Source organism: Cribrihabitans pelagius, assembly GCF_048820915.1.
GTDB lineage: Bacteria > Pseudomonadota > Alphaproteobacteria > Rhodobacterales > Rhodobacteraceae > Cribrihabitans_A > Cribrihabitans_A pelagius.
The window spans coordinates 1-53,662 of sequence record NZ_JBMERR010000004.1; the positions used below are offsets into that span (position 1 = coordinate 1).

General features: G+C 66.3%; 55 protein-coding genes, 2 tRNA genes and 1 pseudogene (1 of these 58 cut by a window edge). 29 read left to right on the top strand and 29 right to left on the bottom strand.

The genetic code is table 11. The features are described from left to right. Nucleotides 1–162: 162 nt before the first annotated feature. The 4 genes from ACOHX0_RS04620 to ACOHX0_RS04635 all read left to right on the top strand — a co-directional run bounded on the left by ACOHX0_RS04620 (nucleotide 163) and on the right by ACOHX0_RS04635 (nucleotide 3,040). Nucleotides 163–561 (top strand): TraM recognition domain-containing protein, encoded by a 399-nt coding sequence (locus tag ACOHX0_RS04620; protein WP_420675513.1) that lies wholly within the window; start codon nucleotides 163–165, stop codon nucleotides 559–561. Further along, entirely contained in the window at nucleotides 548–898 is a 351-nt protein-coding gene (locus ACOHX0_RS04625; RefSeq protein ID WP_420675514.1) for a hypothetical protein, read from the top strand. The genes ACOHX0_RS04620 and ACOHX0_RS04625 overlap by 14 nt, the downstream gene beginning before the upstream one ends. Before the next feature lie 202 nt (nucleotides 899–1,100). Then, on the top strand, nucleotides 1,101–1,448 hold the full coding sequence (locus ACOHX0_RS04630) for a hypothetical protein (RefSeq protein ID WP_420675515.1): 348 nt from the start codon (nucleotides 1,101–1,103) through the stop codon (nucleotides 1,446–1,448). After that, nucleotides 1,445–3,040: a recombinase family protein gene (locus tag ACOHX0_RS04635; protein WP_420675725.1), complete on the top strand. Its 1,596-nt coding sequence runs from the start codon at nucleotides 1,445–1,447 to the stop codon at nucleotides 3,038–3,040. The genes ACOHX0_RS04630 and ACOHX0_RS04635 overlap by 4 nt, the downstream gene beginning before the upstream one ends. On the opposite strand, the gene ACOHX0_RS04640 is transcribed toward ACOHX0_RS04635, so the two are convergent. Next, nucleotides 3,003–3,078, bottom strand: a tRNA-Thr gene (locus ACOHX0_RS04640). The two genes, ACOHX0_RS04635 and ACOHX0_RS04640, sit on opposite strands and share 38 nt — an antisense overlap. Nucleotides 3,079–3,245: 167 nt before the next feature. On the opposite strand from ACOHX0_RS04640, the gene ACOHX0_RS04645 reads away from it, so the two are divergent. Both ACOHX0_RS04645 and ACOHX0_RS04650 read left to right on the top strand, forming a co-directional pair. Then, nucleotides 3,246–4,133, top strand: a complete 888-nt coding sequence (locus ACOHX0_RS04645) for a hypothetical protein (protein WP_420675516.1) — start codon at nucleotides 3,246–3,248, stop codon at nucleotides 4,131–4,133. Nucleotides 4,134–4,278: 145 nt separating this feature from the next. Further along, nucleotides 4,279–5,268 carry a hypothetical protein gene (locus ACOHX0_RS04650; RefSeq protein WP_420675517.1) on the top strand — a complete coding sequence of 330 codons (990 nt, stop codon included), beginning with the start codon at nucleotides 4,279–4,281 and terminating at the stop codon, nucleotides 5,266–5,268. Nucleotides 5,269–5,292: 24 nt separating this feature from the next. Here ACOHX0_RS04650 and ACOHX0_RS04655 read toward each other — a convergent pair whose 3' ends face one another. Both ACOHX0_RS04655 and ACOHX0_RS04660 read right to left on the bottom strand, forming a co-directional pair. Continuing rightward, complete coding sequence (locus tag ACOHX0_RS04655; RefSeq protein WP_420675518.1) at nucleotides 5,293–5,706, bottom strand: SDR family NAD(P)-dependent oxidoreductase; 414 nt, start codon at nucleotides 5,704–5,706, stop codon at nucleotides 5,293–5,295. 16 nt (nucleotides 5,707–5,722) lie between these two features. Beyond that, nucleotides 5,723–5,926, bottom strand: a complete 204-nt coding sequence (locus ACOHX0_RS04660; RefSeq protein ID WP_420675520.1) for a darcynin family protein — start codon at nucleotides 5,924–5,926, stop codon at nucleotides 5,723–5,725. Between the two features lie 209 nt (nucleotides 5,927–6,135). Between ACOHX0_RS04660 and ACOHX0_RS04665 the strand changes: the two genes are divergently transcribed. Together ACOHX0_RS04665 and ACOHX0_RS04670 are read left to right on the top strand one after the other, a co-directional pair. Then, on the top strand, nucleotides 6,136–6,762 hold the full coding sequence (locus ACOHX0_RS04665) for a TetR/AcrR family transcriptional regulator (protein WP_420675522.1): 627 nt from the start codon (nucleotides 6,136–6,138) through the stop codon (nucleotides 6,760–6,762). A gap of 110 nt (nucleotides 6,763–6,872) precedes the next feature. Further along, nucleotides 6,873–8,165, top strand: coding sequence for an O-acetylhomoserine aminocarboxypropyltransferase/cysteine synthase family protein (locus ACOHX0_RS04670; protein WP_420675523.1), 1,293 nt, complete (start codon nucleotides 6,873–6,875; stop codon nucleotides 8,163–8,165). Nucleotides 8,166–8,232: 67 nt separating this feature from the next. Here the strand turns inward: ACOHX0_RS04670 and ACOHX0_RS04675 are convergent, their stop codons facing one another. Next, the gene (locus ACOHX0_RS04675) at nucleotides 8,233–8,949 is read right to left on the bottom strand and encodes an SIMPL domain-containing protein (RefSeq protein ID WP_420675524.1); all 717 of its coding nucleotides are present in this window, start codon (nucleotides 8,947–8,949) and stop codon (nucleotides 8,233–8,235) included. Nucleotides 8,950–9,128: 179 nt separating this feature from the next. On the opposite strand from ACOHX0_RS04675, the gene ACOHX0_RS04680 reads away from it, so the two are divergent. Continuing rightward, nucleotides 9,129–11,705 carry a hypothetical protein gene (locus ACOHX0_RS04680; protein WP_420675525.1) on the top strand — a complete coding sequence of 859 codons (2,577 nt, stop codon included), beginning with the start codon at nucleotides 9,129–9,131 and terminating at the stop codon, nucleotides 11,703–11,705. 190 nt (nucleotides 11,706–11,895) lie between these two features. Here the strand turns inward: ACOHX0_RS04680 and hppD are convergent, their stop codons facing one another. Next, entirely contained in the window at nucleotides 11,896–12,996 is a 1,101-nt protein-coding gene (gene hppD, locus ACOHX0_RS04685; RefSeq protein ID WP_420675526.1) for a 4-hydroxyphenylpyruvate dioxygenase, read from the bottom strand. Here hppD and ACOHX0_RS04690 point away from each other — a divergent pair. The 4 genes from ACOHX0_RS04690 to ACOHX0_RS04705 all read left to right on the top strand — a co-directional run bounded on the left by ACOHX0_RS04690 (nucleotide 12,995) and on the right by ACOHX0_RS04705 (nucleotide 16,908). Further along, nucleotides 12,995–13,171: a hypothetical protein gene (locus tag ACOHX0_RS04690; protein ID WP_420675527.1), complete on the top strand. Its 177-nt coding sequence runs from the start codon at nucleotides 12,995–12,997 to the stop codon at nucleotides 13,169–13,171. The two genes, hppD and ACOHX0_RS04690, sit on opposite strands and share 2 nt — an antisense overlap. Next, on the top strand, nucleotides 13,164–13,619 hold the full coding sequence (locus ACOHX0_RS04695) for an Lrp/AsnC family transcriptional regulator (protein ID WP_420675528.1): 456 nt from the start codon (nucleotides 13,164–13,166) through the stop codon (nucleotides 13,617–13,619). The genes ACOHX0_RS04690 and ACOHX0_RS04695 overlap by 8 nt, the downstream gene beginning before the upstream one ends. A gap of 63 nt (nucleotides 13,620–13,682) precedes the next feature. Beyond that, nucleotides 13,683–14,903: a PAS domain-containing protein gene (locus tag ACOHX0_RS04700; RefSeq protein ID WP_420675529.1), complete on the top strand. Its 1,221-nt coding sequence runs from the start codon at nucleotides 13,683–13,685 to the stop codon at nucleotides 14,901–14,903. A gap of 103 nt (nucleotides 14,904–15,006) precedes the next feature. Continuing rightward, entirely contained in the window at nucleotides 15,007–16,908 is a 1,902-nt protein-coding gene (locus ACOHX0_RS04705) for a monovalent cation:proton antiporter-2 (CPA2) family protein (protein ID WP_420675531.1), read from the top strand. A 33-nt stretch (nucleotides 16,909–16,941) separates the two neighbouring features. Here the strand turns inward: ACOHX0_RS04705 and cobT are convergent, their stop codons facing one another. Further along, nucleotides 16,942–17,958 (bottom strand): nicotinate-nucleotide--dimethylbenzimidazole phosphoribosyltransferase, encoded by a 1,017-nt coding sequence (gene cobT / locus ACOHX0_RS04710; RefSeq protein ID WP_420675532.1) that lies wholly within the window; start codon nucleotides 17,956–17,958, stop codon nucleotides 16,942–16,944. A 102-nt stretch (nucleotides 17,959–18,060) separates the two neighbouring features. Between cobT and ACOHX0_RS04715 the strand changes: the two genes are divergently transcribed. After that, nucleotides 18,061–18,819, top strand: a complete 759-nt coding sequence (locus ACOHX0_RS04715) for an adenosylcobinamide-GDP ribazoletransferase (RefSeq protein ID WP_420675534.1) — start codon at nucleotides 18,061–18,063, stop codon at nucleotides 18,817–18,819. Between the two features lie 243 nt (nucleotides 18,820–19,062). Here ACOHX0_RS04715 and ACOHX0_RS04720 read toward each other — a convergent pair whose 3' ends face one another. The 5 genes from ACOHX0_RS04720 to ACOHX0_RS04740 all read right to left on the bottom strand — a co-directional run bounded on the left by ACOHX0_RS04720 (nucleotide 19,063) and on the right by ACOHX0_RS04740 (nucleotide 24,230). Next, entirely contained in the window at nucleotides 19,063–19,572 is a 510-nt protein-coding gene (locus tag ACOHX0_RS04720; protein WP_420675535.1) for a CarD family transcriptional regulator, read from the bottom strand. A gap of 297 nt (nucleotides 19,573–19,869) precedes the next feature. Beyond that, nucleotides 19,870–20,208, bottom strand: a complete 339-nt coding sequence (fdxA, locus tag ACOHX0_RS04725; protein ID WP_420675536.1) for a ferredoxin FdxA — start codon at nucleotides 20,206–20,208, stop codon at nucleotides 19,870–19,872. A gap of 64 nt (nucleotides 20,209–20,272) precedes the next feature. Continuing rightward, on the bottom strand, nucleotides 20,273–20,647 hold the full coding sequence (locus ACOHX0_RS04730; protein WP_420675537.1) for an RNA-binding S4 domain-containing protein: 375 nt from the start codon (nucleotides 20,645–20,647) through the stop codon (nucleotides 20,273–20,275). A 7-nt stretch (nucleotides 20,648–20,654) separates the two neighbouring features. Further along, a complete protein-coding gene (locus ACOHX0_RS04735; protein WP_420675538.1) occupies nucleotides 20,655–23,636 on the bottom strand; it encodes a helicase-related protein in 2,982 nt (993 codons plus the stop codon). Between the two features lie 27 nt (nucleotides 23,637–23,663). Further along, entirely contained in the window at nucleotides 23,664–24,230 is a 567-nt protein-coding gene (locus ACOHX0_RS04740) for a tetratricopeptide repeat protein (RefSeq protein ID WP_420675539.1), read from the bottom strand. A gap of 102 nt (nucleotides 24,231–24,332) precedes the next feature. On the opposite strand from ACOHX0_RS04740, the gene ACOHX0_RS04745 reads away from it, so the two are divergent. From ACOHX0_RS04745 to ACOHX0_RS04760, 4 genes are all read left to right on the top strand, one after another. Beyond that, nucleotides 24,333–24,623: an SCP2 sterol-binding domain-containing protein gene (locus ACOHX0_RS04745; RefSeq protein ID WP_420675540.1), complete on the top strand. Its 291-nt coding sequence runs from the start codon at nucleotides 24,333–24,335 to the stop codon at nucleotides 24,621–24,623. Continuing rightward, on the top strand, nucleotides 24,623–25,591 hold the full coding sequence (locus tag ACOHX0_RS04750) for an alpha/beta fold hydrolase (protein ID WP_420675541.1): 969 nt from the start codon (nucleotides 24,623–24,625) through the stop codon (nucleotides 25,589–25,591). Before ACOHX0_RS04745 ends, ACOHX0_RS04750 begins: the two co-directional genes overlap by 1 nt. Before the next feature lie 116 nt (nucleotides 25,592–25,707). Beyond that, nucleotides 25,708–27,528 carry a M3 family oligoendopeptidase gene (locus ACOHX0_RS04755; protein WP_420675542.1) on the top strand — a complete coding sequence of 607 codons (1,821 nt, stop codon included), beginning with the start codon at nucleotides 25,708–25,710 and terminating at the stop codon, nucleotides 27,526–27,528. 71 nt (nucleotides 27,529–27,599) lie between these two features. Beyond that, nucleotides 27,600–27,833 (top strand): hypothetical protein, encoded by a 234-nt coding sequence (locus tag ACOHX0_RS04760; RefSeq protein WP_420675543.1) that lies wholly within the window; start codon nucleotides 27,600–27,602, stop codon nucleotides 27,831–27,833. 5 nt (nucleotides 27,834–27,838) lie between these two features. Here ACOHX0_RS04760 and ACOHX0_RS04765 read toward each other — a convergent pair whose 3' ends face one another. From ACOHX0_RS04765 to ACOHX0_RS04775, 3 genes are all read right to left on the bottom strand, one after another. Next, nucleotides 27,839–28,108 (bottom strand): DksA/TraR family C4-type zinc finger protein, encoded by a 270-nt coding sequence (locus ACOHX0_RS04765; RefSeq protein WP_420675544.1) that lies wholly within the window; start codon nucleotides 28,106–28,108, stop codon nucleotides 27,839–27,841. A gap of 609 nt (nucleotides 28,109–28,717) precedes the next feature. Next, a complete protein-coding gene (rpoH, locus tag ACOHX0_RS04770) occupies nucleotides 28,718–29,614 on the bottom strand; it encodes an RNA polymerase sigma factor RpoH (RefSeq protein ID WP_420675545.1) in 897 nt (298 codons plus the stop codon). Between the two features lie 158 nt (nucleotides 29,615–29,772). After that, nucleotides 29,773–30,798, bottom strand: a complete 1,026-nt coding sequence (locus ACOHX0_RS04775; protein ID WP_420675546.1) for an RluA family pseudouridine synthase — start codon at nucleotides 30,796–30,798, stop codon at nucleotides 29,773–29,775. Here ACOHX0_RS04775 and ACOHX0_RS04780 point away from each other — a divergent pair. Both ACOHX0_RS04780 and ACOHX0_RS04785 read left to right on the top strand, forming a co-directional pair. Then, nucleotides 30,797–31,102, top strand: coding sequence for a DUF6476 family protein (locus ACOHX0_RS04780; RefSeq protein ID WP_420675547.1), 306 nt, complete (start codon nucleotides 30,797–30,799; stop codon nucleotides 31,100–31,102). The genes ACOHX0_RS04775 and ACOHX0_RS04780 overlap by 2 nt on opposite strands. Before the next feature lie 210 nt (nucleotides 31,103–31,312). After that, nucleotides 31,313–31,657, top strand: a complete 345-nt coding sequence (locus ACOHX0_RS04785; RefSeq protein ID WP_420675548.1) for a hypothetical protein — start codon at nucleotides 31,313–31,315, stop codon at nucleotides 31,655–31,657. A 539-nt stretch (nucleotides 31,658–32,196) separates the two neighbouring features. Here the strand turns inward: ACOHX0_RS04785 and ACOHX0_RS04790 are convergent. Together ACOHX0_RS04790 and ACOHX0_RS04795 are read right to left on the bottom strand one after the other, a co-directional pair. Beyond that, a tRNA-His gene (locus ACOHX0_RS04790) sits at nucleotides 32,197–32,273 on the bottom strand. A 225-nt stretch (nucleotides 32,274–32,498) separates the two neighbouring features. Further along, entirely contained in the window at nucleotides 32,499–32,996 is a 498-nt protein-coding gene (locus tag ACOHX0_RS04795) for a GNAT family N-acetyltransferase (protein ID WP_420675549.1), read from the bottom strand. A gap of 99 nt (nucleotides 32,997–33,095) precedes the next feature. Between ACOHX0_RS04795 and ACOHX0_RS04800 the strand changes: the two genes are divergently transcribed. Next, a complete protein-coding gene (locus ACOHX0_RS04800) occupies nucleotides 33,096–33,284 on the top strand; it encodes a DUF6324 family protein (RefSeq protein ID WP_420675550.1) in 189 nt (62 codons plus the stop codon). Nucleotides 33,285–33,440: 156 nt separating this feature from the next. On the opposite strand, the gene ACOHX0_RS04805 is transcribed toward ACOHX0_RS04800, so the two are convergent. From ACOHX0_RS04805 to ACOHX0_RS04815, 3 genes are all read right to left on the bottom strand, one after another. Beyond that, the gene (locus tag ACOHX0_RS04805; protein ID WP_420675551.1) at nucleotides 33,441–33,920 is read right to left on the bottom strand and encodes an MmcB family DNA repair protein; all 480 of its coding nucleotides are present in this window, start codon (nucleotides 33,918–33,920) and stop codon (nucleotides 33,441–33,443) included. Between the two features lie 443 nt (nucleotides 33,921–34,363). Then, on the bottom strand, nucleotides 34,364–34,696 hold the full coding sequence (locus ACOHX0_RS04810) for a hypothetical protein (protein WP_420675552.1): 333 nt from the start codon (nucleotides 34,694–34,696) through the stop codon (nucleotides 34,364–34,366). A 453-nt stretch (nucleotides 34,697–35,149) separates the two neighbouring features. Further along, complete coding sequence (locus tag ACOHX0_RS04815) at nucleotides 35,150–35,830, bottom strand: GntR family transcriptional regulator (protein WP_420675553.1); 681 nt, start codon at nucleotides 35,828–35,830, stop codon at nucleotides 35,150–35,152. A 129-nt stretch (nucleotides 35,831–35,959) separates the two neighbouring features. Here ACOHX0_RS04815 and ACOHX0_RS04820 point away from each other — a divergent pair, with 129 nt between their 5' ends. The 5 genes and pseudogenes from ACOHX0_RS04820 to ACOHX0_RS04840 all read left to right on the top strand — a co-directional run bounded on the left by ACOHX0_RS04820 (nucleotide 35,960) and on the right by ACOHX0_RS04840 (nucleotide 41,698). Beyond that, nucleotides 35,960–37,285, top strand: a complete 1,326-nt coding sequence (locus tag ACOHX0_RS04820; protein WP_420675554.1) for a malonyl-CoA decarboxylase — start codon at nucleotides 35,960–35,962, stop codon at nucleotides 37,283–37,285. Between the two features lie 104 nt (nucleotides 37,286–37,389). Continuing rightward, nucleotides 37,390–38,214, top strand: a pseudogene (locus ACOHX0_RS04825) (AMP-binding protein). Beyond that, nucleotides 38,136–38,864 carry an AMP-binding protein gene (locus tag ACOHX0_RS04830; RefSeq protein ID WP_420675555.1) on the top strand — a complete coding sequence of 243 codons (729 nt, stop codon included), beginning with the start codon at nucleotides 38,136–38,138 and terminating at the stop codon, nucleotides 38,862–38,864. The pseudogene ACOHX0_RS04825 and the gene ACOHX0_RS04830 overlap by 79 nt, the downstream one beginning before the upstream one ends. A gap of 308 nt (nucleotides 38,865–39,172) precedes the next feature. Next, nucleotides 39,173–40,357 (top strand): amidase, encoded by a 1,185-nt coding sequence (locus ACOHX0_RS04835; protein ID WP_420675556.1) that lies wholly within the window; start codon nucleotides 39,173–39,175, stop codon nucleotides 40,355–40,357. Nucleotides 40,358–40,378: 21 nt separating this feature from the next. Next, nucleotides 40,379–41,698 carry a short-chain fatty acid transporter gene (locus ACOHX0_RS04840; RefSeq protein WP_420675557.1) on the top strand — a complete coding sequence of 440 codons (1,320 nt, stop codon included), beginning with the start codon at nucleotides 40,379–40,381 and terminating at the stop codon, nucleotides 41,696–41,698. A gap of 394 nt (nucleotides 41,699–42,092) precedes the next feature. Here ACOHX0_RS04840 and nusB read toward each other — a convergent pair whose 3' ends face one another. From nusB to ACOHX0_RS04860, 4 genes are all read right to left on the bottom strand, one after another. After that, nucleotides 42,093–42,578 carry a transcription antitermination factor NusB gene (gene nusB, locus ACOHX0_RS04845; RefSeq protein ID WP_420675558.1) on the bottom strand — a complete coding sequence of 162 codons (486 nt, stop codon included), beginning with the start codon at nucleotides 42,576–42,578 and terminating at the stop codon, nucleotides 42,093–42,095. Beyond that, nucleotides 42,575–43,126: a 6,7-dimethyl-8-ribityllumazine synthase gene (locus ACOHX0_RS04850; protein ID WP_420675559.1), complete on the bottom strand. Its 552-nt coding sequence runs from the start codon at nucleotides 43,124–43,126 to the stop codon at nucleotides 42,575–42,577. The genes nusB and ACOHX0_RS04850 overlap by 4 nt, the downstream gene beginning before the upstream one ends. Before the next feature lies 1 nt (nucleotide 43,127). After that, complete coding sequence (gene ribB, locus ACOHX0_RS04855) at nucleotides 43,128–44,255, bottom strand: 3,4-dihydroxy-2-butanone-4-phosphate synthase (RefSeq protein ID WP_420675561.1); 1,128 nt, start codon at nucleotides 44,253–44,255, stop codon at nucleotides 43,128–43,130. A gap of 364 nt (nucleotides 44,256–44,619) precedes the next feature. After that, a complete protein-coding gene (locus ACOHX0_RS04860) occupies nucleotides 44,620–45,207 on the bottom strand; it encodes a riboflavin synthase (protein ID WP_420675562.1) in 588 nt (195 codons plus the stop codon). Between the two features lie 182 nt (nucleotides 45,208–45,389). Here ACOHX0_RS04860 and ACOHX0_RS04865 point away from each other — a divergent pair, with 182 nt between their 5' ends. The 3 genes from ACOHX0_RS04865 (at nucleotide 45,390) to ACOHX0_RS04875 (ending at nucleotide 49,929) form a co-directional block, all read left to right on the top strand. Further along, complete coding sequence (locus tag ACOHX0_RS04865; RefSeq protein ID WP_420675563.1) at nucleotides 45,390–46,670, top strand: capsule biosynthesis protein; 1,281 nt, start codon at nucleotides 45,390–45,392, stop codon at nucleotides 46,668–46,670. A gap of 95 nt (nucleotides 46,671–46,765) precedes the next feature. Next, nucleotides 46,766–47,899: a polysaccharide biosynthesis/export family protein gene (locus tag ACOHX0_RS04870; RefSeq protein WP_420675564.1), complete on the top strand. Its 1,134-nt coding sequence runs from the start codon at nucleotides 46,766–46,768 to the stop codon at nucleotides 47,897–47,899. Nucleotides 47,900–47,904: 5 nt separating this feature from the next. Beyond that, complete coding sequence (locus tag ACOHX0_RS04875) at nucleotides 47,905–49,929, top strand: capsular polysaccharide biosynthesis protein (RefSeq protein ID WP_420675565.1); 2,025 nt, start codon at nucleotides 47,905–47,907, stop codon at nucleotides 49,927–49,929. Between the two features lie 162 nt (nucleotides 49,930–50,091). On the opposite strand, the gene ribD is transcribed toward ACOHX0_RS04875, so the two are convergent. The 6 genes from ribD to ACOHX0_RS04905 form a co-directional block, all read right to left on the bottom strand. Then, nucleotides 50,092–51,189, bottom strand: a complete 1,098-nt coding sequence (gene ribD / locus ACOHX0_RS04880; RefSeq protein ID WP_420675566.1) for a bifunctional diaminohydroxyphosphoribosylaminopyrimidine deaminase/5-amino-6-(5-phosphoribosylamino)uracil reductase RibD — start codon at nucleotides 51,187–51,189, stop codon at nucleotides 50,092–50,094. After that, entirely contained in the window at nucleotides 51,189–51,656 is a 468-nt protein-coding gene (gene nrdR, locus ACOHX0_RS04885; RefSeq protein ID WP_420675567.1) for a transcriptional regulator NrdR, read from the bottom strand. Before nrdR ends, ribD begins: the two co-directional genes overlap by 1 nt. A 122-nt stretch (nucleotides 51,657–51,778) precedes the next feature. After that, nucleotides 51,779–52,195, bottom strand: a complete 417-nt coding sequence (locus tag ACOHX0_RS04890) for a secondary thiamine-phosphate synthase enzyme YjbQ (protein ID WP_420675568.1) — start codon at nucleotides 52,193–52,195, stop codon at nucleotides 51,779–51,781. Between the two features lie 48 nt (nucleotides 52,196–52,243). After that, nucleotides 52,244–52,666 carry a hypothetical protein gene (locus tag ACOHX0_RS04895; RefSeq protein WP_420675570.1) on the bottom strand — a complete coding sequence of 141 codons (423 nt, stop codon included), beginning with the start codon at nucleotides 52,664–52,666 and terminating at the stop codon, nucleotides 52,244–52,246. Between the two features lie 445 nt (nucleotides 52,667–53,111). Then, nucleotides 53,112–53,402: a hypothetical protein gene (locus tag ACOHX0_RS04900; protein WP_420675571.1), complete on the bottom strand. Its 291-nt coding sequence runs from the start codon at nucleotides 53,400–53,402 to the stop codon at nucleotides 53,112–53,114. An 88-nt stretch (nucleotides 53,403–53,490) separates the two neighbouring features. Continuing rightward, nucleotides 53,491–53,662, bottom strand: partial view of a thiol-disulfide oxidoreductase DCC family protein gene (locus tag ACOHX0_RS04905; RefSeq protein ID WP_420675572.1) — the 3' portion only. It continues 302 nt past the right edge of the window; the window shows 172 of its 474 coding nt (coding positions 303–474); the start codon falls outside the window, past its right edge; the stop codon is at nucleotides 53,491–53,493.

Here is a 53,662-nt window from a genome sequence, read left to right on the forward strand (position 1 = left end):
CTCCATGATCAGCTGTAAAACTGCCTCCGCGACGGCACGCAAAAAGTCGCCGCCATCTTGCTTTGCGAGAAGCTCGGAAAGGTCCATGTTGGTCTTGGTCATCGGGGTCTCCGTGTGGGTCGTGGTTGAAGCGTCGAAACTCCACCTCGACCATACACCTCGATGGCCACCCAGGATCACACCGTTGAAGGCGCGGAAATTACACCACGTGCTCGGACACTAACGTTTGCCAATATGGGCAAGCTCGCAGGGCTTACTGAAAGCCTGACGGCATTGCCGGGCCTGGGGGTGCGGGTCTGGGCCTTCGTGCAGGAGCTTTCCGAGCTGGTGCGGCTTTACGGCCCGCATACGGCAAGAACGGTGCTCTCGCAGGCTGAGGTCAAACAGTTCTTCGCGGTCAGCCGCCTGCCACCGCTCAAGGCGCAGCGCATCCCGTTCTGGGAAGTCAAGCCCTGGGCGGGCTGGGCCACCCCCAACCCGGTCGAGGGAAAGACACCGCTCGCCGCGCCGAAACTGCGGCTGGAATACAAACTGAAAGGCAAAAGCAATGAAAGAGTATGAGGTAAGAGTGCTCGGCACGCCGCCGCAGGAGCCGCACGGCCCGCACGGCAGGCGGTTTAGGCGGAAACTGCGCAAAGCAGTCCGCGCCGTATTGCTGCGCCCACGGCGGCTGGTGCTGGCCGGAATGGCAGGCTTCGTCCTTATCGCCGGAACGCCGCATATCGGCTGGGATTACCAGTGCCGCCACCCCATGCGCGGTCCCGGTTCCTGCAGCGCCGTCGGCTGGTGCGCCTATTACGGCATTCAGGGACGAAGGATCGCAGTCCCGTCGCATGGATCGCAATGCAGCCCGATCAAATTGCTGCCGCTGGACTGGAACGGAACAGGGGGAGACTGACAGATGCCCTTACTTAGCTGAAGCGCGCGTGTGAACCGAAGGAACGGGAGCGTGAGGCAAGCGCAAACCCTTGCTCACACAGGGATAGCGCCAATGACGGCGTCGCGCCGTTCCGTGTCATAAAGTTTGCGAAACATCCAACAGTTGTGCTATAATGAAGATGTATAACTATATGTTGTACATCTCCTGAAAGGTAGGAGAGATGAGAGACGAGATGAATGGCGTGGGCCGGGGCGGCCTGCGCGGCAGCTTCGATGGTCCTGCGCGGCCTGTCGTGAGCGTCGATATTGAGAAATATCAGGCCCTGCTGGACGCACCGGGCCTCACCGATGAGCAGAAAGAAGAGTTCCTTCAATCTTTGTGGTCCGTCATCGTTAGCTTTGTCGAACTCGGCTTCGGTGTCCATCCAATGCAAGAAGTCTGTGGACAAGACCCTGCAGACGGGGCCGGGCGTCCCAAAGACGCCTTCGATCAGGTAGGATCAAGGGAACCTGAAAGTGACAAACCACCAACAGATGCCGGTCCTGATGGCAGTCTGGAGGCAAAATGAACAAATGCGTTAACAAAAGCACAGACACGCGGCAGGCTGTGATTTACTGCCGCGTGTCCAGCGCAAAGCAGAAAATCGAAGGCAGCGGGCTTGAAAGCCAGGAACATCGCTGCCGCCAATATGCCGAAGCAAACGGCTATGAGGTCGAAGCAAACGGCTATGAGGTCGAAGCTGTGTTCCCCGATGATGCATCGGGGGGCGGCGACTTCATGAACCGCCCCGGCATGGTGGCGCTGCTGAGTTATCTCGATGCGCAGCCCGGCAAGGGCTATGTCGTCATCTTCGATGATCTCAAGCGCTTTGCCCGCGATACAGAGTTCCATATCAAGCTGCGCCGTGAATTTCAAACGCGCGGCGCCCGGATCGAGTGCCTGAATTTCAGGCTGGACGACTCGCCCGAAGGTAAGTTCGTGGAAACGATATTCGCCGCGCAGGGCGAACTGGAGCGCGAGCAGAACCGGCGGCAGGTAATCCAGAAAATGAAGGCCAGAGTCGAAAAGGGATACTGGGTGTTCCCGCCTCCTGCCGGATACAAATATGCCTGCGACCGTATCCACGGAAAGCTGCTGATGCGTGACGAGCCCATTGCTTCCATCATCCAGGAAGCGCTGGAAGGCTATGCCAGCGGGCGTTTCCGCTCGCAGGCCGAGGTCAAGCGGTTTCTGGAATCCAAACCCAATTTCCCCAAGCACTTTCCCAACGGCGAAATCAGGGCGCAGAAGGTCACGGACCTGGTGACAAACCCGATCTATGCCGGTTGCGTGGAACTGCCCAACTGGAACGTGTCGCTTCGCAAGGGGCAGCATGAAGGTCTTATTAGTTTTGAGGACTTTGAACGTATTCGGGCGCGCCGCATGCAGCGGCCCGTTACGCCTGCACGCAAGGATATCAATGCCGATTTCCCGCTCAGGGGCTTTGTGATGTGTGATGATTGCTGCCAGCCTATGACCGCTTGCTGGTCGAAGGGCAGGTCTAGCCGCTACCCCTACTATCTGTGCGATACCAAGGGGTGTGAAAGCTACCGCAAGTCCGTCCCGCGGGCGAAAATTGAAGACGGCTTTGCCGACATCCTGCAGACCATTCAGCCAACACAGAACCTGTTCAAGGTCGCGCGGGCGATGTTTATCGACGCATGGAACATGCGTGAGACAGAGGCCTTGCACGACCAGCAAATGCTGCGCGACAAACTCACCGACATGAACAGGCAGATCGAACGCTTGCTGGACCAGATTCTCGATGCCTCCAATCCGAAGCTGGTTTCTACCTATGAAGCCCGCCTAGAAAAACTTGAGCGCGAGAAGCTTGTTTTAGGCGAGCGGATTGAACGCGCCGTGCCGCCCAAAGGCAGGTTAGAGGAATTTATCGAAGCGGCGCTGGATTTTCTGGCAAGGCCCTGGAATATATACGAAAATGGGTCACTGCTACTTAAGAGAACAGTGCTTAGACTGGCGTTTTCAGAGCCTTTGAGATACTCCCGGAAATCGGGTTATCGAACCGCTAAAACCACCTTTCCTTTCAAGGTGTTAGCGGGATTCAACAACCAAAAAAGCGAGATGGTGCCCCCACACGGACTCGAACCGCGGACCTACTGATTACAAATCAGTTGCTCTACCAGCTGAGCTATAGGGGCCTTGGCGAGGGAATTAGCGGCTCCGGGGGCTGCGTGCAAGATGAAAAATCAGCTCCTGGCCGACAGTTGAACCTGCCCCTGGCGGCCAGCGGTGCCTGGGCGGTTTGACCTTTCGGGGCCGCTTCAGTAAGGCTCGTGCATCCAAACCGCACAATCAGGTCCAATTCATGCAGGTCATCCTCCACTGCGGCGCGCATGCCACCGAAGAAGACCTGCTGCTGAAATCGCTGCTGAAAAACACCGGCGCGCTGGCGCGGCAGGGCACTCAGGTGCCGGGGCCGGGCCGCTACCGGACGCTGCTGAGGGAGTGCGTGGAAGCGCTGGCAACCGGCCGCCCTGCCCGGGACGCATCAGACGTGCTGTGGGACGCAATCCTGGAGGGGGGCCAGGCCCGCCGCGCCGTGCTGTCCAATCCGCATTTCTTCGGCTCGCAGCGCCACGGGCTGGCAGGCAGCCAGCTCTACCCGGAGGCGGAGACCCGGCTGCAGGCGCTGCAGGCGCTGTTTCCCGGCGACCATCTGGAAGTGTTCCTGGCGCTGCGCAATCCAGCCTGTTTCCTGCCTGCGCTCCTGGCCAAGGCCGCCCCGGCGACGCGCCGGGATCTTCTGGCGGGCTGCGATCTGGCGGCGCTGCGCTGGTCGGAGCTGCTCACGCGGATGCGCGCCGCCGCCCCAGGCATCCAGCTGACGGTCTGGTGTTTCGAGGACATGCCGCTGCTCTGGGGCACGGTCCTGCGCCGCATGGCGGGACTCGCCCCCGAAGCGCGGCTGCGCGGCGGGCTGGATCTGCTGGCGGCGCTCATACCAGGCGCCGCAATGCAGCGGCTGCGGGCTTTCCTGGATGCGCACCCCGAAATGCAGGAGCCCCACAAGCAGCGGGTCTTTGCCGTCTTCCTGGAGAAATACGCGCTGGAGGAGGCGGTCGAGGTGGAGCTGGACCTTCCCGGCGGGAGTGACGCCCTCGTGGACCAGCTCACCGCGCTTTACGAGGCCGACCTCCAGGCGATCCGCAGCCTGCCCGGGGTGACGCTGATCGAGCCCTCCGCCGGGGTGTGATGCCCCTGCCGCCCGGCTTGGGCTTTTGCCCCGCGCCGCGCCGCCTTATAGCTGGGAGCAAGACGCCGGTGCCGCATCGGCAGTTGCTGCCCGTCCGCGGGCGGTGCAGGGACGGTCAGACGCGCAGCCGGCAAAAGGGGCAGCTATGGCAGATGACAGCTTCAACGTGATGATCGTTGGCCAATCGGGCCGGCTGCAATACGAGGCGCTGCTGTTTGCGGCCTCGCTGCGCCACGCTTCGCCGGGGTTTCGCGGCCGGCTCTTTGTTGCGGTGCCGCAGCCGGGGCCGCTGTGGGAGAAGGATCCGTCGATCCGCAACAGGGAGGTGCTGGCCGCGCTGGAGCATCTTGGCGCGGAGATCCTGCCGTTTCAGTCCCGCGTCTTCGGTGCCGCCTACCCCTATGGCAACAAGATCGAAGCACTGCTGGCGCTGCCGGAAGGCGCGCCCTTCGTTTTCTTCGACACTGACACTCTGATCACCGGCGAGCTCGCCTCGGTGCCTTTCGACTTCACCCGCCCCTCCGCTTCGCGCCGCTGCGAGGGCACCTGGCCCAGGCCGACACTCTACGGACCGGGCTATGACGGCATCTGGCGGGCGCTTTACGACCGCTTCGGGCTGGATTTCGAGTCCAGCCTCGACCGCAACCAGCCCGCGGAATTCTGGCAGCGCTACCTCTATTTCAACGCCGGCTTCTACTACGGCGCCTGCCCGCGCGCCTTCGGACAGCGCTTTCTGGACTATGCGCAATCGATCCGCGATGCGCCGCCGCCCGAGCTCACCTGCCAGACGCTCGATCCCTGGCTCGACCAGGTGGCACTGCCGCTGGTGATCCACGCGCTTGGCGGCAGCCGCGGCGCCCTGCCCGCGGGCTATCTCGATGGCGCGGTGAGTTGTCACTACCGGCTGTTTCCGCTGCTTTATGCGCGCGAAGAGGACCGCGTGGTGCAGCTCCTGGAGGAGGCTGCGGCGCCCAACCGGATCAAGAAGGTGCTGAAGCAATACGAGCCGGTCAAGCGCATGGTCTACCAGGGCCGCGGCCACAAGGTGCGGGCGCTGTTCGACCGGAACGCCCTCCCCCAGCGCGAGCAGGCGATCCGCAACCGGATCAAGGCGGCCGGGCTCTGGATGCGCTGAACTGGCCGCCGGGTCCCGCCCGCTTCAGCCGCCCCGCAAGAGGCGCTGCGGCAGCCGCGGCGACAGCGCCGCCAGAGGCGGCAGCAGCTCAGTGCTCAGATGCAGCGGCGCGGTCAAATTCACCTCGATCTCCGCGGCTATCGCCTCGGCCCGGCCTCCTGCCGACGGGCGAAAGAACGCCATCTTCGCCTGTATTCCTGCGTTGTTGATCAGCCCGCCCAGGGACGCATATTCTGCCGCCACACGACCGGTCAGCGCGCGGCGCTGCGCGGCCAAGGACAGATCGCAAGGCAAGGCGACAATCTGTCCTCGGCCGCCTTGCGCCAGCTCCTCCAAGGCCGCCGCATCGCGGGCCACGGCAAGAACCGTTACCCCTTCGGCGACCAGCAGATTGCACAGCGCTCTGCCGATCCCGCGGGTGGCGCCGGTCAGCAGCACTGGTGATTTGATATCACTACCCATGCTGCGCTGTCCCGAACTGGCGGAAACCGTTCTCATATGCCGCGATGATCTCCACCACACTAAAATACCCCCTGGCAATCAAGGCTGTATCGCGCAGGCGCTCGATCGCGAAGTAATAGTCCTGCGGCGTCTCCGCCTCGATCACCGCCACGTCGGACACGCGGGCGGTGAAAGCCTCGGCATTGTAGAAGCGCAAGCGCGCGGCAGGTCCGGAAACGCCGTGGCCAGCGCTTCGGAGGCTACGCTGCCGCGTCGGGCGCGGTCCAGCTGCAACCACTCCGGGCTGACCATCAGCAGCAGGAAAACGGTGAGTTTCATGGCAGGGTCCTTTTCGTCTGGGTGTCCCGCCGGCATTATGAGACTTTGCTCACATTCCCTGCTCGCCTTCCCGGAAGGAGCCCCGCGATGCCGCATCCGCCAAGGAAACAAGCCCGCCAGGCCCGCGCCAAGGCCACCGAAGCGGCGATACTGGAAGGTGCGGCTCGCATTCTGGAAACTGGCGGCGCGGCAGCACTGACCACCAATGCAATTGCCGCCCGGTCTGGCGTCAGCAACGGCTCGCTCTACCAGTATTACCCGAACAAGCAGGCCATCGTGGCGGCGCTTCTGCAGCGCGAACGGCAGGCGCTGCTTGCGGCGGTGCAGGCGGTCACCAGGGCGGAAGATGTTGCTGCCGCACCGCGGGAGACATTGCAGGCGCTGATCGGCGTCGCAGTTGCGCATCAGTTCACCCGTCCGCGGCTGGCGCTGGAGCTGGAGCACCTCGAGCGGGGGCTGGATCTCGACGACGAGATGGCCGGGCTGGCGGCTGGACTGGCCGCCGAGGCGGAAACCGTGGTGCGGGCCTGCCACCCGGCGCTGGACAGCGCGGCGGCGCGCGATGCGGTCACGCTCTGCCGCGCGCTGGCAAACGCCGCCGCCTTTGAACAGCACAGCACGCCGGAAGCAATTCACGAGCGCGCGGCCTGCGCTGTCTTTGGCTACCTCGACGCCCGCGCCCGGCCAGCCGCCGCCATCCCCGGCAGCGGCTAAGCCTGCCCCGGACAAACGGCCAGACTGCCGCATCTGCACCGGTTAGCGTTGCCAGTGCGCCCCGGCTGTCCTACAGCTTTTGCAAGTGTTTAAAATAGGGAGACCCGCTCATGTCAGATGCTCCGGCCTATGGCTTTGACACCTTGCAGATCCACGCCGGCGCCAAGCCGGACCCGGCCACCGGCGCGCGCCAGACGCCGATCTACCAGACCACATCTTATGTGTTCCGCGACGCCGACCACGCCGCCGCGCTGTTCAACCTTCAGGAAGTGGGCTTCATCTACTCGCGCCTGACCAACCCCACCGTCGCAGTGCTGCAGGAACGCATCGCCACGCTGGAAGGCGGCGTCGGCGCGGTCTGCTGCTCCTCGGGCCATGCGGCGCAGATCATGGCGCTGTTCCCGCTGATGGGGCCGGGCTGCAACGTCATCGCCTCGACGCGGCTTTACGGCGGCACCATCACCCAGTTCAGCCAGACCATCAAACGTTTCGGCTGGTCGGCTAAATTTGTCGACACCGACGATCTGGAGGCGGTGAAGGCCGCAATCGACGAGAACACCCGCGCCGTGTTCTGCGAATCCATCGCCAACCCCGGCGGGTATGTGACCGACATCCCCGCGCTGGCCGGAATTTCCGACGCGGCGGGCATTCCGCTGATCGTCGACAACACCTCGGCAACGCCCTACTTGTGCACCCCGATTGCCCAGGGCGCCACGCTGGTCGTCCATTCCACCACCAAATACCTCACCGGCAACGGCACCGTGACCGGCGGCTGCGTGGTGGACTCGGGCAAGTTCGACTGGTCGGCCAGCGATAAGTTCCCCTCGCTCGCAGCCCCCGAGCCGGCCTATCATGGGCTCAAGTTCCACGAGACCTTCGGGCCGCTGGCCTTCACCTTCCACAGCATCGCCATCGGCCTGCGCGATCTCGGCATGACGATGAACCCGCAGGGCGCGCATTACACGCTGATGGGGATCGAGACGCTGTCGCTGCGGATGCGCAAGCATTGCGAAAACGCCGAAAAGGTGGCGGGCTGGCTGGAGCAAGACGCCCGTGTCGATTATGTCACCTACGCCGGGCTGCCCTCCTCGCCCTATTACGAGCGCGCCAAGGAGCACTACCCCAAGGGCACCGGCGGGCTGTTCACCTTTGCGGTGAAGGGCGGCTACGAGGCCTGCATCAAGCTGGTGGATTCGCTGGAGATCTTCAGCCATGTGGCGAACCTCGGCGACACCCGCTCGCTGATCATCCACTCGGCCTCCACCACCCACCGCCAGCTCACGCCGGAGCAGCAGGAAGCTGCGGGTGCCGGGCCGGGTGTGGTGCGTATCTCGATCGGCATCGAGGATGCGGACGACCTGATCCGCGATCTCGACCAAGCCCTGGCCAAGGCCTGCGGCTGAGCCGCACCCGGTAAAGTCACATATGGCCGGGCGCGCGCGTGCCCGGCCTTTTGTGTTGCCGCAGGCTCTATTCGGCTGCGGGCTCCAGCAGGTCGAAGACCACGGTGACACTGTGGGTGAAGCTCAGCTCGCCCGCCTCCACCGGCATCGCATCCGCCATCGCCATCTCCCGCGCCATCATCGGCCGCCCGCCGCCGCCGCCGTTTTCGCTGATCGAGCGCACCGGCCCCAGCTGCATCTCCGCCGCCTCGGCCAGCTGCCGCGCCTTGCGCATCGCGTCACGCACCGCATCGCCGCGGATCTTGTCCTTCACGGCCGTAGGGTCGCCGACGGCAAAAGTCAAACCCTGGAACTGGTTCGCCCCGGCGCTCAGCACCTCATCCAGCACCGTGCCAAGCCGCTCCAGATCGCGTACCCGCACCAGCAGCGTGTTGGAGGCCTCGAACCCGGTGATCTCCCGCCGGTGGCCCTCGCCCTGGGCGCGGGATTGGCTCCAGACCGGATGCATGGCGATGCTCTGGGTCTGCATGTCCTCCGGCTGAATGCCCGCCAGTTTCAAATCGGCAATCACTGCACTCATCGCGTCCGAGACTGCCGCCATCGCCTCCGCCGCCTCTGCCGCTTCCTCGGTCACGCCCAGCGTGATGGTGGCCAGCTCCGGCGCCACCTGCGCCCGGCTCTCACCCGTCACTGTCACTTGCCGCAGCGGCAGCTCTTCTGCCGAAAGACCGGGCGCGGCCAGGGCCAAGGCAAGGGCGGCGGCCAGAAGTCCTTGTGGTTTCATGCGAAATGCTCCTTCTCAATGCCTCCCCTAGATGGGAGCGGCAAACCCCCGCTTGCAAGATGGCTGGCCCGTCTTTTCCTTTAACTCGGCAGGGAGCTGCTTTAAGGTCTGCCCGCAAGGCCCGGGGCGCGCGGTACAGGCAATGTCAGACCGGCACGGGCGGCAAGGATTTGGATGGTTTGACCGCACTTATGACACCGGGCTTCGCTCTCTTTCTGTATCCCGAAAGCATCACCCTGCGCGCCCGCACCAATGAGAGCGGCTGGCAGGACGTCGGCAGCACGCGTTTTGCGGTGCCGGATCTGCCTGGCGCGCTGGCGGCGCTGCGGGAAAAGGCGCAGGCCGACGGGCCTGACGCCCTGCAGTGTGCATTGGTGCTGCCCGCGGAGATGATCCGCCATCTCACTATCGAAACCGGCGAGGTTGATACCGTCGAACGGCGCGCGCAGGCGGAGAAGGCGCTGGAAGGCGCAACGCCCTATGCGGTGGCGGAGCTGGTCTTCGACATTAGCGCGGAAGGCGCGCTAACCCATATCGCCGCCGCCGCGAAGGAGACGCTGGCCGAGGCCGAGGGCTTTGCCCGCGCCCATGGCTTCACCCCGGTCAGCTTCACTGCCGAAGCGGAAGGCACCGCTTTCAAGCAGCCGCCGGTCTTCGGCCAGTGCAAGGCAGTCGAGGCCGCCGGCCAACGCCCGGCCGCGGACGTGCAGGAGGAGGCACAGGCACTCGAGGCGCCTGCCGCGCGCTCCTCTGACGCCGCTGAACCCGCTGAACCCACTGAACCGGCCGCGGCACAGGAAGCGGAGGCACAGCCCCTGCCGCCTGCCCCGCCCGCACCCGGCGCTGAAGTCACGGACGCGGCCGCGCCGGCGAATGCCGCCGGGCCGGAAGACCCGGCACCTGCGCCGGACGCTGTCCTCACGCCCGCAGCGCAGTCTGACAGCCAGGCCGCAGCGGATCAGGCCAGCCCGGCCCCTGCCGCTGTCCCCGAACCCAATGCGGACCCCGGCTTCACAAGCCGCCGCAGCAAACCCAAGGAGACGCAGGCCCCGGCCCAGCCCGCCGCCCCGCGCAAGGCGGCGGCCGCGCCCGCCATCCCGCCCGCGCCGGAGCTTTCGGCACCGGGCACCGCTCAGGCGCCGTCGGCTCCCGCGCCTGCCGCCATCCCGCCGGCCCCCGGCCTGTCCGCGCCTGTCAAGGCTGCGCGGACCACGCCCCGTCCTGCCCCGGCACAGCCGGCCGCTCCCGCGGCTGCGACGCCGGTGCCGCCGCCTTCCGCAGTTTCCGCGGCGAAACTTTTGCAAGCCCCCAGCGCAAAACCCGCAATGGAAAACACCGCCTCGGAAGCCCGCGCGCCCGCGCAGCCGCTCGCCCGGTTCCTTCCGGCAGCCCTGCGTGGCCTGCCCCGCTCGCGCAGTTTGACGCTGTCCGCGCTGGTGCTGCTGGCGGTCACGGGGGTCTCAGTGATGGCCCTGGTCTCCGGCAGCGGCCCCGAGGAGTCCGCCAGCCGCAGCACCACGCCGGACGCCGGCCCTGCAATGGCAGCGGATGCCGGCAGCAGCCGCCTGTCAGGCGCCAGCGGCGCCGAGGGCGGGGAAGAACCGCCGATTGCCCCGCAGGTGGGCGTTCTGGCCGACCTGCCCGACCCGGGCCTGCGCGAAACGGGCGAGAGTGCGGACGGTGCCGATCCGGACGCGCCGCAGAACGGCGAGCTGGCCTTTGAGGCCGACAGCGTTGAGACCAGCGCCCCGGAAGAGGCTGAAACAGCAGCTGAAGCCAGGGACCCGGAGCAGCTCGCCTTCACCCGCGCCGCGCAATATGCTGCCACCGGCATCTGGCAATCGCCGCCGGAAATCGCCGCCCCCGCCGCCCCCGCGGGCCCCGAGGCAGGCTCTGACGGCATCTTTGTCGCCTCCATCGACAATGGCGAGCTGTCGCAGGACGCCGTGGCGCTGCCGCCGGCGGAGAGCTTTGCCGCCGACACCGCACCGGACTCGCGCGCTTCCCCGGCCGCACCCGGCTCCACCTTCGAACTTGACGCGCGCGGTCTGGTCAAAGCCACGCCCGAGGGCGCTCTGAACCCTGACGGAATCAGAGTCTACCTAGGCCGCCCCAAGGTCGTGCCGCCGCGGACGCCAGACCGCCCCGACCCGGCCTCCGAAGCCGCTGCCGAGACCGCCGCGCGCGACCTTGTGCTGTCGCAAAAACGCCCGCGCGCGCGGCCGGCCGACCTGGCCGAGACGGCCGAACGCGCGCAGCTCGGCGGGTTCAGCCGCGCCGAATTGGCCACGCTGCGCCCGCGCCCGCGCCCTGCCAGCCTGAAACCCGCCAACGAGGACCGGCTGCCCGCCACCGCCCAGGCGGTGCGCAGCTCGCCGGTTCCGCGCGCCCGGCCTGCAAACTTCGCCAACCTGGTCGACCGCGCCCGCCGCAATGCGGCCAACGCCGCCAGCACGGTGCAAGCGGCCGCCGTGCCCGCCGCCGCCGCGGCACCGGCGCCGCGCATCCCCTCCAGCGCCTCGGTTGCCCGCCGCGCCACCACCGGAAACGCCATCAACCTGCGCAAGCTGAACCTGATCGGCGTTTACGGCACGCCCTCCGACCGCCGCGCCCTCGTCCGCCTGCCCTCGGGCCGCTACAAGAAGGTGAAAGTGGGCGACCGCATCGACGGCGGCCGGGTGATCGCGATCGGCGAAAGCCAGCTGCAATACCAGAAGAGCGGCCGCAACCGGACCCTGGAGATGCCGAACAGCTGACCCCGCCCCGCGGCGCTTCCCGCGCGCAGGCGCAACCCGCCAGACCGCAGCAAAAAACCGGACCCGCATCGCAGGCCCGGCCGATCCCGAGGGACATGGCACCGGTTTGGACGGTGCCGGGGATCTCGGCGCTGGGGGACCGAAGGCCGGGGGGGACGTGGCCCCCGGTCCCGGCGCCTAACCCGCCGCCTTACCCGGCGGCTTCGATCTCGCCGTTTTCGATCTGCTCGCGCTCGATCGATTCAAACAGCGCCTTGAAGTTGCCTTCGCCAAAGCCGTCATCGCCCTTGCGCTGAATGAACTCGAAGAAGATCGGCCCGATCACGGTCTTCGAGAAGATTTGCAGCAGGATCCTGGTCTCGCCGCCATCGACCACGCCTTCGCCATCGATCAGGATGCCGTGTTTCTTCATCCGCTCGAGCGGTTCCTCGTGGCCTTGCACGCGCTCATGGCTCATGTCGTAATAGGCTTCCGGCGGCGGCGGCATAAAGGTGATGCCGCGGGCCGAGATCTCGTCGGTCGAATCATAGATGTTCTCGCTGCCCACGGCGATGTGCTGGATGCCCTCGCCCTTGTACTTCTTGAGATAGGCGACGATCTGCCCGGTCTCGCCGCGGTCCTCGTTGATCGGGATGCGGATGCGGCCGCAGGGCGAAGTCAGGGCGCGGCTGAACAGGCCGGTGTACTTGCCCTGGATATCGAAGAAGCGGATCTCCTTGAAGTTGAACAGCTTTTCGTAGAACTTGAACCACTTGTCCATGTTGCCCTTGTAGACATTGTGGGTCAGGTGATCGAGGTAGTAGAAGCCGACGCCGCGCGGCTTGGACTGCTTCAGCCATTCGAACTCCGCGTTATAGGGCGAGGTCTCGTAATACTGGTCGATGAAGTAGATCAGCGAGCCGCCGATACCCTTGATCGCGGGCACGTCCATGGTCTTGCCGGGGCCCTCGTAAGGCTCGGCGCCCTTGGAGACGGCATGGTCGAAGGCTTTCTGCGCATCCGCCACGCGCCAGCCCATAGCCGGGGCGCAGGGGCCGTGCTCGGCCACGAACTGCTCGGCAAAGCTGCCGGGTTCGGCGTTCAGGATGTAGGTGATGTCGCCCTGCTGCCACAGCTCGATACCGGGTTTGTCCTTATGGCGGCCGACCAGCTCATAGCCCATCTTGGTGAACAGGCCGCGCAGCTCCTGCGGCTCGGGGCTGGCGAATTCGACAAACTCGAACCCGTCGGTGCCGGCCGGGTTCTCTTCGGTGATCTCGGATTTCGGGGCGTTGTGCGGGAACGGGCCCATGCTGGTTCTCCTTATGGCCGGGGTCGGCTGGAACAGCCTGCCGGGGTGGCTTTTGCTGCATCGAGAATACCAAATTTCAGATGCAGAGTTTGCGCGTTCTTGCTATTATCCTGCGTGGTTTTCGCGTGTTTCCCGCGTGAAATGGCTAAAAAACGGAGAGTTTCCGCATGCTTGATCCGGCCGATCTGAAGCTCCTCGCCGCTCTGCAGAAAGACGCGCATCTGACTGCGCAGGAACTGGGCGAGCTGCTCAACCTGTCGTCCAGCCAGGCCGGGCGGCGCCGTCAGCGGCTCGAGGCGGAGGGGTATATCACCGGCTATGCCGCGCGGCTCGATCCGGCCCGGCTGGGGTTGTCGGTGCAGGGGTTCATCCAGGTGCATCTCGCCAGCCACGGCCCGGCACAATCGGCGGGCTTTGCCCGGCTGGTCGCCAGCCGTGCTGAAATCACCTCGGCCTGGACGATGACAGGCGAGGCCGATTACCTGCTGCGCGTCTACTGCCCCGGGCTGCAGGCGCTCAATACGCTGATCCATGAAGTCCTGCTGCCGCATCCCGGCGTTGCGCGGGTGCAGAGCCAGATCGTCATGGCGCAGTTAAAACAGGACGGGCCGCTGCCGACTTAACCCTCCGCAAAGATTCCGCCCTTATGAGTGATGGCAAAGAAACTCACACAAGTGGAACGTGCCGTGTCTTTCGTTGACCGCCGAATCGAACAACGTCCATCCAGCGGGGAGGCTCCTTTTGCTCTGAACGAGGTGTTCTTCTCCAGAACAGACTCGCGCGGGGTGATCGAGGCCGGTAACTACGTGTTCCGCCGTGTCGGGGCTTTCGAATGGGAAGAACTCCTTGGTTCGCCGCACAAGGTGATCCGCCACCCCGACATGCCCAAAGGCGTGTTTTCGCTGTTCTGGGACCTCATCCAGAAAGGCGAAACCATCGGCGCCTACGTGAAGAATCGCGCCAAGGACGGGCTGTATTACTGGGTCTTTGCCGTTGTGGTGCCCTGGGGCGACGGTTATCTTTCGGCCCGGGTCAAGCCGACCAGCGCGCTGTTTCCCAAGGTGCGCGATTTCTACGCGCAGCTGCTCAAGCGTGAAAAGGATGAAGGCCTGAAACCAGCCGACAGCGCGGAGGTGATGCTGGATTGGCTGCGCAGCCACGGCTACGAGAGCTACCACCAGTTTGCGGTCGAAGCGCTCAGCCAGGAGCTGGTCTCCCGCGACAAAGGGCTCGGCAACCCGCCGGACGCAAAGATCTCCGACCTGAACCTGATGCTGGAGAACGCCGACAAGCTGGTGGCGGAGACCGAAGGCCTGATCACCGATTTCGACGCCATGCACACGATCCCCCACAATCTGCGGGTGCTTGCGTCGCGGATCGAGCCGTCAGGCGGGCCGGTCACCGTGCTGTCGCAGAATTATGGCTCGATGTCGCGGGAAATGTCGGACTGGTTCGCCGCCCATGTGATGGGCGAAGACAGCAATTTCGCCAAGATCAAATCCTCCGTCAGCGCCAGCCTGTTTGTCGAGGGCATGGCCCGCATCCTCTCCGAGTGCCATGAGCAGCTGAAGAAGGAGCGCCGCGACCTCGGCGGCGTCGACATGGATTCCGAGCGCAAGATCCTTGCCGATATCGTCGGCAGCCAGCTGGAGCGCGCGGCCGCCGGGATCGCGGAGGTGGAGCGGGAGGCGGAACGCATCACGAGCGCCTGCCAGATCATGCACCGCCACTTCCTCGGCCTTAGCTCGACCCGGGTGCTCTTGAAGATCGAAAGCGCGCGGCTGCCGGAATCGGGCGGCACCCTGGCCGACATCATCGACCAGCTCGGCGGCTTCCAGGAGCGGATCTCGCGGCGGCTGGACCGGATCGGCAAGCTCAGCACCGAAATCCGCTTGATGGAGCAGTAAGCCAGCGCGCCCGGCCCAGGCCGGGCACAATACCGCCTGCCGGGCGCGAAGCGCGGCGGGAAAGCCATTGCATTCGCCCCAGCCCGCGCGCGATACCTGTTTTATGGAAGTGTTTCTGTACCAGGCCACAATCTACCTTGCCGCCGCGGTAATCGCGGTGCCGCTGGCGGCACGGCTTGGACTTGGGTCGGTGCTGGGCTATTTGGCGGCGGGCATCGTGATCGGCCCGATCCTGGGCCTGACCGGCGCCGAAACCGAGGACCTGCGCCACTTCGCCGAATTCGGCGTCGTCATGATGCTGTTCCTGATCGGGCTGGAACTCGAGCCGCGCACGCTCTGGGCGATGCGGCACAAGCTTCTGGGACTGGGCGGCATGCAGGTCATCGCCTCCACTCTGGTGCTGATGGGGGCGGCGCTCGTTGCCGGGCAGACCTGGAATGTGAGCCTGGCCATCGGCCTTGCGCTTTCGCTCTCCTCCACCGCCATCGTGCTGCAAACGCTGTCGGAAAAGGGGCTGATGCAGACCGGCGGCGGCCGCTCCTCGTTCTCGGTGCTGCTGACCCAGGACATCGCGGTGATCCCGATCCTGGCGCTGCTGCCGCTTCTGGGCTCGCATGCATTGGCACAGCTGGCCCCGGACGGCTCGATCGCCTTTACCGAGAGCAACGGTCACGGGGGCGGCCACGCATCGCTGTCGCTGGTCGACGGGCTGCCGGGCTGGGCCGTCACCCTGGTCACCATCGGCGCCATTGCCGCGATCATCCTTGCAGGGATCTACCTGACCCGGCCGGTGTTCCGCTTTATCCACGCCGCCAAGCTGCGTGAGATGTACACCGCGCTGGCACTCGTTATCGTGGTCGGCATTTCCTTCCTGATGACGCTGGTGGGCCTGTCGCCCGCGCTCGGCGCCTTCCTCGCCGGGGTGGTGCTCGCCAACTCCGAATTCCGGCACGAGCTGGAAAGCGACCTCAACCCCTTCAAGGGGCTGCTTTTGGGGCTGTTCTTCATCACCGTGGGCGCGGGCATCGACTACCGCCTGTTCCTCGCCGATCCGGCCGACCTCATTGGCCTCGCACTGCTGGTGATCCTGGCCAAGGGGCTGGTCCTGTTCATCACCGGCAAGATCTTCGGCCTGAAGCGGCGCGACCTGTGGCTGTTCACGCTGAGCCTGGCGCAGGCGGGCGAGTTCGGTTTCGTGCTGCTCACCTTCTCTCGCCAGCTGAACGTGGTGCCCGCCGCCCTCTCCGAAAAGCTCCTCTTGGTGATCGCCCTGTCGATGCTGATCACGCCCCTGCTGTTCATCCTCTACGACCAGCTGTCGAAACGCATGGCTGAGGCCCGCCAGGAGCACGAGCCCGACAAGATTGACGAGGAGGGCCCCGTCATCATCGCGGGCATCGGCCGTTTCGGCCAGATCGTGAACCGGCTGGTGCAGGCCAGCGGTTTCAAGACAGTGGTGCTTGATCATGACATGGAGGCGGTGCAGCTGATGCGCCGTTTCGGGGTCAAGAGCTTCCTGGGCGACCCGACCCGGCCCGAGCTGCTGAAAGCCGCGGGCATCGCCAAGGCGCGGGTATTTGTGGTCGCGCTCGACGATCCGGAGCGGGTGGTGCAAATGGTCGCCTCTGTGCGCCGCTCCTACCCGGACCTGCACATCATCGCCCGCGCCAAGGACCGCAACCATGTCTACGAGCTTTACCAGGCGGGCGCCGACGACATTGTGCGCGAGCTGTTCGACAGCTCGGTACGGGCCGGCCGCTACGTGCTGGAGAACATGGGGCTGAGTGAATACGAGGCTGCCCAGGCGGCGCGCACCTTCTACGCCCATGACCGCCAGAACCTGCGCGATCTGGCCGAGCACTGGCTCCCCGGCACCCCGGCAAGCCAGAACCCCGCCTATATTTCCCGGGCGCAGGAGCTGGAGAAAGCGATCGAAAGCGCGATTTTCGAGATGGCGGAGCGCAAGCGCGACCAGCGCGAAAAGAGCACCGACGCGGCGGAATAACCGCGCCGCCCGCCCTCCTTGCGCAGGGGCGGCTCAGCCGTCCGAGACACCCGCCTCGGCAAAGGTCGCCATGCCGCTGTGGCAGGCCACCGCCCCTTTCAGGACCTGGATTGCCAGCGCCGCGCCCGAGGCCTCGCCCAGCCGCAGGCCGAGCGACAGCAGCGGCGCCTTGCCCAGCCGCTCCAGCAACGCCTGATGCGCGAATTCCGCGCTCTGATGCCCGGCCACAGCGTGATCCAGCGCACCGTCAGCGGTCTGCGCCAGGCAGGCGGCGGCGGCGCAGCAGATGAAGCCGTCGAGGATCACCGGAATGCGCAGGCACCGGGCGGCGGCAATGGCGCCTGCCATGGCCGCGATCTCGCGCCCGCCAAGGCAGGCCAGCGCGTCCAGCCCGTCACGGACCGCGTCGCGGTGCAGAGCCACGCCCTCGGCGACCACGCGGGTCTTGGCCGCAAGCCCTGCATCGTCAATACCGGTGCCGCGGCCGGTCCAGTCACTTGCTCCGCCGCCAAACAGCGCACAAGCCAGCGCCGCCGCCGGCGTGGTGTTGCCGATGCCCATCTCGCCCACGACCAGCAGATCGGCGGCGGGGTCGACCGCCTCCCATCCTGTCTGCAAAGCGGCCAGAAGCTCCTCACCGCTCATCGCCGGCGCCTGGGTGAAATCCTGCACCGGGCGCTCCAGCTCCAGCGCATGCACATCGATACGCGCGCCCGCGAGCTTCGCCAGCTGGTTCACCGCCGCGCCGCCATGCCGGAAGTTCATCACCATCTGCGCCGTCACCTCCGGCGGGAAGGCCGAAACGCCCTGCGCGGTGACGCCGTGATTGCCGGCAAAGACAATCACCTGCGGTGCCGCGATCACCGGCCGCGCCGTGCCGCGCCAGCCGCCATACCAGATAGCCAGATCCTCCAGCCGTCCCAGCGCGCCGGGGGGTTTGGTCAGCTGGCCATTGCGCGCAGCCGCCTGCTCCCGGGCCGCAATGTCGGGCTGAGGAGCCTGCGCCAGGGCTGCGCGGAAATCATCAAGGGTGGAAAGCTGTGGCAGCATGGGAAAGCCTCGTTGCATATGCGGTGCGGACGCGGATAAAGCGGAATTGCAAACTGTTTACCCGCTGGCAGCCCTGCTGCAAGCCCCGCAAGAGGCCCGCAAATGCGAAAAAACGACATCTTCCGCCGAGACGTGCTGCTGGCCCTGGTGCTATTGACCCGGCTGCCGCTGCCGCATCTGCCGCCGCATGCCTTCCAGCGCCAGGCGCGCGCCGCCTGGGCCTTCCCGCTGGCGGGGCTCGCGGTGGCGCTGCCCGCAGCACTTCTGGCGGCGCTGGCGCTCACGCTTGGCCTGCCCGGGACGGTAGCGGCGGGGCTCGCGCTCGCGGTGCAGGTGCTGGTGAGCGGCGCCATGCACGAGGACGGGCTTGCCGATACCGCCGACGGGCTCTGGGGCGGGTTCGACCCGACGCGGCGGCTGGAGATCATGAAAGACAGCCGCATCGGCGCTTACGGCGTGATAGCGCTGATCCTGAGCTTTGGCCTGCGCTGGAGCGCCCTGGCCGCGCTGCTGCCCCTCACGGGCCCTTGGGTGCTGCTGGCGCTGGCGATGATGAGCCGGGCGGTGATGCCTGCGCTGATGGCGGCGCTGCCGAATGCGCGCGCAGGCGGGCTGTCGCGCAACGTGGGCCGCCCCCCGGCCCTCACCTGCGGGCTGGGCGCGGCGCTGGCGGTGGCCCTGTCGCTGCCGCTGACCGGCGCCGCCGCCTTTGTCGCAGCCCTCGCGATGGCCGCCGCAGTGACAGGGCTTGGCGCGCTGGCCAAGGCCAAGATCGGCGGCCAGACCGGAGATATTCTCGGCGCCGCGCAACAGGTGGCGGAGATCGCCGGGCTGCTCACCCTCCTCGCCATCTTCAGCTGAGCCGGGGCCAGCCCCTGCCCGCGGGGGGGGGGGCGCGCCAAACCTGGTGCAGGGCAAGGGATCCCGCCAAAACACTTCCCCATCCCCCGGCGCGAACGAGGCCAGCCAAAGCGCCAGCCCGTGTCGGCGGGCAGGCGCCGGCCCGGCGGCTTCGCCGTGTTTCAGGCCTGCTCTTCACCATAACAGCCAACAAAAAGGCCGCACCCTCGCAGGCACGGCCTTTCATTCATGTGACGGGCCGGATCAGGCGGCGCGGGAAGTCAGCACCTCGTCCACCTGCTTGGCCGCGGCAATCTCGTCGTTGCCGGAGACGGCCGCGACTTCGCGGGTCAGCCGTTCCAGCGCGGCCTCGTAGAGCTGGCGCTCGGAGTAGCTCTGCTCGCGCTGATCGTCGGTGCGGTGCAAGTCACGCACCACTTCGGCAATCGAGATCAGGTCGCCGGAATTGATCTTCTGCTCATATTCCTGCGCCCGGCGCGACCACATCGCGCGCTTGACCTTGGCCTTGCCCTTCAGGGTTTTCATCGCCTGGTCGATCACGTCGGGCGTGCTGAGCGAGCGCATCCCCACTTCGGTCGCCTTGTTGGTGGGCACCCGCAGGGTCATCTTGTCCTTTTCAAAGGTGATCACAAAGAGTTCCAGCGCAAAGCCGGCCACTTCCTGCTCCTCGATCGAGATGATCTGGCCGACGCCATGCGCCGGGTAGACCACGTACTCATTGGGGCGGAATTCAGGCTTCTTCGACTTGGTCATACAGGTTTTTCCTCACTCACGGCCGGGGGCTTCCGGCCTTTAAACGGACAAGCGCCGCGCGCCGGGCTGGCCGATTGTGCCGCCGCGCAGGCATCCTTCCGCAGAAATACCGCCCTTAACGCGCACGAAGTCGAGCGCAATTCGGGGCGGGTCCGATCGCTTATGTCGTTTCTGAAAGGCAGTATAACACAAAAAACCGCCCCCCGGAAGGCGGCTGTCCGGGCGGGCCCGGAATTTTGCGCTGCGCTGCAGCGGCTTTTTGCCGCCGCAGCCCGAATAGGGGCCGCGGGACGCGGCTCAGCCGCCTTCGCCCGGGGCTTCGGAGAAGTATTTCTCCATTTTGCCCGCTTCGCCGTCACGCTCCTCAGCCTCCGGCAGCGGATCCTTCTTGGAGACGATCACCGGCCAGACCTCGGCGTATTTGCGGTTGAACTCGACCCACTTGTCCATGTCCGGTTCGGTGTCCGGGCGGATTGCATCGGCGGGGCATTCCGGTTCGCAGACGCCGCAGTCGATGCACTCATCGGGGTGGATCACCAGGGTGTTCTCGCCCTCGTAGAAGCAGTCAACCGGGCAAACCTCGACACAGTCGGTGTATTTGCAGGCGATGCAGTTTTCCGTCACCACATAGGTCATCGTATCGGGTCCCGTATTGCGTTTACGGCCTTTGCTAATCCACTCCGGGCGGGGCTTCAAGCCGTCAAAGGGTATCCTGCTTGCGGGTAAGATCAAGCGCCCTGCGGGCTTTTTTATCCGGACGACCTTTTCCCTCGAATTTCGGGTTGGCAGGAAGTTTCTCCTGCGGTTCCGTCATGTCGAAGTACAGCGCCTGGGCCTCCGGCGCCGGCCCGCGGCGGGTGCCGACCGCCTCCACCCGCACGACGCGGATCACCTTTCCCTGAGCAAAGGTCAGAACGTCGCCGGGGGCGACGTTCTGCGCCGGTTTCAAGGTCTTGGCGCCATTGACCCGCACGTGCCCCGCGCCGACCTGCTTGGCGGCCAGGCTGCGGGTCTTGAAGAACCGCGCCTGCCACAGCCACTTGTCGATGCGGATTTTCGGCGCGGCTTGCGTCATGGCGGGATCAGTCGTCCTGCTTCAGCCCCATAAGTGCCGCGGCAAAGGGGTTGTCGGGATCGATCTGCTTTTCCTTCTTGGACGGGCGCGCGGAATAGGACTTGCCGCCCTGCTTGGGCGGGCGCGGGCCGCCCTTCTTGCCGGGACGGCCGCCACCCTCACCGCCGCCCTTGGGGCCGCGGGGACGGCCCTTGCCGCCGCCCTTGCCATCCTGCTGGGCGCGCCGGTTCTGGCCGCGGGTGCCGCCGCCCTGACGGGTGCGGCCCCAGGTGAAGGTGTAGAAGACCTCAAGCTCCGGCTCCTCGACGCGGGCATCCGCCGCCTCGCCCACCGGCATTTCCTCGGCCGGGGTTTCCGGGACCGGGTCTTCGGGCACCGGCTCGGCCGGGATTTCGCCGATGGGGGCAATGCCTTCGTCGGGAATATCCGCCACATCCGCAGGCACATCGGCGGGCCGGTCCGCGGCAGCGTCCAGCGGCGCGCCCTCGCCCGGTTCTGCCGGAGCGGCAGCAGGCGTGTTCTCAACTTCCGCCGCCACGTCCATCACCGGCACGTCGGCCTCAGGCACAGCCTCCGGGGTGCCGGTTTCGGCCACCACCTCATCGGCGGGCTTCACCTTCGCGCGCTCGCCCTTTTCGGCGCTGTAGCCAAGGCCCTGCATCAGGCCCGCGAACTGCTCCAGCGTCATGCCGGTGATCGACAGCATGTCGGCCTTGGCCTCAAAGCCGCCGCGGCTGTCCTCGGCGCGCAGCATGTCGGCAAGCCGCTCCAGCATGTCGATGCGGATCATCCGCTCGCCTGCGGCGCGGTAGCCGGACATGGTATCATAGCCCTCTGGCGCATCCTGAGCGGCGGGCACGGTCACGAGGCCCGGCGGCGGCGCTTCGGGGAAGTCCTGCAGGCCCTTGGCCAGCGACCACAGTACCAGCCGCAGCCGGGTCGGCGCGGGCTTCAGCAGAAGCGGCATGAAAATGGTGAACTGGCCGAAGCGGATGCCATGCTTGCGCAGCGCGCCGCGGGCATCCTGATCAAGATCCTTGACCTCCTGCGCGACGTCCTGGCGCGGCAGCACACCCAGAGCCTCCACCATGCGGAAGGCAAAGCCGCGCGCAAGGCCGGTCAGGGCCTCGTCGTTCTGCAGGTTCAGAAGCGGCTCGAACTGCGCGCTGATCTTGCGGCTGATGAAATGCTGCAGGCGGCGCTCCACCTTCTGCGCCACGTCCGGCCCTGCGGCCTCGTCCACGAATACCTCGATCTGCGGGTTCAGCGCATCGGCGCCGGCAACCAGCTTGCCGATGGCGCTATCGCCCCACATCAGGCCGCCCTGTTCGGTAAAGTCAATTTCGGTATCGGGCGCATTGTAGAAGCGGTCCGCGCGCAGATGGAAATGCGGCGCCAGCGCTTGCAGCGAGGCCGCTTTCAAGGCCTTAGCCTCGGCACCCTGCGCGCTCTTGTCCGGGCTGAACCGGAACCCTTCCAGACGGCCGACGAATTCGCCTTCGACGGTCACTTCACCCTTGTCATTCACTTCGGCCAAAAGGGCCTCCTTCTGTTTGAGCCGGCGCAGGAGCACGGATGTGCGCCGGTCCACAAATCTTTGAGTCAAGCGCTCGTGCAGCGCATCTGACAACCTGTCTTCTACCGCGCGAGTCTCGCCGCGCCAATGGCTTTCGTCACGCAGCCAGCCATTCCTTTGCGCGACATATGTCCACGTGCGGATGTAGGCGAGCCGTTTGGAGAGCGCATCGATGTTGCCGTCGGTCCGGTCGATTCGCTTGATCTGGCGGGCAAACCAGTCCTCGGGCACCACACCGCCGCCGTGCAGATGCTCGAAAATAACGCCCAGAAGCGAGGAATGTTCCGCATGGCTGATGCCGCGGAAATCGGGGATTCGGCAGACGTCCCACAACAGCCGCACGGATTGCGCGTTGGTGGTGCGGGCGGTGATGCCGGGTTCGCGCGACAGCATCTTCAGCGCGCCAAGGTCGTCCGCCTCGCGAGCCTTCACCAGATGCTCGCTCGACGGGCTCGATTCGAGGGACGCAATCAGCGCCTCCACGGTGCCGAAGCGCAGGTCGGCGGAGCGCCAGTTGAGCTTCTTCGAGGGGGTGAAGCGGTGCTCCATAATCGCCTGCGCGGTGCCCTCGTCCAGGGGCCGCGCATCGCCGGTGACGCCAAAGCTGCCGTGGCTCATGCCGCGGCCCGCGCGACCCGCGATCTGGGCCAGCTCGTTCGGCGCCAGCTCGCGCATCCGGCGGCCGTCGAACTTCGAGGTGGCGGAAAACGCCACGTGGTCGATGTCGAGGTTCAGCCCCATGCCGATGGCATCGGTCGCCACCAGATAGTCGACCTCGCCATTCTGATAGAGCGCCACCTGGGCGTTGCGGGTGCGCGGCGACAAAGCCCCCATCACCACCGCAGCACCGCCTTTCTGGCGGCGGATCAGCTCGGCGATGGCGTAGACGTTGTCGACCGAGAATCCAACGATGGCGGAGCGCGGCGGCATCCGGCTGATCTTCTTCGACCCCGCATAGACCAGGTCCGACATCCGCTCGCGCTGCATGAACTCGACCCCCGGCACCAGCGCCGCAATCGGCCCGCGCATAGTGCCGGCACCCAGAAACAGCGTCTCATGCGTGCCGCGCGCCCTCAGCAGCCGGTCGGTGAAGACATGGCCGCGCTCGGGGTCGGCGCAGAGCTGGACCTCGTCCACCGCCAGGAAGTCGCAGCCCATGCCCTCGGGCATCGCCTCCACCGTGCAGATCCAGTATTGCGCCCGCGGCGGCACGATGCGCTCCTCGCCGGTGACCAGCGCCACCACCGAGGGCCCGCGCGCCGCTGCCACCTTGTCATAGACCTCCCGCGCCAAGAGACGCAGCGGGAATCCCATCACCCCGGTGCGGTAGCCCAGCATGCGGTCGATTGCGTAATGGGTTTTGCCTGTATTGGTCGGGCCCAGCACGGCCACGATCCGGGATGTGCTTGCCATCGCGTCAGCCCCCGCCCCAGCCGGGGCCTAGAGTTCCCTGCCCTCGATCAAGGGCTTCAGTCGGTTCAGCGCGGTGGTTACTTCCTTGTGGTGCGGATGTATAGCCTTGGCCCGCAAATAGGCCTGATAGGCGCGGGCGGGACTGCCGAAGTGTTCCAGCAGCGCACCAAGCGCATAGATCGCCTCGTAGTCCTGCGGATTGAGCGCCAGCGCACGCTCCAGGTCGGCCACCGCTGGCCCGTAGCGGCCCTGCGCGTGATAGGCACGGGCGCGGGCGTGCCAGCCGCGGGCGAAGGCCGGCGCATGATCGGTCAGCGCGGTCAGATGCTCCACCGCCTCCCCCAGGCTGCCGCGCTCCAAGGCATCACGGCCGCGCCGCAGCAATAGGTCCATCGCCGGAGAGCCGCTGCGCGACCACAGCGCCTGCAGCTCGCGGTCGATTGCCGCAGCCGTGACAGAATCGCTTTCGGCCAGTTCCGCGAGCAGCGCCGTTTCGCTAAGCTCCTGCGCATGGCCCGGCCCCGGCGAGGGCGCCGCAGCGGCCAGCAGCGTTGCCGCCACGATAGCTTTGAGATTTGCACGGATTGCCCTCATGATGCCCCCCAGTGTAATCCCGCCCGCAGCATTTTCCAGAGCGGGAAGCCAAAGCTTCACAGGAAAGTGCAGATTGCGCGCGCAACCGATCGAGGATGAGACATGAGCGTGACACTGGAACAGGCCGCGGCCGCCCTGAACGAAAAGCTGGACGGCGAGGCGTTTGATTCGTCTGCCAAATTTGAGATCGAGGATCTGGGCACCATCGTGCTGGACAGCACCGGCGCCCGCGTCGCCGACGAGGAGACCGAGGTCACCATGAAAGCCGATGCCGAAACTTTCCAGGCCATCCTCGCAGGCGAGCTGAACCCGACCGCCGCCTTCATGTCCGGCAAGCTCTCCATCGACGGCGACATGGGCACCGCAATGAAACTGGCGGCGGTCCTGTCCTGATGGACGGCGCCCCGATGGAGCTGCAGCCCGCCCCCTTCTATGCGGAGATCGCAAACGGGCCTGCGGGCGGTGCCGCCCATTGGGTCAAGACCAGCGATGGCCTGCGCGTCCGTGCGGGCCATTGGCGCCCCGAAGGAGCCGGCACGGAGAAAGGCACCGTGCTGCTGTTTCCCGGGCGCACCGAATATATCGAGAAATACGGCCCCCTTGCGCGCGACCTTGCGGCGCGCGGCTATGCGACGCTCACGGTCGACTGGCGCGGCCAGGGGCTGGCGGCGCGGATGCTGAAGGAGGCCCGCCTCGGCCATGTGGCCGATTTTGCCGACTACCAGAAGGACGTCGCCGCCCTCACCGCACTGGCGGAACAGCTGGAGCTGCCAAAACCCTGGTTCCTCATCGGCCACTCCATGGGCGGTGCCATCGGCCTGCGGTCGCTGCTCCAAGGGCTGGAGGTCAACGCCTGCTGCTTCACCGGCCCGATGTGGGGCATCCAGATCCCGCGGGGCTTGCGCCCGCTCGCGCGTTTCCTTGGCAGCTTCGGCCCCCGGCTTGGGCTTGGCGGCCGGCTGGTGCCTACCACCTCGCTCGAACAATACGTGCTGATGAGCCCGTTTGAGGGCAACATGCTCACCTCCGATGCGGACATGTACCGGATGATGCAGGACCAGCTTGCCGCCCAGCCCGAGCTGGCGCTTGGCGGCCCCACGGTGCATTGGCTGGCGCAGGGCATGAACGAGTGCGCCCGGCTCGCGCGGGAAGCCTCGCCCGCCCTGCCCTGTCTCACCTTCCTCGGCACCGAGGAGCAGATCGTCAACACGGACGCCATCCACGACCGCATGAGCCGCTGGCCTGGCGGCGAGCTGGAACTGGTGCCGGGCGGCCGCCACGAAGTGCTGATGGAGAGGCCCGAAATCCGCGCCCATGTGATGGACCGCATCGAACGGCTGTTCGCGCAATACGGCAGCTGAGCCGCCCGCCGCCCCTGCCCCGCCATCGAAAAACCGCGCAGCAGGCGCGCCGCTTGTGATCCCGCCGGCGCCCGCTTAGATGTGGAGCCAGAGCATTTCATTCCCAAGGAGCCCCCATGTTCCAACTTCCCTTCCCCGTCCGCGACGCCAACGCCTCTGCCGGCTCTGACGGCCTCGGCAATCTGCCGGAGTGGGATCTGAGCGATCTCTACACCGGCGAAGACGCCCCCGAACTGGCCCGCGACCTGGATTGGCTGGAACAGGAATGTGCCGCCTTCGCCGCCGACTACGAAGGCAAGCTGGCCGGTCTGGACGCCGCGGGTCTGCTCGAATGCGTGCAGCGCAACGAGAAGATCAACCAGGTCGCCGGGCGCCTGATGTCCTTTGCCGGCCTGCGCTACTACCAGCTGACCACGGATTCGGGCCGCGCCAAGTTCCTCTCCGATTGCCAGGAGAAGGTGACCAATTTCACCACCCCGCTGGTGTTCTTCACGCTGGAGATCAACCGCATCGGGGAAGCCGCCCTGCAGGCGCATTTCGACGCCAATGCCGAGCTTGCCCGCTACGCCCCCGTCTTCCGCCGCATCCGCGCGATGAAACCCTATCAGCTCTCGGACGAGCTGGAGAAGTTCCTGCACGATCTCGGTGTCGTGGGCGATGCCTGGGAGCGGCTGTTCGACGAGACTATCGCCGCCCTCAGTTTCACCGTCGACGGCGAGGAGCTGAACATCGAAGGCACGCTGAACCTCCTGACCGAGCAGGCCCGCAGCAAGCGCGAGGCGGCGGCACGGGAACTGGCCAATGTCTTCCAGGACAACATCAAGACCTTCGCCCGCGTCCACAACACGCAAGCGAAAGAAAAAGAAATCGTCGACCGCTGGCGCGGCATGCCCAGCCCGCAGACCGGCCGCCACCTCTCCAACGACGTGGAGCCCGAGGTGGTCGAGGCGCTGCGCAAAGCCGTGGTCGCCGCCTACCCCAAGCTCAGCCACCGCTATTACGAGCTGAAGCGCAAATGGCTCGGCCTCGACCGCATGCAGGTCTGGGACCGCAACGCGCCGCTGCCGATGGAAACCACCCGAACCGTGGGCTGGGACGAGGCGCAGAAGACGGTGATGGAGGCCTATAGCGCCTTCGATCCGCGCATGGGCGAGCTGGCCGCGCCGTTCTTCGGCAAGGGCTGGATCGACGCGGGCGTGAAGCCGGGCAAGGCGCCGGGCGCCTTTGCGCATCCCACCGTCACCAACGTGCACCCCTATGTGATGCTGAACTACCTCGGCAAACCGCGCGACGTGATGACGCTGGCGCATGAGCTCGGCCACGGCGTGCACCAGGTGCTGGCGGCGGACCAGGGCGAGATGCTCTCCTCCACCCCGCTGACGCTGGCGGAAACCGCAAGCGTGTTCGGCGAGATGCTGACCTTCCGCAAGATGCTGGAGCGCGCCAAGGACCAGAACGAGCGCAAGGTGCTGCTGGCGGGCAAGGTCGAGGACATGATCAACACGGTCGTGCGCCAGATCGCCTTCTACGACTTCGAATGCAAACTGCACGAGGCGCGCCGCGGCGGCGAGCTGACCCCGGATGACATCAACGCGCTGTGGATGTCGGTGCAGGCGGAATCACTCGGCCCCGCCTTCGACTTCATGGACGGCTACGAGACATTCTGGGCCTATATCCCGCATTTCGTGCATTCGCCCTTCTACGTCTACGCCTATGCCTTCGGCGACGGACTGGTGAACGCGCTCTACTCGGTCTACGAGTCCGGCGCCGAAGGGTTTGAGGACAAGTATTTCGAGATGCTGAAGGCCGGCGGCTCCAAGCACCACAAGGAGCTGCTCGCCCCCTTCGGCCTTGACGCGTCGGACCCGAAGTTCTGGGACAAGGGGCTCAGCATGATCTCCGGCCTGATCGACGAACTGGAAGCGATGGAGGGGTGATCCCCGATGGGGCGGCGCCTCCGGTGCCGCCCCGGACCGGCCCGCCTGCACGGGGTCCGACGGAGGCTCAGGTGACTGCGAAGCAAACCCTGAAGGAACGGTTCCGCCCGGTGTTTGCCTGGGTGCGCCGCAACATTCCGCGCGGCCTGCGGCTGGTTGTCGGTCTCTTGCTGATCCTCGGCGGACTGTTGGGATTTCTGCCCATTCTCGGCTTCTGGATGATCCCGCTGGGCATCATGATTGCAGCCATGGACGTCCGCCTCTACCGCCGCCTGCGCGAACGGCGGCGGCGCAGGCCGAAATAACCCTACTACTTCAGCTGGCTGTCCTTGGAGCCGCGCCGGTTGAAACCGCCGCGCGCCTTGTAGGTGCCGTCGCGCTCCTGCTGGCAGTCGATGCAGAGCTTCACGCCGGGAATCGCCTTGCGCCGCGCCTCCGGGATCGGCTCTTCACAGTCGGCGCAGTGGGTGCGGCTTTCGCCCACGGGGCGCTTCTGCGCCTTCATCCGCGCCAGCTCGTCATTGATCGAGGCCTCGATCTGCTCATTCACCGCGCCATCCTGCGCCCATCCGCCAGCCATCCTGCATCCTCCCTTGGCTACAGGCTTCAAATCTAGGCAACCCCGTGCCGTCTGGCCAGTCCCGGCAACCCGTCCCGCCTCCCCATCCCAGCACGATTTCCTGAGAAAATATGTCAACTATCTGAAATTATTCACTTTTTTCTTGACCAGAATCCGCCAGCCCGATAGCAAGCTCTCAGCACCAGCAAGCCAGTCCCGGCGGCCGCAATCTGCCAGCCCTCCCGCCATGCCTCCCGGCCAGCCAGACCGCAAGCGCCGCCAGCCACCGGACCGGGACACGCTAGCCAGACGCGCCCATACACGCCATCGGCCCGCAGGCCCTTCGTCCGCCAGCCAAAACGGCGAGTTGTCAGACGCTGGCCCGGAACCGCGATCAACCGTCGTGCTGCCCGCGCAAACAGCTGCCAGATACCGGCCGCAAGCTGCTCGCCCTCCCGCTACGCCTCCCGGCCAGCCAGACCGCCAGTGCCGCCAGCCACCTCTTCCGGAAACGCCCGCCAGCCGCAGCGCCGCAAGCCAGCTTCCGGAGACCAGCCCGACTCCAGCGCAAACAAAAAAGGCGGTGCCGCACAGGCCCGCCTTTTCTTCCCTTCAAATGCCCCGCCGCGCTCAGACCGTGGCCATCATGCCCCGCTCGCGCGCGAGGTCGCGCATCTTCTTCTGCAGCTTCTCGAACGCCCGCACCTCAATCTGGCGGATGCGCTCGCGGCTGACGTCATATTGCGTGCTCAGCTCCTCCAGCGTCTTCGGCTGGTCGGCCAGGCGGCGCTGGGTCAGGATGTCCTTCTCGCGGTCGTTCAGAACGTCCAGCGCCTCGGCCAGAAGCTCGCGGCGGGCTTCCAGCTCGTCGCGCGCCTCATAGTCGCCGGCCTGGTCGGCATCCTCGTCCTCCAGCCAGTCCTGCCACTGCATCGTGCCCTCGCCCTCGCTGCCGACGGTGGCATTGAGCGAGGCATCGCCGCCCGACATGCGGCGGTTCATCGAGATCACCTCGTCCTCGGTCACGCCGAGATCCTTGGCGATCCGCTTGACGCTGTCCGGGTGCAGGTCGCCTTCTTCCAGCGCGCCGATGCGGGCCTTGGCCTTGCGCAGGTTGAAGAACAGCTTTTTCTGCGCCGAGGTCGTGCCCAGCTTGACCAGCGACCAGGAGCGCAGGATGTACTCCTGGATCGAGGCGCGGATCCACCACATGGCATAGGTCGCAAGCCGGAAACCCTTTTCCGGGTCGAAGCGCTTCACCGCCTGCATCAGCCCGACGTTGGCCTCCGAGATCACCTCAGCCTGCGGCAGGCCGTAGCCGCGGTAACCCATGGCAATTTTCGCCGCCAGGCGCAGGTGCGAGGTCACCATCTTGTGTGCAGACTCGGTGTCTTGTTCCTCAACCCACCGCTTGGCCAGCATGTATTCCTCTTCCGGCTCCAGCAGCGGAAACTTGCGGATCTCCTGAAGATACCGGTTCAAGCCACCTTCCGGTGACGGCGCAGGCAGGTTCGCGAAATTTGCCATTCTATATGCCCCTCCAAATGTATAAGGACTTAACATTAGCGCATATGGGTTAGCGCTAAAGCCTCTTCAAGGACGACGTGTGACATAGCCCTACGGTAGACGCAGGCGGCGGGTCTGTGAATTGCATCACAGGCCGGAAGCGGGTGCTTTGTGGCAGATTAACTCCGCAAGGCGGCAATCAGTTCCGCCAGGTCTTGCGGAAGCGGCGCCTCGAACCTAAGGGCCGCACCGGTAACCGGGTGGGTAAAGCCCAGAACCGCGGCGTGCAGCGCCTGGCGCGGGAAGCTCTGAACAGCCTGCAACCCCGCGCCGCTCAAGGCTTTTTGCGGCAGCTTGCGGCGGCCGCCATAAGTGGGATCGCCAATCAGCGCGTGGCCTGCATGTGCCATGTGGACGCGGATCTGATGGGTGCGCCCGGTCTCCAGCCAGCACTCGATCCGCGCCGCACAGGCGGGGCTGCCGAAGCTTTCACAAATGCGTGCCCGCGTGACCGCATGGCGGCCGCCCTGGAACAGCACCGCCTGACGCTGGCGGTCGGTCCTGTGGCGCGCCAGCTGGGTGGTGAGCTTGAGAATGTTGCCCGCCTCGAAACTCGCGCCCTTTACCCCGCGCAGCCGCGGGTCGTTGCCATCCGGCACCCCGTAGCAGACCGCCTGATAATAGCGCTCCACCGTGTGTTTCTCGAACTGCTCCGCCAGCCCCTGATGCGCGGCGTCGGATTTTGCCACCACCAAGAGGCCGCTGGTGTCCTTGTCGATCCGGTGCACGATACCGGGCCGCTTGACGCCGCCCACGCCCGATAGGTTACCGCCAAAATGATGCAGCAGCGCATTGACGAGCGTGCCCGAGGGCGAGCCCGGCGCCGGATGCACCACCATGCCCGCAGGCTTGTTGATCACGATCAGGTCATCGTCTTCGAAGATGATCTCCAGCGGAATGTCCTCGGGGCCGATATGGCTGTCTTCGGGCTCCTCCACATCGATCGCGATCTGCGCCCCGGCTGCAACCCGCGCCTTCACGTCCTTTTCCACCGCGCCATCGACGCTCAGCGCGCCCTCCGCGATCAGCCGCACCAGCCGGCTGCGCGACAACGACGCCTCCTCTGGCACATCGCGCGAAACCGCTTTATCAAGCCGGTTAGGCGGGTTCTCCGCGATGACAAACTCAATCCGGCGGCTGCCCATGACTGATCCTTCCGAGAGCGACATTCAACAGGAACCGCCGCAGATCAGGTTCCTGCGGCGGCTGGTGACCACGCTGACCGTGGTGATGATTGGCGGGCTTTTAGTGGTAATTGCCCTGCTTGTCATCCGCTTGTCGGGCGAGGATCTGGCACTGCCTGCGGAAATCGCCCTGCCGGAGGGCGTGACCGCCGAGGCCGTGACCCTGGGGCGCGGCTGGATCGCGGTGGTGAGCGGTGACGGCAGGATCCTGATCTTCGACCGCGAAACGGGCGCCCTGAAGCAGGAAGTCGAGATCTCCGACTGACCGAAGCCGCAAGGCCTGCGGCTGATTCCCTGCCTGATTCCCTGTTGGCCGAATGCCTTGCAGGCCCTGCGGAGGCGCTGCTCTGCGATAATTTTTGCGCGCCCTTTGCGCGGCTTACCGCTGATCGCGCGTGGCGCGATACAGCGTTGTTGCCCGGTGAACGGCCTTTAACTAAGCTTTAACTGTACGAGTTAAAAAGGTTGTTTTTCAATGCGTAGCAATATCTTGCGCCTCGCCGGGCTGGCCATTGCCATGGCTGTCCCGGCCTCTTCCGCACTGGCTCAAAGCGCGGCCCAGGCTCTGGCCGACGCCAACAGCCGGGCGACCTGCGGCACCGGCACGGCGGTCTCCGCAGAGTATCTGCCAAGCGGTGCGCTTAGCGTGACCTGCCGCTCGGCACCCCCGGGCCTGCCGGACACCGGGCTTGCCCCCGAAGAGACCGCGGCGGGCGTGCTGGCAGCAGCAGCCGTACTGGCCATTATCGCCAATGACGACGGCGGCGCGGCCGGCACAACCACGACGACTACGACAACCACGACACCCGGCGGGGACTGACCCCGGCGGCGCAGCGAAGGACCGGCCCTGGACGTCAGCCCGGCCCCGGGAGGACGTCAGGCGCCAGGGCGGCCCGCCCGCATCACCCGCGCAGCGCTTCGCGGGTGATGCGGGTTTTTTTACCGGTGCCGCTGCTTTTGGTGCCGCTGCGCCGTGCCGGCAGGCGCCGGCCCATCGCGAAACGGCGTTTCGGGCCTCCAGCGCCGGACAAGTCCGCCCGGCCGCCGCGCATCACCGGCGCGCACCCACACGGCGGCGATTTGGTCCAGGCGGGGCGCTCCGTGGAAAGGGAGAACGGTTTGGCGGGGAAAACTTCCAGTCACACCCGTTCGAATTGCCCCCGCACGTGCCGGCGGCGCCCGGCTTGGCGCCAAGAGGTAAATGGCAGCTTCGGCGGATGGCAGTTTCGTTCGCGCCGTAGACCCACGCCACCCCGGTCTCGCGTCTGCCAGCAGGAGCGAAACCGGCATGCCCACAGCCAGACGCCGCGAAGCCACAAACGCGCTGCGTTTCTCTATGCGCTCACTGTGTCGGGGAGATGGTACCGCCTCCCCGGCTTGAACGGGGGACCTCTGGATCCACAATCCAGCGCTCTAACCAACTGAGCTAAGGCGGCACTGTGGGGGCATTTATAGCACACCCCGGAGGAGCGCAAGAGCGTTTTTGAAGGTTTTTCAACACCGCCAGCAAATTGCCCGGCGGCAGGCAGAAGACCATGGCGCCGCGCCGGGCAAGGCACTGCCGCGCCCCATAGGATCGCTGCGCAACAGGTTGCAATCGCGCGGCTTTCCCTGACCGGCAGGATTTTTTAGGGCAGCGCCTGCCGCCTTTCCCGGCAGGTTCAATCCCCATCCGGGCGCAGCTCCAGCCGCCAGGTCTGCTCGACCAGATCCTGGCCGTAATTGCGCACCGGCCGCGTCCCGGTCATCTGCCAGCCAAAGGCCTGGTAGAGCGCCTGGGCGCTGCGGTGGCTTTCATGCGTGTGCAGCACCATCGCGCCATAGCCCGCGGACCTGGCAAAGCCCACGCATTCGCGCAGCAGCCGCTTGCCCAGCCCCTGACCGCGCGCCTTGGGGGTCAGCAGAAACAGCCGCAGCCGGGCGGTCTCCGGGCTCTCTTTCACACAGAAGATCGTGCCCAGCCGCTCGGCCCCGCTCACCGCCACCCAGCCGCGCTCGCAGGCCGGGTCGTGGCTGGCGCAGAAGCGCTGCAGGATCTCCGCCACCAGCACCCCGAAGGATGCGTCGAACCCGGCTTCGCGGGCATAAAGATCCTGATGCCGGGCCACCACCCACTGCAGGTCACTCGGAACGAATCGGCGCAAGCTCACATCCACCATGCGCCATCATAACCGCAACATCGCTTGCGTTTCAGCCAGGAGCGGGCTAGCACCGGCCCCTATCCGCCGGTCCGCCGCGGACTGCCATAGGAGTGCAAGATGAGCATCAATACCGAACGCGATGTCGAGGCAAACCTGCAAATCGGCCCCACCGACCAGGGCATGGTGCGGATCTTTGTCGAAGCCGGCGGGCAGGAGATTCCGATGGATTTTGACCCCGAGGAAGCTGAAGAAATCGCCGCCGAGATCCTCGCCGCCGCCCAAGCCGCGCGCAGCGTCAAAACCTGATTTCAGCTGCCGGGCGGAAACGCCGGAACGCCGTTGCGTCCGCCCGCAGCACCGCCCCAGCGCGCCGCAGGCGCGCTGCCCGGCCCAAGGCCGCACAAGGCGGTCCGGCGCAGCCGGGCAGCCGCGGGCGCGGGAGCGCCCCCCGCCGTCAGCGCATCATTCCCCGTCAAAATGCCCGGGCGAAGCCGCCAGACCCCCATCCAATCCCACCGGCGGATCGCGCACCGCCTGCAGCCGCCGCGCCGCATCCATCGCGAACTTCTGCGTCAGCTTCTTGCGGCGCGCAGAGGGCAGCTTGTCCTCCGGCGCCATGCGGATGATCTCGCCATCATAGGCATCGGCATAGATCAGTCCGGTGCCCTCCGGCAGCAGATCGACCGGGAAATCCATGTCCACCGCCCAGAAATAGCGGTCGCACCACGCCAGATAGCCCTGCCACTTGCCGTCCGACCGAAAGTCGGCGCGGCTGGACTTGCATTCCACCACCCACAGCTCGCCCCTTGGGCCAAGCCCCATCACATCCACCCGCAGCCCGCGGGCGGGCACAAATTCCTCCAGCGGCGCGAATCCAAGGCCCCGCAGGCAGCGGGACACGCCGCGGGCCAGCTTCCGGCCCGGCTGCATCTGATCGGTCATGGCGCCAATGTGAACAATCCGCGAACAAAAGGCAATCCCGCGCGCCGCAGGCCCCACCCCGGAGGCCCGTCCAAACGCTGCAAATTTCCCTCCCTGCCGGGGTTGAAACAGTTTGCCCGGAGGACTACCTAGGCCATGGCGGGCTCTGCCCTTCGCGTGACAGGCAGCATTCCAGTGGCCTTAAGCAATTCCGAGGGAGCTGGCTCTGGCTGGACCCTGGTTCAGTTACCTGGCGCCCACCTGTACATACAGGTCCTCGGGAATCAACGCCGCACGGTTGACTGGTGGTCCCGCCGCTTCCCCCTCCCCGAAACCGCATCCGGCTTGCCGCACCGAGTCGCGGTCATGGCCACGCGGCATGAAAAACCGCGCCCTCCCAACGGAAAGCGCGGCGCATTGCATGTTCATCCGCATAACGCCCGGGCCGGGTGCCCCGGCTGCCGTTAACGGCGCAGGCGGAGCTGCTGCTCCTGGCGCGAGGGCGATGCGGCGCGCACCCGCACGGCTTGCGCGCGCTGCATCCGCACCGGAGTGCCGCCACGCGGCCCCTTGTCCTTTTCCGCCATCGCCATCACCGCCCAGCCGAACTGCACGCCGGCAAATACGATGCCATGCATGAACCACAACAGGAACACCGCCAGCACCCCGCTGCTGGAGCCCGACACCAGCGACCACAGGTTCATCACGTCGAACCACAACAGCATCGCCACGAAACCGGCCGCAATGGCAAAGCCGGCCAGTACGTTGCGGATGTACATTTTCACCAGTTCAGGCATGTCGTCCTCCAGTATTGCCTTTCGAGGTTAGCAGCCTTTCCGGCGCCGTCCAGAGCTTCCGGATGCGATAGGCGGAAATTGCCGCAGGCTTTGCGCAGCCCCGCACCCGAAGACGAAAAAGGCGCGCCACGAGGGCGCGCCTTTTTCATTTCGTAGTGCAGTTGAGCGATACCAAGGCTTGGAGTGCGATGACCGCTCCGAGCCCAGACTGCAGAATGCTGCGGAAGACATGCGCTGGTAAGATACGCGCACAGCTGCCATTGGCCGAAGTGGCAGTCGGCCCATTCCTGCCGTTGATTATCCTATGAGTTGCTGCACTGCGGCTTCCCCAGACCAGCCGTTTGGCCAACGCGCAGCATCCAAGCTGCATCTTCCGACGCCGCAGTACACACATTTTGTCCGCAAGAGTTTCAGCTGGCCACTATTCACAGTTAAGAAGGCAGGCCCACAGGATCAGGAAGTGTTTTCTTTCCTTTGCCGTGCATCCATCCGCAACGCGGCAAGCAGATCATGAAAGCGGTCGCCTTGAACGAGCACATGGTCCCGCATAGCCTTGTCAGCGGCTTGATCGTCGCCGCTGCGAATGGCTGCAACTACCGCATCGTGCTCATGGAACGATCGCTTCACCCGGTTACGGACTTGCAGTTGAATGCGGCGGTACGGTTGAAGCAATGAGTGCAGGCGCGTCGCCTCCTGCTCTATGAAGGCATTGTGAGTAGCCCGGTAGATGCAGGCGTGGAAGGTGGAGTTTTCCGCATAATAGTCGTCAAACCTCTCTTCCTCAGCCAGCTGGCGGCAGGACTCGTGCCGCGCCTCCAGCTCTGCCAGCTCTTCATCCGTGATCCGCCTCGCGGCAAGCCGGGCGCAGGTGGCCTCCAGCTCAGCCATTGCTTCGAACCGCTCGGCAAGCTCCTCCACGCTCCACTCAGTTACAAAAGTGCCCTGTTTGGAATGGATCCGGACCAGACCTGACGCTTCAAGCTGCTGGAGAGCATCGCGGATCGGGGTGCGGGAACATTCGAACTCCTGTGCCAGTGCTTCGGGGTCAATCCGCATGCCTGGTGCGAATCGGCCATTGACGATGGCGTTTTCGAGCGCCTCGCGGATACGGACTGTATTTGAATTTCGAGCCATGCACGGCGCTCCCCTGAAATCCTGCAAGGAATATAGAAGCTTGAGCACGATTAATCCACACGACACCGTGTTATATATAACAAAACGGTATTGATGTATAAGAAAGGGGAAAAATAGGGAGGAGAGGTGATGACCGGGCCGAATATCAAGTTGCTAAGTGACCTTTTGCAGAGCATCGGAGACCGCATGCGTTCGAAGACCGCTGCGCCAGCGTCATCGCAACCTGCTGCGCAACGGCTTGCCAGCGGCTGCGCCGAACTGATGCGGAAAGGCGGCGAAGCTTCACGGATCGCTGTGGCAGAACAGGCGCTGGCCGCCTATGGCGAGCTGCATGATGGCGGCAAGGCGGGTTTCTTCCGGATACTCTTGAAAGATTACAGCGCAGATCCTGCGGCAGTGCGGGCCGCCTATGCATTATGGGAAACCGGGCAGGCCGAAGCGGCACTCGAAGACCTGTTCCAAGCGGTGGAGCCGAAACGGCAAAGCCTGCTGCGCATGCTCAACCACCCGCCCGGCGGCACTTTGCAGCTGGTGAGGATGCGCCGGGACCTGCTGCGGCTGATGCGCGGCGCGCCGGAACTGGCACCGCTGGACAGCGACTTCAGCGATCTGCTGTCGTCCTGGTTCAACCGCGGCTTTCTGGTGATGCGGCGGATCGACTGGCACTCGCCCGCGGCAATCCTCGAAAAAATCGTTACCTATGAGGCAGTGCATGAAATCAGGGACTGGAACGACCTGCGGCGGCGGCTGGAGCCGTCAGACCGCCGGTGCTACGGTTTCTTCCACCCGGCGACCGGCGACGAGCCGCTGATCTTTGTCGAGGTCGCCTTGTGCCAGGGCATCCCCGGCGCCATCGGGCCGCTGTTGGCCGGGGACAGCGGTGCAGCGGGCGAAACCGCCGATACCGCGGTGTTCTATTCCATCAGCAATTGCCAGCCGGGCCTGAAAGGCGTGTCCTTCGGCAACTTCCTGATCAAGCAGGTGGTCCGCAGCCTGTCGCAGGAGCTGCCGCAGATCCGCACCTTCGTCACCCTGTCGCCGGCCCCGGGCTTTGCGCGCTGGCTGGCCGCGCAGGAGGACGCCGAAGCGAAGGAGCTGTCCGCGCAATTGACGGCAGGAGCCTGGCAGCAGGACGAAACACTGTGCGCGGCGCTCAGACCCAAGGTCGAGATCTGGGCCGCGCGGTTTTTCACCCAGGGCAAGACCGCGGCGGACTTGCCCGCGGATCCGGTGGCGCGTTTCCACTTGGGCAACGGCGCCTCTGCGCACCGGGTCAACTGGCCCGCGGATCCGGCCGAAGGGGCGTTGCAGCGCGCCCATGGCCTGATGATCAACTACCTCTACGAACCGGACCAGATCGAAGCCCGCCACGAGGCCTTTGCCAGCGAAGGCACCGTGGCCTGCGGCCCGGCACTCCGGCGTGCCTTGCGCAGCGGCAAGGGCGCAGCGGTCTGAACCGCCCGGCGAACCGAATCCAATTGCGAAGCGAGACCTGACAAATGACATGCACCATCCCTGAAATGTTCGACGCCAGCTGCCGCAAGGATGGCGCCAAGGTTATGTTCGAACGGCCCGGCCAGCCGCCAATCACCTATTCCGAAGCCAACGATCTGGTTCTGCGGCTGGCCACCGTGTTGGAACACCTGGGCGTGCGCCCGGGCGACAGGGTGGCGGTGCAGGTGGACAAAAGTGCCGAGGCAGTGCTGCTGTATCTGGCCTGTTTGCGCACGGGCGGCCTGTTCCTGCCGCTCAACACCGCCTACACCGGCGCCGAGATCGACTATTTCCTGGATGATGCGGAGCCGCGCCTGATTGTCTGCGCGCCTGAAGCGATGCCGCAGCATGCCAACCGCGCTTCTGCCGCGCTGGCAGTGGAAAGCCTGGGGGCTGGCGGCGATGGCACGCTGATGCAGCGCGCCGCCCGGGCCGCGCCACAATCCGCGCCAGTCCAGCGCGGCGCCGATGATCCGGCAGCAATCCTTTAAACCTCCGGAACCACCGGACGCTCCAAGGGCGCGGTGCTGACCCATGGCAACCTCGCCTCCAACACCGCCGCGCTGAACCAGGCCTGGCGGTTCAGCGGCAGCGACAGGCTGATCCACGCGCTGCTGATCTTCCATACCCACGGGCTGTTCGTGGCCTGCAACATGGCGCTGGCCGCCGGGGCGACGATGATCTTCCTGACCCGTTTCGACGTCGACCAGATCATCGACGAGATGGCCGATGCCACCGTGCTGATGGGGGTGCCGACCTTTTATACATGGCTGCTGAAGTCGCCCCGGCTGGACCGCTGGCGACGGCGGGCATGCGGCTGTTCGTGTCCGGCTCGGCGCCGCTGCCGCAGGACGTGCATACCGGGTTCGCCGAGCGCACCGGCCATGTGATTCTGGAGCGCTACTCCATGACGGAAACCTGCATGATCGCGTCCAACCCGCATGACGGCGAGCGCCGCACCGGCGCGGTCGGTTTTGCGCTGCCCGCTGTGGAAATCCAGATCACTGACCGCGAAACCGGCGCCGCCGTGCCGCAGGGAGAGACCGGCGCCATCGAAGTGAGCGGGCCGAACGTGTTCCAGGGCTACTGGCGGATGCCGGAAAAAACCGCAGCGGAGTTCCGCGGCGACGGCTTCTTCATCACCGGCGATCTGGGCCGCATCGACGCGGACGGCTACCTGCATATCATCGGCCGCGACAAGGATCTGGTGATCAGCGGCGGCTATAACGTCTACCCCAAGGAAATCGAAACCGCGATCGACGCGCTGCCCGGGGTGGCCGAGTCCGCGGTGATCGGGGTACCGCACCCGGATTTCGGCGAGGCGGCAACGGCCGTCGTCGTGCCTGAGCCCGGCGCATCGCTGGACACCGCAACCCTGCTCAAAGCGCTGTCCGGCGATTTGGCCCGCTACAAGCAGCCGAAATCGGTCCTGCTGGCCGACGCGCTGCCGCGCAACGTCATGGGCAAGGTGCAGAAAGCCCAGCCGCGCCGCCAATACGCCCATCTCTACATACCGGCCAGCAGCGACACCGCGCACTAAGACGCTGGTCGAAAACGGAAATCAGACCAACATCACCCATGGGGAGGAACCCTGATGACTGCAAAACCTGAAACCACCGATGAATTCATCAGCATGACGGCAACCGAGGCGGTTGCAGTGCTGAGGCGCGGCGAGGCCACGCCGCTTGATTTTCGTGGAGACGGCAATCGCCCGGATCGAGGAAGTCGAGCCGGACGTCAACGCCCTGCCGATCCGTTTCTTCGAGGAGGCCCGCAAGGCGGCCAAGGCGTTCCCGTCGCAGCAGCACGCAGGCGCGGACCGGCCCGGCTGGCTGGCCGGGCTGCCCGGTGGCGGTCAAGGATTACAACGATGTCGCCGGGCAGGTGACGACCTACGGCTCGCCGATTTTTGCCGAAAACAGGATCCAAGAATCCGACTTTACCGTACAGACTCTGGAGCACAGCGGCGGCATTCCGATGGCCAAGTCCAACGTGCCCGAGATTGCTGGCGCCAATACTTTCAACCCGGTCTTCGGGGCAACCCGCAACCCCTGGGACCTGCGGATGACGGTGGGCGGCTCCTCCGGCGGCTCGGCGGCGGCGCTGGCAGCTGGCGAGGCCTGGCTGGCAACGGGCAACGACCTGGGCGGCAGCCTGCGCATTCCGGCCAGCTATTGCGGTATCGTGGGGATGCGCCCCAGCGTCGGCCGGGTGCCGCGCGGTTCCGGCCTGCTGCCGTTCGATCCGCTCTGGGTCGAGGGCCCGATGGCGCGCAATGTGGCGGATGCGGCGCTGATGCTGGATTCGCTGGCCCATGCGCATCCGAACGATCCGTTGTCCTTCCCGGCGCCTGCCACACCGTTTACCGAGGCCGTGCGCGCCCCCAAGGCGCCCAAACGCGTGGCCTTCACGCCGGATCTGAACCTGTCGCTGGTGGATCCCGAAGTGGCCGGCATCTGCCGCACCGGCACACAGGCTCTTGCCCAGGCCGGCGCTGCAGTGGAAGAGGCCTGCCCGGATTTCTCCGGCGGGCTGGAGGCTTTCCAGACCCTGCGTGCCGTGCTCCTGGCCAGTCTGCGCGGCGATCTGCTGGAAACCGACCGCGACCGGGTGGCCCCGGAAATCATCTGGAGCATCAAGAAGGGCCAGAACATCACTGCAGACGAGGTGCTGCGCGCTGAGCGTGTCCGCGCCGCCATCTTCCACAACGTCGCGGCCTTCTTCGAGACCTATGACGTGCTGGCCTGCCCCACCGTGGCGGTGCCGCCCTATCCGGTAGAGCAGCGCTTCCCGACGCATATCGGCGGCCAGGAGCTGACCAGCTACATCGACTGGATGTTCCTGACCTTTGTGATCACCCTGACCGGCTGTCCGGCGGTCTCGATCCCCTGCGGCACAACGCGCAGCGGGCTGCCGGTCGGGCTGCAGCTGATCGGCAAGCCGAAGGGCGATTTTGATCTGCTGTCTGCCGCCCAGGTTCTGGAAACCGCGCTGGGTCTTGCCGCCCGGATGCCGATCCGTCCGCAGAAGTGATCCAAAGGGAGGAGAACAACAATGATACAGGGAATTACCCGCGCGTCTGTCAGCATGGTCGAGCGCTACCTGCCGGATGCCTTTGTGCTGGTTCTGATGCTGACACTTGTCGTCTTCGGGTCCGGGATGCTGATCGAAGGCCGCGGGCCGGTTGCGATGGCGCAGTTCTGGGGCGAAGGGTTCTGGAACCTGCTGAGCTTTTCCATGCAGATGGTGCTGATCCTGGTGACCGGCTTTGTGGTCGCCAGCACGCCGGTCTTCAAACGGCTGCTGCAGGTGCTGGCCAGGGTCGCCCGCACCCCCCGGCAGGGCATCGTTCTGGTGACCCTCGTGACGCTGGTTGCAGCCTGGATCAACTGGGGTTTCGGGCTGGTGATCAGCGCGCTGTTTGCCCGCGAACTGGCCCGCTGCCTGCCGCGGCTGGACTACCGTCTGGCCATCGCCAGCGCTTACAGCGGCTTCATGGTCTGGCACGGCGGGCTGTCCGGCTCGGTGCCGCTGGTGATCGCCACCGACGGACATTTCACCGCCGACAAAATCGGCGTCGTGCCAACCAGCGAAACCATCTTCTCGCCGATGAACCTGGGCATCCTGCTGGCGCTGTTCATCGTTATCCCACTGGTCAACTGGCTGATCACCCCGCCGGAAGGCCAGGAAGTGACAATCGATCCGGCCAAGCTTGGCGAGGACAGCGGCGCTGACGGGGCCGGGCCGGACTCTCCCTTTTTCCGGCCGGAAAACAGCATGGCCCTTTCAATGGCGTCCGGTGTGCTGGGGCTGGTCTATGTCGGCTATTACATCTTCGGCACCGGCAGCGGGCTGAACCTCAACATTGTCAACTTCACCCTGCTGTTCCTCGGCATCCTGCTGCACGGCCGCCCGTCGCAGTTCCTGGCCTCGGTCAAGCAGGCGGTGGACGGCGCCAGCGGCATCATCGTGCAGTTCCCCTTCTATGCCGGGATCATGGGCATGATGGTGGGCTTCGGCCTGGCGGTCACGATGTCGAACTGGTTCGTCTCGGTCTCCACCGCGCAGACGCTGCCTCTGTTCACCTTCCTGTCGGCGGGCATCGTCAACATGTTCGTGCCCTCCGGCGGCGGTCAGTGGGCGGTGCAGGCTCCGATCATTCTGGAAGCCGGGGCCGCACTCGGCGTCGAGCCGGCCCGGACCGCAATGGCCGTGGCCTGGGGCGACACCTGGACGAACCTGATCCAGCCGTTCTGGGCGCTGCCGGCCCTGGCCATTGCCGGCCTCTCGGCCAAGGACATCATGGGCTATTGCCTGGTGGTGCTGATGGTGACGGGCGTTGTTCTCGCCTGCGGGCTGACCTTTCTGCCTTAGAAAATTGGCTCCATTACCATTGCGGGCGGCCACGCCGGCTGCCCGCTACCTGCAGCATTGCAGAAATTGAACTCCCGGCTGAGAATGGCCGCTTTCACAGTTCGGGGAGGTTGCCATCCCAGATGCGGCGAATTCACACATTCCGTCCTGCCAGTGAAGCGCCGCAGGCAAAGAGCGCAGTTCGCCGCCTTTGAAGCAGCTTGCAGCGAATTTTCATTTTGTCCCGCTGAGCCCGCATCCGGCTCAGAAGGCTCCCGAAGATTTCTTCGGGAGCTCCTGTTTGACCTGACGTAGCGCCCTCAAAAAAGCTCGGCCCGCAGATGCACCCCGGAATGCAAAGGGCTGGCCACCGGGCGCGCCTTTTGCGAAAAAAACGCCGGTTCGAGCAGAAGACTCAGAACGCCTCCGGCCGTGCCTCCCGCGCCATGTGGTCGAGCACGCCGTTCACGAACTTCGGCTCCTTGCCTTCGGGGAAAAAGGCACGGGCAATGTCGACGAACTCGGTGATCACCACCTTCGGCGGCGTGTCCGACTGCGTCAGCTCGGCCCCCGCGGCGCGGAACAGCGCCCGCAGCGTCGGGTCGATGCGCGCAATCGGCCATTTCGCCACCAGCGCCCGGTCGGTCATCTGGTCGATCGAGGCCTGGTAGTTCACCGCTTCGCGCACCAGCTTGCGGAACACGGCGGTGTCGCCCTCGGCCATCTCGTCGCCCTCGTAGGTGGCGCCGAAGCGGTGGTCTTCGAACTCGACGATGACCTGATCGAAGGTCTGGCCGCTCTGCTCCATCTGGAACAGCGCCTGCAGCGCGTAAAGCCGCGCTGCCGATCTCATCTGTTTCTTCTTGCCGCCGCCCTGGGCGCGGCCGTCTGAGGTGCTCATGCTTTGGTGGATCCGTTGTCTGTGCCGGCCAGCTGGATCGCCTCGGATGGCGCCTTGAAGCCGATGCCCTTGGTCTGGGCGCCCCACTTACGCGTGAGCGCGATCAGATGCAAGGCCGCAGCGGCCGCGCCGCCGCCCTTGTTCTGATCGGCGGTATCGGCCCGCACCTCGGCCTGCCTGCGGTTCTCCACGGTCAGGATGCCGTTGCCGATGCACAGCCCCTGCAGGCCCATCAGCTGGATTGCGCGGCTGCTGTCATTGCAAACGGTATCATAGTGCGTGGTCTCGCCCCGGATCACACAGCCAAGCGCCACGTAACCGTCAAAGTTGGACGCGCGGTCGGCGATGGCGATGGCGGTGGGCACTTCCAGCGCGCCAGGCACCTCGACAACCTCGAACGTGCCGCCCGCGGCCTCGATCTCGGCCGCCGCACCGGCAACCAGGTTGTCGGCGATATCCTTGTAGTAGGGTGCGACCACGATCAGCAGCTTCACCGGCTTGTCGAATTCAGCACGCGGCAGGGTGTAGTGGGTTTCATGTCCGGCCATATCAGGCGTCCTTCAGAATGGGGCGGCTGCCGGTGATCGACAGCCCATAGGCATCCAGCCCGACATATTTGGTCGAGGGCGAGTCGGTCAGCAGCACCAGCTTGTGCAGGCCCAGGCTCGACAGGATCTGAGCGCCGATGCCGGTCTGCTTGATGGTCACCGTGCGCGGGCCTTCGTCCTCGTTGGCGTACAAAGCGTTGCGCGGCTGGCGGAACAGGGTCACGACGCCGCGGCCTTCCTCGGCGATGATCTCCATCGCGCGGGGCAGCTGGCGGGCGGACTTGGGACCGAGGCCCAGAATATCGGTCGCCTCATGCAGCGCATGGGTGCGCACCAGCACCGGCTCCGGCGTGGAAATGTCGCCCTTGATCATCACCACATGCTCGATCCCGTGGGTCTGGTCGGTGAACAGCCGCATTTCCCACGCGCCGCCGAATTCGGAGGTGACGGTCTGGCGCGATGTCTCCACCACCAGGTTGTCGTTGCGGGCGCGGTAGGTGATCAGGTCGGAAATGGTGCCGATCTTCAGCCCGTGCGTCTTGGCGTAATCCACCAGATCGGGCAGACGCGCCATGCTGCCGTCCTCCTTCATGATCTCGCAGATCACCGAGGCCGGGTAATGGCCCGCGAGCCGGGCGACATCGCAGCCCGCCTCTGTGTGGCCCGCCCGCACCAAGACCCCGCCCCGGCGCGCGCGCAGGGGGAAGACATGGCCCGGCGTCGCGATGTCGGCGGCGGTTTTCTCCGGGTCGATGGCCGTGGCCACCGTGAGCGCCCGGTCGGCGGCGGAAATGCCGGTGGAGACTCCCTCGCGCGCTTCGATCGACACGGTGAAGGCGGTCTCGTGGCGCGAGGAGTTGTGCAGCGCCATCATCGGCAGCCCCAGCTCCTCGATCCGCTCGGCCGGCAGGGTGAGGCAGATCAGCCCGCGGCCATGGGTGGCCATGAAGTTGATCGCCGCCGCATCGGCATGTTGCGCCGGGATCACCAGATCGCCTTCGTTCTCGCGGTCCTCGTGGTCGACCAGAATGAACATCCGGCCCTGGCGGGCCTCTTCGATGATCTCCTCGATCGGGCTGATCGCGCCCTTGAGACGCGCCTCAACCGGCCCCGGTGTTTCAAAGCTCATGTGCCAGCCTTTCGATGCGCACGGGCAGCGCCCCGGGCGCCGCAGGTTCCTTGCATGCGAAATACCCCAGCGAGGCGGTAAATGCCAGACCCGCAAACGGCAGCTGGGCGCGCAGAGACGTCCTGTGCGCCTCTGCACAAAGCGGGACGGTGGCCTCAGGCGGCCCGCGCCGCGCCAGCGGCGCGCCCGGCCCAACGCCTGGCGCGGCATCTTTGATGGCGCGGCCAGGGGGCGGGAGCCGCACCCCGCCGGCAGCCAGCGTGGCATGTGGACCGCGTTGCAATAGGGGCGCTGCCCCTCGGCCTTGCGGCCTCACCCCGGGGTATTTCTGGTCAGAAAGTGGCCAGGGCGCCGCGGGAACGCTTCAGCCCGCTTCATTCAACCGCGCGACATAGCGGGCCAGAGTGTCGATCTCCAGGTTCACCAGGTCGCCCTGTTTCACCTCGCCCCAAGTGGTCACTTCCTGGGTGTGGGGGATCACGTTGATGCCGAAGTTCCGGCCGTCCACGTCATTCACTGTCAGCGAGGTGCCGTTCAGCGCCACCGAGCCCTTGGGCGCAATGAAGCGGGCCAGCGCCTCGGGCGCGCGCAGGGAGTAGCGGGTGCTGCCGCCCTCTTCGGTCACGGCGGTCACCTCGGCCGTGCCGTCGATGTGGCCCGAGACAATATGGCCGCCCAGCTCGTCGCCCACCTTCAGCGCGCGCTCCAGGTTCACCCGCTTGCCCGGCTGCCAGGCCGCGAGATTGGTCCTGGAGACGGTTTCGGCCGAGATCTGCACATCGTACCAGTCGTCGCCCAGCGCGATCACCGTGAGGCACACCCCGTCGGAGGCGATCGAGGCGCCGATGTCGATGGTCGCGGTGTCATAGGCGGTTGTGATGCGGGCGCGCAGGTCGCCCTGCTGCTCCAGCTCGGCAATGGTGCCGATATCGGTGATGATGCCGGTGAACATGAAAGGGACCTCCTTGCGGGCACGGATCGTTCTGGGGCAAACAGGTAGCGGCGCAGGACCCGCGCCACAAGCCCCGGCTTGCCCCTGCCCTCCCCCGTGCCCGCCGCGGCCTTAGTTTTGCCGCCTTGCGCGGGCAGGCTGAGCCGCAGCATTTCCGCAACTCCGGCCCCCTGGATGCCCCGATGACCGAAAGCCGCAGCTTCCTGTTCCTGCAAGGCCCGCACGGGCCCTTCTTTGCGGGCCTCGGCGCCATGCTGCAGGCGGCAGGCGCCCGGGTGCTGCGGGCGGGGTTCAACGCGGGCGATGCGGCCTTCTGGCGCGACCGCGGCACGTACCACGCCTATGAGGGCCGCCCCGAGGACTGGCCGCAGGCGCTGGAGGTGCTGCTCGAGGCGCATACAGTCACCGACATCGTGCTTTACGGCGACACCAGGCCCGTCCATGCCGCCGCGGTGCGCGCCGCCCGGGAGCGCGGGCTCACCGTGCATGTCTTTGAGGAAGGCTACCTGCGCCCCTATTGGGTCACCTACGAGCGCGGCGGCGCCAATGGCCACTCGCGGCTGATGCAGATGCCGGTCAGCGAGATGCAGGCCGCACTCGCACGCTCCGACATGGAGACGCCGCTGCCGCCGGCGCATTGGGGCGACATGCGCCAGCATGTGTTTTATGGCGCGCTCTACCACTGGTTCGTGATGTTCCGGAACCGGCGCTACCGCAACTTCCGCCCGCACCGGGCGCTGCCGGTCACCAGCGAATTCCAGCTCTACCTGCGCCGCCTGCTCTTGATGCCCGCCCAGGCGCTGGAGCGGCGGCTGGCCGAGCGGCGCATCCGCAACGGCGGTTTTCCCTATCACCTGGCGCTGTTGCAGCTGGAGCATGACAGCTCGTTCCAGGCGCATTCGCCTTTTGCCTCGATGCGGGAGTTCCTTGACGAGGTGATCACCGGCTTTGCCGAGGGCGCGCCACGCCACCACCACCTGGTGATCAAGGCGCATCCGCTGGAGGATGGCCGCGTGCCGCTGCGCCGCACCTTGCGTGCACTGGCCCGCCAGCATGGCATCGAAGGCCGGGTGCATTACGTGCGCGGCGGCAAACTCGCGCAGCTCCTGAACGAGGCGCGCGGCGCCGTCACCGTCAATTCCACCGCCGGCCAGCAGGTGCTGTGGCGCGGCATCCCGCTCAAGATCTTCGGCGCTGCGGTCTATGGCAAGCCGGAGTTCGTCTCGCCCCAGCCCACCCGCGACTTCTTCGCCGCCCCCCGCCGCCCGGACGCCCGTGCCTACCGCGATTACCGCCGGTTCCTGCTGGAGACCTCGCAGCTCGCGGGCGGATACTACTCCCGCCGCGGCCGCCGCCAGCTCCTGCGGCAAGTGGCCGACATGATGCTCGCTGCTGACGATCCCTATGACGCGCTCAGCCGCGGCACAGCGGCGCCCCGGCAACAGTTGCGCGCGGTGACCTGACCGCGCTGCCCGGCGGGACTGGATTTTTGCCTTCTGCCCGGTTACCTTGGCCGTAAAAACTGAGGCAAAACAATAACAGGTCAGGAGACCGAGCAGTGATATCCGTTTCCCTTCGCTGGGCGCGCCCCGCCGCCTTGCTGGCCGCAGTGGCCCTGGCGGCGTCTTGCGGGCTGCCCAAGGTGGGCCCGAGCAAGCGCCAGATCTTCGCAGGCTCGGTGCAGCGCGAGGGCGACGCCTTCATCGTCTCGGTCAACGACCGCGTCGCCCGCGCCACTGCGGTGGTGCCGGCGCTTGGCTTTGCCCCCGGGTTCACTTCCGCCGGGGTGCTGACCTCCGACGTGATCCGCCCCGGCGATGTCCTCGGCCTCACGGTTTGGGAAAACGTCGACGACGGGCTCCTGGCGGGCGAGGCCAGCAACTCCACCGTGCTGGAGGAGGTGCAGGTCGACAGCGCGGGCTTCATCTTCGTGCCTTACGCCGGCCGGTTGCGCGCCTCGGGCAACACGCCGGAGCAGCTGCGCCAGGCGATCACCCGCAAGCTCGAAGACCAGACCCCGGACCCGCAGGTGCAGGTGCGCCGCCTGGCCGGCGACGGCGCCACCGTCAGCCTCACGGGCGCCATCGGCGCCCAGGGCGTCTACCCGATCGAACGCCCCACCCGCACGCTCTCCACCATGCTGGCCCAGGCCGGCGGAGTCACCATCCAGCCCGAGATTGCCCAGGTCACCATCCTGCGCGGCAATCACAAGGGCAGGATCTGGTTCCAGGATCTCTACGACAACCCCGAACTGGACGTGGCCCTGCGCGGCGGCGACCGTATCCTGGTCGAAGAGGACACCCGCTCCTTCACCGCCCTTGGCGCCACCACCGCCCAGGCCCGGGTGCCGTTCGAAAGCCAGGATCTCTCGGCACTGGAAGCCATCGCCCAGGTCGGCGGCCTGATCTCGACCGCTTCCGACCCGACCGGCGTCTTCGTGCTCCGGAATGAGCCCGCCGAGATCGCCAACCAGGTGCTGGGCCGCGACGACCTGATCGGCGCGCAGCGCATGGTCTACGTGCTGAACCTCACCCAGCCGAACGGGCTGTTCATCGCCCGCGACTTCGTGATCCGCGACGACGACACGCTCTACGTCACCGAAGCGCCCTACACCCAGTGGACCAAGACCATCTCGCTGCTGCTGAGCCCGGTCGGCTCCCTGTCGAGTGTCTCCACCGCCTTCGAAGGCTGAGGGCGGTGACCCCGGGCCCAGGTCCGCATAACGCACACCGCACAGCCGGGACGGAAACGTCTCGGCTGTTTGTTTACAATGGCGGCTTCCTGACCCAGAAACGGCTGCGGCGCATCCTGGCGCTTGCCGGCTACCGGGTCAGCCTCGGCCTGCCGCAGCCCCGGGACATGGTGGGCATCTGGGGCGCCTCCCCCACCGCACACCGCGGCCGGGCGGTGGCGGCACGGCGCGGCTGCGGGCTGTTGCGGGTAGAAGACGCCTTCCTGCGATCGCTCCATCCGGGCCGCGCGGGCGAGCCGCCGCTGGGGCTGCTTCTGGATCGCGAGGGCGTGCATTTCGACGCGGAAACACCTTCGGAGCTGGAGCGCCTGCTGGCCGCCAGCCCGCTCGACGACAGCCACCTCCTGCAACGTGCCCGCGACGCCATCGCCCGCATGCGGGAGGCGCATCTCAGCAAGTACAGCGGCGTCGATCCCGCCGCCGCGCCGCCGGAACCGGGCTATGTGCTGGTGGCCGATCAGGCCCGCCACGATGCCTCGGTGATTGCCTCCGGAGCCGGCCGGGCGCGGTTTCTCGAAATGCTCGCCTACGCGCAGGAGGAACACCCCGGCGCGCGGGTGCTGATCAAGACCCACCCCGAAACCCTGCACGGCTACCGCCCCGGCCACTTCGCGCCCTCCGATGCGCAAGGCCGGGTGCAGCTGTTCACCGGCGAGGTCTCCCCCTGGGCGCTGCTGGAGGGCGCGGTCGGGGTCTATACGGTCTCCTCGCAAATGGGGTTCGAGGCGATCCTCGCAGGCCACAAGCCCCGCGTCTTCGGCCAGCCCTTCTATGCCGGCTGGGGGCTCACCACCGACGACGCCCCGCCCGCCCGGCGGCAGCGGCGCCTCACCCGCGCGCAGCTGTTCGCCGCGGCGATGATCCTCTACCCCGCCTGGTACGACCCGTTCCGCGATGATCTCTGCGAGCTGGAAACCGCGCTCGACACGCTGGAAGCCAGGGCCCGCGCCTGGCGCGAGGACCGCGCAGGCTGGGCCGCCTCCGGCATGCGGCTGTGGAAGCGCGGGCCGCTGCAGGCTTTCTACGGGCGCGAAAAGCGCGTGATGTTCACCGAAGACACCCAGAAGGCCCGGCGCAGCAGCCGCAAGCATATGGTCTGGGCCAGCAAGGCCACCGAGACCCACGCAGGCGCCGCGCGGGTCGAAGACGGCTTCCTGCGCTCCCGCGGGCTGGGGGCAGAGCTGGTGCCGCCGCTGTCGCTGGTCACCGACTGGCGCGGCATCTACTACGACCCGCGCCAGCCCTCGGACCTCGACCACCTGATCGCCCGCCGCAGCAGGCTGACCGAAGCGCAGGCGCGCCGCGCCGAGGCCCTCATCCAAAGCCTCACCAGCGGCGGCCTGTCGAAATACAACCTCGGCGGCCCCGCCCCCGCCCTGCCCGAAGGCCACCGCATCCTGGTCCCGGGCCAGGTCGCGGATGACGCCTCGATCCTTTGCGGCGCGGGCAAGGTGAACAGCAACCGCGCCCTCCTCGAAGCCGCGCGCGCCGCCAACCCGCAGGCCGTGATCATCTACAAGCCGCACCCGGATGTGGAGGCAGGCCTGCGCGGCGGAAAGATCGACGCCGACGGCCTCGCCGACGTGATTGCCGCCAATGCCGATCCCGCAGAACTGCTCGCTGAGGTGCAGGAGGTCTGGACAATGACCTCCCTCCTCGGTTTCGAGGCCCTCCTGCGCAGCATCCCCGTCACAACGCTGGGCCGGCCCTTCTACGCCGGCTGGGGCCTGACCCGCGACAAGGCAGAGCAGCCGGAATGGCGCCAGGCCCGCCCCGGCCTCCTCGGCCTCGCCCATGCCGCGCTGATCGACTACCCGCGCTACCGCGACCCCGTCACAGGCGCCCCCTGCCCGCCGGAAGTGGCCGCGATGCGCTTGCAGCACGGCCGGCTGCCGCACCCAGGCGCGGCCAACCGCCTGATTTCCAAGCTGCAAGGCCTCTTCGCCAGCTGGGCTCCTCACTGGCGCTGACGCCGCACCGTCCCCCGGCTCCTGATTCCGGCTGAAAACACCTTGATGTGAGGCCGCAGGCCAGCGGGCCGGGCCCCTCTTACGCTCAGCCACTTTCTGACTTCAAATACCCCGGGGTAAGGCCGCAAGGCCGAGGGGCAACGCCCCTTCCGCGCCCTCTGTCTAACGCAGCTCCCGCGTCCAGCGGTGCAGGATATCGCCCCCGGCACGGCGGGTCTCGATCAGCTCGAACCGCGGCGCCTCCGCCAGCTTGCCGATCCCCAGCGCCCCAATCGAAGGCAGCCCCTCGGCACCGATGCCGAGGCCGGCCGTAAACCCGATCAGCTCATCCACCAGATCAAACGCCAGAAGAGACGCCGCCAGCGCGCTGCCGCCCTCGCAAAACACCCGCGTGAGCCCGGCCTGGCCCAGCTGCTGCAACACGCCGGCGGGGTCGAGCTGCACACCGTGCGCCGCACACGGGATCAGCCGCGCCCCCAGCCCCTGCCAGGCGTCCACCCGCTCGGGCGCGGCGCCCTGGCCGTGGCACAGCCAGACCGGCACCTCGCGGGCGCTGCGCGCCAGCTGCCCCATCAGGGGCAGGTCCAGATGGCGCGAAATCACCACCCGCACCGGCTGCCGCTTCACGCCAAGATCGCGCACGGTGAGCGAAGGGTCGTCCGCCCGCGCGGTGCCGCCGCCCACCATTACCGCGTCATGGCGCGCCCGCATCGCATGCACAACGCGGCGCGCCTCCGGCCCGGTGATCCATTGGCTCTGCCCCGAGCCGGTGGCGATACGGCCGTCGAAACTGCTGGCCAGCTTCAGCGTCACCAGCGGGCGGCCCTGTTCGGTCTTGAGGAAAAACCCGGCATGATCGCGCGCCGCCTGAGCAGCCCAGACGCCGGAAACCACCTCGACGCCTGCATCGCGCAGCATCTGGAAGCCCTGGCCCGAGACCCGCGGATCGCTGTCCTCGACCGCAGCCACGACGCGGGCCACCCCGGCCTCGATCAGCGCCTGCGTACAGGGCGCGGTCTTGCCGTGATGCGCGCAAGGCTCCAGCGTCACATAAGCGGTGGCCCCGCGCGCGGCCTCACCCGCCTGCGCCAGCGCTTCGGTCTCCGCATGCGGGCGCCCGCCAGGTTTGGTCCAGCCGCGCCCCACGATGCGGCCTTCGCGCACGATGACGCAGCCCACAGCCGGGTTCGGCCAGCAGTTGCCCTGCCCGCGCCGGCCCAGCGACAGGGCCAGCGCCATGTAACGGTGATCGGGATCCATCACTCTTCCGGAGCAACATGCGGGCGGAGCTCGTGGACAAAGTCCTCGAAATCATCCGCCGCCTGGAAGTTCTTGTAAACGCTGGCAAACCGCACATAGGCAACGGTGTCGATCCGGGCCAGCGCCTCCATCACGATCTCGCCGATTTTCTTGGAGGCAATGTCAGTCTCGCCCATGCTCTCCAGCCGCCGCACGATCCCCGAGATCATCTGGTCGATGCGCTCCGGCTCGATCGGGCGTTTCTGCATCGAGATGCGGATCGAGCGCTCCAGCTTGTCGCGGTCGAAATCCTCGCGCTTGCCGGAGGACTTGATCACCACAAGGTCGCGCAGCTGCACCCGTTCATAGGTGGTGAAGCGGCCGCCGCAGGCCGGGCAGAACCGCCGCCGCCGGATCGAGACGTGATCCTCGGCAGGACGGGAATCCTTGACCTGAGTGTCGATATTTCCACAAAATGGGCAGCGCATCCGCCGGTATCCTCAATCCTGTCAGCCTTTAACTTGTGTCCGGGTTCCCCCGGTTATCCACAACTATAGGGCAGCCTCCAGAATTTGGGTAGTGGTGAAATAATGCCGCTAGATAAAGAGGTTCAACCAAGGTGGGCCACCACCTCGCGGCGGTGCGGCGCGTCGCGGTGTTCGAACAAGTAAACCCCCTGCCAGCGCCCCAGAACCGGCGCCCCGCCGCTCACCGGGATCGTGAGGCTCACCGGCATCATCGCGGCCTTGATGTGGGCAGGCATGTCGTCCGGCCCCTCGCAGGTATGGCGCAGATAGCACATCGCCGGGTGGTCCGAAGGCGGCACCAGGCGGGCGAAGAAGGCCTGCAAATCGGTCTGCACCTCGGGGTCGGCGTTTTCCTGGATCAGAAGCGAACAGGAGGTATGGCGCACGAACAGGGTGAGCAGCCCGTCGGCGCGTCCCTGCCCCGCCACCCAGGCACGCAAGTCGGCGGTGAATTCGTAAAGCCCCTGGCCCCGGGTCGCGATGGTGAAGCGCTGCTGCATGGCTTTCGTTCTGGACCAAAGCCGCACCCCGGGCAAGCACCCGGCGGATCAGTCGAGGAAGATATTGTTCCGAAGCCGGCGGTTGAAGCACTGATTATAGGCCGAGCCCGTGCGTTTGCTGTTGCCCACCGCCTTGATGTTCAGCGAGCGCCGCGGCGACAGGTCCGCGCCCGGCGGCGGCGAGAAGGAAAACTGCACCGCGTTGCGGCGGGGCCGGCTCAGCGACGGGCCGATGCCGCGCCAGATATAGATGCGCTGGCTGAGCGGCGCGCCCAGCTCGCGGAAGGCATAATCACCGGTGGCACACCAGTAATCCTGCGGTATGGCACCGACCTCGCTCACGACCTCCCAGACGCCGCCGCCTATGGGGAAGACCTCATGCCGGTTCCAGGACCACCACGCCGGGGCCGCATCCGGGGCCAGCACACAGGCGCTCGTCAGGGCGGCAGCAAACAGCGTGTGCAGTTTCATGGCGGTCTCCCTTCTCATCGCGCCGGCCCGGTTCGGGGCGGGCCGGCGCGGTCCAGACCGGCAACGCCAAGCTGCGGACCAGGCCGCGGCCAAGTGCCGGTTTCAGGGGAGAGACTAAGCCGCAGGCCGACACGGGCAAATCACAGCGCCGTGCGGCGGGCTGGCGGGCCGCAGCCTGCACATGAATGGATGTGGCCGCATATCGTGCTGGTTCGCATTGGTGCGTGAAAAATCGGCGCGAAGCCGATGGCCCTCCAGCACGGGACAAGGCCGAAGGCCGCCGCGCATCGCCGACGCGCGGCCTGCCACTCCGGGGCTGCAGCAAGTTGCTCCATGAGCCCCAGACCGGTTTGCGCAAACTTCAACATGAAAACCCCTGCAGCGGCCTGTCAGGACTGCCGCAGGGGTGCCATGGCGTGCGCAGAGCGGCCCCGCGAAATGCCGCTTAAGCGCGGGCGGGAAAAGGGATGACCTCGGCGCCCGGACGTGCCCCCAGCACGCCTTCGAGCACCTCCATCACCGCGGCGTCGGGCGCGCGGCCCCCTGCCCCGTATTCCGCCCGCGCCTGCGCGCGCAGCATCTCGCGGGTTTCTTCCGCATCCATCTTCTTCAGCGCGTCCCCCTGCGCCAGCAGCACGCCCGCCAAAAAGCCATTGGCCAGCACCAGCCCGTTCAGTTCCTGCAATTTTGCGTCCAGCGCCCCCAGCGCCGAATCCGCATCACGGTAAGCAGACATTCCATCCCCCCGGATCATTGCCCCTTTGATGTGAATTTTACGATAATGCCCGCAGAAACCGCAGGCAATGCAGGACGTTGCCAAATGGTTAACGCCCGAGATTCCCCGGTGCCGGTGCCCCCGCCCCATCAGGCCCGGCCAGCCCCTCCGGCGCAAAGCGGCGGACGAGATCCGGCGGCGGCAGCAGGCAGGCCTCGCGCCGCCCGAACAGCCGGAAGCGGTTGCGGGCGATCAGGGTGTAAAGCGCGCCCTTCACCCCC

Excerpts from the sequence above, each read along its gene's own strand:
- nusB (WP_420675558.1), bottom strand. The coding sequence starts at position 42,578 with ATGAGCACCTCAGACGGCCGCGCCCAGGGCGGCGGCAAGAAGAAACAG.
- ribD (WP_420675566.1), bottom strand. The coding sequence starts at position 51,189 with ATGGATCCCGATCACCGTTACATGGCGCTGGCCCTGTCGCTGGGCCGG.
- ACOHX0_RS04840 (WP_420675557.1), top strand. The coding sequence starts at position 40,379 with ATGATACAGGGAATTACCCGCGCGTCTGTCAGCATGGTCGAGCGCTAC.
- ACOHX0_RS04775 (WP_420675546.1), bottom strand. The coding sequence starts at position 30,798 with ATGGGCAGCCGCCGGATTGAGTTTGTCATCGCGGAGAACCCGCCTAAC.
- ACOHX0_RS04645 (WP_420675516.1), top strand. The coding sequence starts at position 3,246 with ATGCAGGTCATCCTCCACTGCGGCGCGCATGCCACCGAAGAAGACCTG.
- ACOHX0_RS04745 (WP_420675540.1), top strand. The coding sequence starts at position 24,333 with ATGAGCGTGACACTGGAACAGGCCGCGGCCGCCCTGAACGAAAAGCTG.
- ACOHX0_RS04750 (WP_420675541.1), top strand. The coding sequence starts at position 24,623 with ATGGACGGCGCCCCGATGGAGCTGCAGCCCGCCCCCTTCTATGCGGAG.
- ACOHX0_RS04675 (WP_420675524.1), bottom strand. The coding sequence starts at position 8,949 with ATGAAACCACAAGGACTTCTGGCCGCCGCCCTTGCCTTGGCCCTGGCC.
- ACOHX0_RS04780 (WP_420675547.1), top strand. The coding sequence starts at position 30,797 with ATGACTGATCCTTCCGAGAGCGACATTCAACAGGAACCGCCGCAGATC.
- ACOHX0_RS04620 (WP_420675513.1), top strand. The coding sequence starts at position 163 with ATGGCCACCCAGGATCACACCGTTGAAGGCGCGGAAATTACACCACGT.
- fdxA (WP_420675536.1), bottom strand. The coding sequence starts at position 20,208 with ATGACCTATGTGGTGACGGAAAACTGCATCGCCTGCAAATACACCGAC.
- ACOHX0_RS04715 (WP_420675534.1), top strand. The coding sequence starts at position 18,061 with ATGCGAAAAAACGACATCTTCCGCCGAGACGTGCTGCTGGCCCTGGTG.
- ACOHX0_RS04720 (WP_420675535.1), bottom strand. The coding sequence starts at position 19,572 with ATGACCAAGTCGAAGAAGCCTGAATTCCGCCCCAATGAGTACGTGGTC.
- ACOHX0_RS04765 (WP_420675544.1), bottom strand. The coding sequence starts at position 28,108 with ATGGCTGGCGGATGGGCGCAGGATGGCGCGGTGAATGAGCAGATCGAG.
- ACOHX0_RS04900 (WP_420675571.1), bottom strand. The coding sequence starts at position 53,402 with ATGTCTGCTTACCGTGATGCGGATTCGGCGCTGGGGGCGCTGGACGCA.
- ACOHX0_RS04695 (WP_420675528.1), top strand. The coding sequence starts at position 13,164 with ATGCTTGATCCGGCCGATCTGAAGCTCCTCGCCGCTCTGCAGAAAGAC.
- ACOHX0_RS04805 (WP_420675551.1), bottom strand. The coding sequence starts at position 33,920 with ATGACCGATCAGATGCAGCCGGGCCGGAAGCTGGCCCGCGGCGTGTCC.
- ACOHX0_RS04810 (WP_420675552.1), bottom strand. The coding sequence starts at position 34,696 with ATGCCTGAACTGGTGAAAATGTACATCCGCAACGTACTGGCCGGCTTT.
- ACOHX0_RS04735 (WP_420675538.1), bottom strand. The coding sequence starts at position 23,636 with ATGGCAAGCACATCCCGGATCGTGGCCGTGCTGGGCCCGACCAATACA.
- ACOHX0_RS04800 (WP_420675550.1), top strand. The coding sequence starts at position 33,096 with ATGAGCATCAATACCGAACGCGATGTCGAGGCAAACCTGCAAATCGGC.
- ACOHX0_RS04795 (WP_420675549.1), bottom strand. The coding sequence starts at position 32,996 with ATGGTGGATGTGAGCTTGCGCCGATTCGTTCCGAGTGACCTGCAGTGG.
- ACOHX0_RS04820 (WP_420675554.1), top strand. The coding sequence starts at position 35,960 with ATGACCGGGCCGAATATCAAGTTGCTAAGTGACCTTTTGCAGAGCATC.
- ACOHX0_RS04635 (WP_420675725.1), top strand. The coding sequence starts at position 1,445 with ATGAACAAATGCGTTAACAAAAGCACAGACACGCGGCAGGCTGTGATT.
- cobT (WP_420675532.1), bottom strand. The coding sequence starts at position 17,958 with ATGCTGCCACAGCTTTCCACCCTTGATGATTTCCGCGCAGCCCTGGCG.
- ACOHX0_RS04860 (WP_420675562.1), bottom strand. The coding sequence starts at position 45,207 with ATGTTCACCGGCATCATCACCGATATCGGCACCATTGCCGAGCTGGAG.
- nrdR (WP_420675567.1), bottom strand. The coding sequence starts at position 51,656 with ATGCGCTGCCCATTTTGTGGAAATATCGACACTCAGGTCAAGGATTCC.
- ACOHX0_RS04815 (WP_420675553.1), bottom strand. The coding sequence starts at position 35,830 with ATGGCTCGAAATTCAAATACAGTCCGTATCCGCGAGGCGCTCGAAAAC.
- ACOHX0_RS04785 (WP_420675548.1), top strand. The coding sequence starts at position 31,313 with ATGCGTAGCAATATCTTGCGCCTCGCCGGGCTGGCCATTGCCATGGCT.
- ribB (WP_420675561.1), bottom strand. The coding sequence starts at position 44,255 with ATGAGCTTTGAAACACCGGGGCCGGTTGAGGCGCGTCTCAAGGGCGCG.
- ACOHX0_RS04850 (WP_420675559.1), bottom strand. The coding sequence starts at position 43,126 with ATGGCCGGACATGAAACCCACTACACCCTGCCGCGTGCTGAATTCGAC.
- ACOHX0_RS04630 (WP_420675515.1), top strand. The coding sequence starts at position 1,101 with ATGAGAGACGAGATGAATGGCGTGGGCCGGGGCGGCCTGCGCGGCAGC.
- ACOHX0_RS04755 (WP_420675542.1), top strand. The coding sequence starts at position 25,708 with ATGTTCCAACTTCCCTTCCCCGTCCGCGACGCCAACGCCTCTGCCGGC.
- hppD (WP_420675526.1), bottom strand. The coding sequence starts at position 12,996 with ATGGGCCCGTTCCCGCACAACGCCCCGAAATCCGAGATCACCGAAGAG.
- ACOHX0_RS04665 (WP_420675522.1), top strand. The coding sequence starts at position 6,136 with ATGCCGCATCCGCCAAGGAAACAAGCCCGCCAGGCCCGCGCCAAGGCC.
- ACOHX0_RS04895 (WP_420675570.1), bottom strand. The coding sequence starts at position 52,666 with ATGAAACTGCACACGCTGTTTGCTGCCGCCCTGACGAGCGCCTGTGTG.
- ACOHX0_RS04705 (WP_420675531.1), top strand. The coding sequence starts at position 15,007 with ATGGAAGTGTTTCTGTACCAGGCCACAATCTACCTTGCCGCCGCGGTA.
- rpoH (WP_420675545.1), bottom strand. The coding sequence starts at position 29,614 with ATGGCAAATTTCGCGAACCTGCCTGCGCCGTCACCGGAAGGTGGCTTG.
- ACOHX0_RS04690 (WP_420675527.1), top strand. The coding sequence starts at position 12,995 with ATGCTGGTTCTCCTTATGGCCGGGGTCGGCTGGAACAGCCTGCCGGGG.
- ACOHX0_RS04740 (WP_420675539.1), bottom strand. The coding sequence starts at position 24,230 with ATGAGGGCAATCCGTGCAAATCTCAAAGCTATCGTGGCGGCAACGCTG.
- ACOHX0_RS04650 (WP_420675517.1), top strand. The coding sequence starts at position 4,279 with ATGGCAGATGACAGCTTCAACGTGATGATCGTTGGCCAATCGGGCCGG.
- ACOHX0_RS04730 (WP_420675537.1), bottom strand. The coding sequence starts at position 20,647 with ATGACGCAAGCCGCGCCGAAAATCCGCATCGACAAGTGGCTGTGGCAG.
- ACOHX0_RS04830 (WP_420675555.1), top strand. The coding sequence starts at position 38,136 with ATGCGGCTGTTCGTGTCCGGCTCGGCGCCGCTGCCGCAGGACGTGCAT.
- ACOHX0_RS04865 (WP_420675563.1), top strand. The coding sequence starts at position 45,390 with ATGACCGAAAGCCGCAGCTTCCTGTTCCTGCAAGGCCCGCACGGGCCC.
- ACOHX0_RS04625 (WP_420675514.1), top strand. The coding sequence starts at position 548 with ATGAAAGAGTATGAGGTAAGAGTGCTCGGCACGCCGCCGCAGGAGCCG.
- ACOHX0_RS04670 (WP_420675523.1), top strand. The coding sequence starts at position 6,873 with ATGTCAGATGCTCCGGCCTATGGCTTTGACACCTTGCAGATCCACGCC.
- ACOHX0_RS04890 (WP_420675568.1), bottom strand. The coding sequence starts at position 52,195 with ATGCAGCAGCGCTTCACCATCGCGACCCGGGGCCAGGGGCTTTACGAA.